Source organism: Pseudomonas sp. SLBN-26, assembly GCF_006715895.1.
GTDB classification, from domain to species: domain Bacteria; phylum Pseudomonadota; class Gammaproteobacteria; order Pseudomonadales; family Pseudomonadaceae; genus Metapseudomonas; species Metapseudomonas otitidis.
The window spans coordinates 4,223,542-4,279,006 of record NZ_VFOB01000001.1; the positions used below are offsets into that span (position 1 = coordinate 4,223,542).

A 55,465-nucleotide genomic window follows, 5' to 3' on the forward strand; every position below is an offset into this window, starting at 1 on the left:
TCGACATGGGCTCGGGCCACCTGCACCCGCTCAACCTCGCCCTGGGCGAGGCGGCGGCGGCCACCTCCCTGGGCGTGCGGATATTCGAACACTCCGCTGCCACGCGCATCGACCACGGCCCCGAGGTGACGGTGCACACCGCCAGCGGCCAGGTGAAGGCCGCCACCCTGGTGCTGGGCTGCAACGCCTACATCGACGATCTCGACCCGACACTGGGCGGCAAGGTGCTCCCGGCCGGCAGCTACATCATCGCCACCGAGCCGCTGCCCGAAGACCTGGCGCGGCAGCTGCTGCCGCAGAACATGGCGGTCTGCGACCAGCGCGTGGCCCTGGACTACTACCGCCTTTCCGCCGACCGCCGCCTGCTGTTCGGCGGCGCCTGCCACTATTCCGGGCGTGATCCGGCGGACATCGCTGCCTACATGCAGCCGAAGATGCTGGCGACCTTCCCCCAGTTGGCCGACGTACGCATCGACTACCAGTGGGGCGGCATGATCGGCATCGGTGCAAACCGCCTGCCGCAGATCGGCCGACTGCCCGAACACCCGAACGTCTACTTCGCCCAGGCCTACTCGGGCCACGGGGTGAACGCCACCCACCTGGCGGGCAAGCTGCTGGCGGAAGCCATCTGCGGCGAGCAGGGCAGCGGCTTCGAGGTGTTCGCCAAGGTGCCCCACATCACCTTCCCCGGCGGCAAACTGCTGCGCTCGCCGCTGCTGGCGCTGGGGATGCTCTGGTACCGCCTGCGCGAGACGCTAGGCAACAGCCTGGCGCGCTGACCCTCAGGCGCCCGGGGAGCCGGCCGGGGCGTCTTCGCCCATCGGCTCCCGGGTCCAGGCCAGCCAGACGAACCCCGCCGCCCCCACGGCCATCATCAGCGGCAACGCATGGCCGCTGATCCACTGGCTGGCGGCGCCGGTCACCAGCGGCCCGATCAGGCAGCCGATGCCCCAGAGCTGGGCGACATGGGCATTGGCCCGCACCAGTTCATCGTCCCGGAAACGCTCGCCGATCAGGATCAGCGCCAGGGTGAACAGCCCGCCGGCGCTGGCGCCGAACACCACCCACACCGGCCAGATCAGCACCGTGTGCAGCACCAGCGGCACGCTCAGGCTGGACAGCAGCAGGGCCAGGCCGCAGGCCCGGAACAGCGCACGCCGGGGTACTCGGTCCGCCATCCAGCCGATGGGCAATTGCAGGGCCGCATCCCCCACCACCACCACGCTGGCCATCAGCAGGGCCACCTCCTGGGTGAAGCCCTGGCGCAGGCCGTAGACCGGCAACAGGGTGAGCATCATCGCTTCGAAGGCCGCGAACAGCACCACCGCCCAGGCGATGGTCGGCATGCGCTGGCAGAAGACCCAGAGGCCACGCCCGGAGGCGCCGTGCTCGTCGACCTGGGGCGCGCCGCCCCGCCCGAGCAGGAGCAGCGAACCGCCGATCAACAGGCCGGTGCCGGTCCAGAAGCCGCGGTCCGTCTCGCTGCCCAGCAGGGTCAGCAGCAGGGGGCCGGACAGCTGGCTCAGCGCATAGCCGGTGCCGTACAGCGCCACCAGGCGGCCACGCCACTGCTCCACCGCCAGCTGGTTGATCCAGCTCTCGCCGAGGATGAACACCACGGTCAGCGCCACGCCGATGAACAACCGCAGCAGCAACCAGACCGGGTAGCTCTGCACCAGCGCCAGCAGCGCCACCGAGGCTGCCCCCAGCAACAGGCACAGCTGCATCAGCGGGACGGTGCCGAAGCGCGCCGCCAGGCGGCCGGCCAGGGAAGCGCCTAGGAGCACGCCCACCGCCGGGGTGGCGGCCATGACGCCGATGGCGAACGAGCCGTAGCGCCAGCTCTCCAGGCGCAGCGACACCAGCGGCATGGTCACGCCCAGCGCCAGGCCGATGCTGATGACGGCGCCACACACGGCGAAATAGGTGCCCCAACGCATGACGGTGTTCCTCCCGTTTACGGCTACTGGCTGGCGGAAAAGCAAAAACGGCCGGGCTCCCGAAGGGAAACCCGGCCGCAGGTGTGGCTCTCGCGGAGCCGGCCCTCCCCGAGAGGAGGGCGGACCTTGGCGCGACCGGAACCGGCCGCGCCGTGTCAGGCGGTCAGACCGCCGCTGTTCAGAGCTTGATCCAGGTGGCCTTCAGCTCGGTGTACTTGTCGAACGCGTGCAGGGACTTGTCGCGACCGTTGCCGGACTGCTTGAAGCCACCGAACGGCGCGGTCATGTCGCCGCCGTCGTACTGGTTGATCCACACGCTGCCGGCCCGCAGGGCCTTGCCCACCAGGTGGGCGCGGGACAGGTTGCTGGTCCACACCGCAGCCGCCAGGCCGTAGATGGTGTCGTTGGCGATGGCGACGGCCTCGGCCTCGTTGTCGAAACCGATCACCGACAGCACCGGCCCGAAGATCTCTTCCTTGGCGATGCGCATGGCGTTGGTCACGCCGTCGAAGATGGTCGGCTCGACGTAGGTGCCGCCGGTCTCTTCCATCACGCGCTTGCCGCCGGCCACCAGCTTGGCGCCGTCGTCATGGCCAGCCTGGATGTAGGACAGCACGTTGTTCATCTGGGTGGTGTCCACCAGTGCGCCGACGTTGGTGGCCGGGTCCAGCGGGTTGCCCGGTTTCCAGCCCTTGATGGCCTCGACCACCATGGGCACGAATTTCTCCTTGATGGAGTTCTCCACCAGCAGGCGCGAGCCGGCGGTGCAGACCTCGCCCTGGTTGAAGGCGATGGCGGCGGCGGCGGACTCGGCGGCAGCCTTGAGGTCCGGGGCGTCGGCGAAGACGATGTTCGGGCTCTTGCCGCCGGCTTCCAGCCAGACGCGCTTCATGTTGGATTCGCCGGCGTAGATCATCAGTTGCTTGGCGATCTTGGTGGAGCCGGTGAACACCAGGGTGTCGACGTCCATGTGCAGGGCCAGGGCCTTGCCGACGGTGTGGCCGAAGCCCGGCAGCACGTTGAACACGCCCGCGGGGATGCCGGCCTCGATGGCCAGCTGGGCGATGCGGATGCCGGTCAGCGGCGACTTCTCGGACGGCTTGAGGATGATGGAGTTGCCGGTGGCCAGTGCCGGGCCGAGCTTCCAGCAGGTCATCAGCAGGGGGAAGTTCCACGGCACGATGGCGGCGACCACGCCCACCGGCTCGCGGGTCACCAGGCCCAGCTCGTTGTGCGGGGTGGCGGCGACTTCGTCGTAGATCTTGTCGATGGCCTCGCCGCTCCAGCGGATGGCGCGGGACGCTGACGGCACGTCGATGTTCAGCGAGTCACCGATCGGCTTGCCCATGTCCAGGGTTTCCAGCAGGGCCAGCTCTTCGGCATGGGCGTCCAGCAGGTCGGCGAAGCGGATCATCACTTCCTTGCGCTTCACCGGGGCGAGGCGCGACCAGACACCGGATTCGAAAGTGGCGCGGGCATCCTTGACCGCCACTTCGGCGTCGGCCAGGTCACAGCTGGCGACCAGGCCCAGCACACGACCATCCACAGGGCTGATGCACTCGAAGGTGGCACCGGATGCAGCCGGGGTGTATTCGCCATGGACGAAGGCGCGGGTCTCGATCTGCAGGGACTTGGCGCGCTGTTCCCAGTCGGCACGAGTGAGGGTGGTCATGGGGCGTTCCTCTTACTTTTATTAGTGGAAGTGCCGGCAGGGGAGGGACCGACACTGTCAAGAATTCTGCAAGGCCTACACGCGGCCAAAGCTGTGCGACACCCTAAACCAGAGGCCCCTGGATTTTCAATATTTTTGACACTGCCGGGAACAGGGGCCTTGTAATGTTCATTTTATTAAACATAGACTCAGGACCGGTACGCCCGCGCTCCGCATTTCCCGCCACCGTGCATGGCGGGATTCCGAACACCTGCCGGGCAGAATAAGAAACAGGCCGCCCCGCGCGACCTCCACAACGCCGCTACGGAATCGCCATGAACATCGAATCCATCGTCGACTTCGCCACCAGCCCCGCCACCGCCGAGCACTACCGCCCCGCGCCCGAGAAGGTCCTCAAGGGCGACCCCGAACAGAGTGTGCGCAACCACTACGGCAGCCCCTGCGGGCAGTTCAACGTCGGCATCTGGGAGGGCGCGGTCGGCCAGTGGACGGTGAACTACACCGAGCATGAATACTGCGAGATCCTCCAGGGCGTCTCCGTCATCCGCGACGCCGCCGGCAACGCCAAGACCGTGCGCGCGGGCGACCGCTTCGTGATCCCGGCCGGCTTCTCCGGCACCTGGGAAGTGCTGGAAGCCTGCCGCAAGGTCTACGTCATCTTCGAGCAGACCAAATAAGCCTGCCGACACCCGATGCTTGTCACCCCTGGCCCGCGAAAGCGGGCTTTTTTATGTCCTGCGCCTGGCACGCCAAATCGCAGGCATGAAAAAGCCCGCCATGAGGCGGGCTTTTCGCAAGGGCCGGATCAATTACTTGATCTTGGCTTCCTTGTAGATAACGTGCTTACGCACGACAGGATCGTACTTCTTGATCTCGATCTTGTCGGGAGTGGTGCGCTTGTTCTTGTCGGTGGTGTAGAAGTGGCCGGTACCGGCGCTGGACACCAAACGGATCAGTTCACGCATGATTTGCTCCTTAAACCTTTTCGCCGCGAGCGCGCAGCTCGGACAGAACGACGTCAATGCCACGCTTGTCGATGATGCGCATGCCCTTGGCGGAAACGCGCAGACGCACGAAGCGCTTCTCGGACTCGACCCAGAAGCGATGGTGCTGCAGGTTCGGCAGGAAACGACGACGGGTTTTGTTGTTTGCGTGGGAAATGTTGTTCCCGGTAGCCGGACCCTTACCGGTTACTTGACAGACTCTAGACATGCCTCAGCCCTCTAAACCTCATGCCCAACCCGGCATGGGTTGGCCGCTTGAACTCTCAATTGTGGGCGTGTTTAGCGCCCGTCTCGTCAGGGTCTTACCGGCCGCACAGTGATTGCGAAAGACCGGGCCCCAGAAAAGAGCGCTGCTTTATACCAGAACACCCCTAGTGCAGCAAGGGCTCCACCAACTTACCCACACCCTGCCGCCCGGCCACGGCGTGCGTTCCGCCGCGAGGCGGGGCGCCTCGCCCTGGCGACCATTCGTCGGCAACTGCGATTGCCCCACCGCGCTGGCTGGGCTAGCGTTCGCCTCCTGGCCAACGCATCCCGAGGAATCCGCCATGCGCCTTGCCCTGCTCCCCCTGCTGTTCGCCCCGCTGCTGGCACAGGCTGCCAACCTGAGCGTGTGCACCGAAGCCAGCCCGGACGGGTTCGACGTGGTGCAGTACAACGCCCTGACCACCACCAACGCCTCGGCCGACGTGCTGATGAACCGCCTGGTGGAATTCGATGCCCAGGCCGCCCGCCTGGTGCCGGGCCTGGCCGAGCGCTGGGAGGTGTCCGAGGACGGCCTCAGCTACAGCTTCCATCTGCGCCCGGGGGTGCGCTTCCACCGCACCGACTACTTCGCCCCGAACCGCGAGCTGGATGCCGACGACGTGCTGTTCAGCTTCCAGCGCATGCTCGACCCGGCCAACCCCTGGCACAAGGTGGCGCAAAGCGGCTTCCCCCACGCCCAGTCCATGCAGCTGCCGGGCCTGGTGCGCTCGGTGGAGAAGGTCGACGCGCACACCGTCCGCTTCAACCTGACCCACCCCGATGCCACCTTCCTGGCGATGCTCAGCATGGGCTTCGCTTCTATCTATTCCGCCGAGTACGCCGACCAGCTGATGAAAGCCGGCACGCCGGAGAAGCTCAACGCCCAGCCCATCGGCACCGGCCCCTTCGTGTTCAAGCGTTTCCAGAAGGACGCGGCGATCCGCTACAGCGCCAACCCGGACTACTTCGCTGGCAAGCCGGCGGTGGACAACCTGGTGTTCGCCATCACCCCGGATGCCAATGTGCGCCTGCAGAAGCTGCGCCGGGGCGAATGCCAGATCGCCCTGTCGCCCAAGCCCCTGGATGTGGGGCAGGCCCGCCAGGACAGCAACCTACGGGTCGTGGAGACCCCGGCCTTCATGACCGCCTTCGTCGCGCTGAACAGCCAGCATCCGCCACTGGACCAGGCCAAGGTGCGGCAGGCGATCAACCTCGCCTTCGACAAGGCCAGCTATATAAAGGCCGTGTTCGAAGGCACCGCCACACCGGCTGACGGCCCGTTCCCACCCACCACCTGGGGCTACGCCAAGGACTTGCCCGGCTACGCCTACGACCCTGGCAAGGCCAAGACACTGCTGGCCGAAGCCGGGTTGCCGGACGGTTTCAGCACCACCCTGTGGACGCGCCCCTCCGGCAGCGTGCTCAACCCCAACCCGAACCTGGGCGCGCAGATGCTGCAGGCCGACCTGGCCAAGGTGGGCATCCGCGCCGACATCCGCGTCATCGAGTGGGGCGAACTGATCCGGCGCGCCAAGGCCGGCGAGCACGACCTGCTGTTCATGGGCTGGGCGGGCGACAACGGCGACCCGGACAACTTCCTCACGCCTCAATTCGCCTGCGCCTCGGTGCAGTCGGGCCTGAACTTCGCCCGCTACTGCAACCCGGACCTCGACCAGTTGATCAGCCAGGCCAAGGCCACGCCGGACACCACGGCGCGCAGCGATTTCTACGCCCGAGCCCAGGCGATCATCCATGAGCAGGCCCTGTGGCTGCCCCTGGCCCACCCCACGGCATTCGCACTGGTGCGTGCCAACGTGCGCGGCTATGAGGCCAACCCCTTCGGCCGGCAGGACTTCTCCAAGGTGGAGCTGGCGCCTTGAACGAGCTGGCCGAGCGCTACCTGCCGGATTTCCAGTTCGTCGAGCGTCATCACCTCGACCTGGACACCTCCGCTGCACAGGCACTGGACGCTGCCAGCCAGCTCTCCACCCACGACGATCCGCTGGTCAGGAGCCTGCTCCGCCTGCGCGAAGCCCCCGCGCGCCTGGCGAACCGACTGGGCTGGCGCAACGCACTGGAGGCCCGGCCGGCCTTCGGCCTGCATGAATTCACGCTGCTGGAACGCAACGGCGACCAGGCAATGGCCTACGGCCTGATCGGGCGCTTCTGGCGTACGGATTTCGGTCTGGAAGCGGTCCCTGACGCACAGGCCTTCATGAGGTATGAGGAACCGGGCGTCGCCAAGCTGGTGATGACCTTCCACTGCTCACCACGCCCGGCGGGTGTTCGCCTGCACACGGAGACGCGCGTCCACTGCCCGGATCGCCGCAGCCGCCTGCTGTTCACCCCCTACTGGCTGGCCATCCGCCCCGCCAGCGGGCTGATCCGGCGGCGCATGCTGGCAGCCATTCGCCGCCAGCTCGCGAGCGCGGCCTAGAGCCAGCCGTACTCGGCCAGGGACAGCGGCTCGCCATCGCCCACCACGAAGTGGTCCAGCACCCGCACATCCACCAGCGCCAGCGCATCCTTCAGGCGGTGCGTCAGGTCGCGGTCGGCCTGGCTGGGTTCGGCGATGCCGGAAGGGTGGTTGTGGGTGAGGATGAGCGCGGCGGCGTTGTGCGCCAGGGCGCGCTTGACCACCTGGCGCGGGTAGACACTGGCGCCGTCGATGGTGCCGCGGAACAGCACCTCGAAGGCCAGCACCCGGTGGCGGGTATCGAGGAACAGGCAGCCGAAAACTTCGTGGGGCTCGTGCCGCAACTGGGCCTTGAGGTAATCCCGCACCGCCCGGGGGTTCTCCAGTGCCGAATCCCGCCGCAATCCCTCGGCCAGGTGCCGACGGGCCATTTCCAGCACCGCCTGCAACTGGGCGAACTTGGCCGGCCCGAGCCCCGGCCGCTGGCAGAACGTGGCCAGGTCCGCCTCCAGCAGCGGGCGCAGCCCGCCGAACTGGACCAGGAGCTGGCGCGCGAGGTCCACGGCGCTCTGCCCCGGCAACCCGGTGCGCAGGAAAATGGCGAGGAGTTCGGCGTCGGTAAGGGCCGCCGCGCCCTGTTCGAGTAGCTTTTCCCGCGGGCGTTCCGCTGCGGGCCAATGACGGATGCTCATGACACCTCCCTGGTCGGCTGCGCCGCTGTTCCCATACGGGCGCTGTGCTATCTTAGCCAACCTTTTTTGCGCGGTGATCCGGCCCTGGGGAGGCGCCGACACCGCAGCGCACCACTCCACCTCTATTACTAAGGCAGGCCTATGCAGCGGCTCTATCGGAAACGCATCGTCCTGGGCGTGGGGGGCGGCATTGCCGCCTACAAGAGTGCGGAGCTGATCCGCCGCCTGCGCGACCAGGGCGCGGAAGTCCGGGTGGTGATGACCCAGGGCGGCCGCGAGTTCATCACACCGCTGACCCTCCAGGCCCTGTCCGGCCACCCCGTGCACCTCGACCTGCTGGACCCGGCCGCCGAAGCCGCGATGGGCCACATCGAGCTCGCCCGCTGGGCCGACCTGGTGCTGATCGCCCCGGCCACCGCCGACCTGATGGCGCGTCTGGCCCAGGGCCTGGCCAACGACCTGCTGACCACCCTGGTGCTGGCCACCGACGCCAAGGTCGCCCTGGCCCCGGCGATGAACCAGGCCATGTGGCGCGACCCGGCCACCCAGGCCAATGCCCAGTGCCTGGCCCAGCGGGGCCTGCACCTGTTCGGCCCAGCGGCCGGCAGCCAGGCCTGCGGCGATGTCGGCCCGGGCCGCATGCTGGAGGCCGACGACCTGGCCCAGCAGGCCGCCAACCTGTTCGAACACCAGGCACTGACCGGCCGCCACGTGCTGATCACGGCCGGCCCGACCCAGGAGAACATCGACCCGGTCCGCTACATCACCAACCACAGCTCCGGGAAGATGGGCTTCGCCCTGGCCGAAGCGGCGGTGGAGGCGGGCGCCAAGGTCACCCTGATCACCGGCCCCGTCCACCTGCCGACCCCCGACCGGGTCAACCGGGTCGACGTGGTCAGCGCCCGCGACATGCTCGCGGCCTGCGAAGCGGCCATGCCCTGCGACCTGCTGATCGCTGCGGCAGCCGTGGCGGACTACCGCCCCGAAGTGGTCGCACCGCACAAAATGAAAAAGGACCCCACCAGCGGCGAAGGCCTGCTGCTGCAGCTGGTGCGCAACCCCGATATCCTCGCGACCCTGGCCGGCCGGGCCGATCGCCCCTTCAGCGTCGGCTTCGCCGCCGAGACCGAGAACCTGCTGGAGTACGCCTCGCGCAAGCTGCGCGACAAGAACCTCGACCTGATCGTTGCCAATGACGTGGCCAACCCCAGCATCGGCTTCAACAGCGAGGAGAACGCGATCACCATCATCGATCGCGGGCTGCACCAGACCAGCTTCTCCCAGACCAGCAAGGGCAAGATCGCCCGCCAGCTGGTTGCCTTCATCGCCGACCGCCTCAACCAGGCCTGAGACTCCATGCACGCACTGCAAGCCAAGATCCTCGACCCCCGCCTCGGCAGCGAGTTCCCGCTGCCCCAGTACGCCACCCCCGGTTCCGCCGGCCTCGACCTGCGCGCCATGCTCAAGGAAGACCTGACGCTGGAGCCCGGCCAGACCGTGCTGATTCCCACCGGCCTCTCGATCCACATCGCCGACCCGGGCCTGGCCGCGTTGATCCTGCCGCGCTCCGGGCTTGGCCATAAGCACGGCATCGTGCTCGGCAACCTGGTGGGTCTGATCGACTCCGACTACCAGGGCGAGCTGATGGTGTCCTGCTGGAACCGTGGCCAGAGCGCCTTCACCCTGGCCGTCGGCGAACGCCTGGCCCAGCTAGTCTTGGTGCCTGTCGTGCAAGCGCATTTCGAACTCGTCGACGAGTTCGGCCAGAGCGAGCGCGGCGCCGGCGGCTTCGGCCATTCGGGCAGCCACTGATTCCGCATTGACCTCAGGATGAATCGCGGGGGAGACCTTCAGTGAAACTCTTCAAGCGCAATGCCAAGGACACCGACACCGGCATGCTGGCCAGCCCCACCGAAGCCAGGGAGCCCGCCAAGGGCGCCAAGGCCGGCAGCGGCCTGCTCACCGACCTGATGCCCGGACTGATCGCCTCCGCCGTCGGCGTGGCCGCGGGCAGTGCGCTGCTCTGGCTCACTCTGGTGGACAGCGGCGAAAAAGCCCAGCGCGCCCAACTGGCGCAGGCCTGGGCGGACAGCCAGGGCGCCTCGTTGCGCCAGGCCCTCGGCCAGCTGGTTGCCGACACCACCGCCGCCGCCCGCAATCCGGCGCTGGCGGACGCCCTCAACAGCGGCGACCCGTCCCGCGTGCAGGTCGCCGAGCGCGGCCTGGGCTACTGGAATGCCGTGGTGGATGCCCACCTCAACCTGCCCGGTCAGGCCCAGCAGAACAGCCAGCGCGCAGCGCCGATGAACTTCGCCGCCCTGGACATGCTGCGCCGCGCCGAAAGCGGGCAGAAGCCCGCACCCGAGGCCTACAAGGTCGGCCAGCGCTGGCTGGTCTACAGTGCCGCGCCGATCCGCCTGGCCGACAACGCCCCGATCCAGGGCACGCTGTTGCTGGTGGTGGACCTGGAGCGCCTGCTGAGCGCCCTGGCCCCGCTGCCGGATGGCACCGGCCAGCTGCAGTTCACCCAGCAGTTCGGCAACGCCCCCGCCCAGACCCTGGCCCAGCGCGGCAGTGCCGCCGACGGCACGCCCATCGCCGTGGCCAGTGGCAACCCCAACTGGAAACTGACCTTCACGCCCAGCAGCCAGCTGGGCAGTTCGGGCATGCCGGTGCCGCTGCTCGGACTCGCCGCCCTGCTGTCCCTGGTGGGCGCCCTGGCCGGCCTGTACCTGGTGCATGGCGGCCTGCAACGCAAGCTGAGGGAAGACGTCACCCAGCTCAGCCAACTGGTGCAAGAACTCTCCAGCGGCAAAAGCGTCAAACCCAACAGCCTGCGGCTGCCGGCGCTGGATGCGCTGGCCCAGTCACTGGCCCGGCAGTTGCGGCGCAAACCGGAACCGGTGGCGCCCAGCGTCGGCGACGAGCGCAAGGCCAGCCCTGCAGCAGCCCCGGCTGCCGCACCGGCCAAGGTGATCGAACCCCTGGAGCTGGCCAACCCGCTTTTCCAAGATACCGACATCCTCGATATCGACATTCTCGACGAAGACCAGGACCTCCTGGGATTGGAGCAAACCCCTGCCATGAGCACCCCGCAAGCCGCCCCCAACCTGCCCGCCAGCATTTTCCGCGCCTACGACATCCGTGGCGTGGTCGGCGATACCCTGACCGCCGAAACCGCCTACTGGGTAGGCCGTGCCATCGGCTCCGAAAGCCTCGCCCGTGGTGAGCCGAAAGTCTCGGTCGGCCGCGACGGCCGCCTTTCCGGCCCCGAGCTGGTGCAGGCGCTGATCCAGGGCCTGATGGACTGCGGCTGCCATGTCACCGACATCGGCATGGTGCCGACCCCGGTGCTGTACTTCGCCGCCAACGTGCTGGACGGCAAGTCCGGCGTGATGCTCACCGGCAGCCACAACCCACCGGACTACAACGGCTTCAAGATCGTCGTCGCCGGCGAGACCCTGGCCAACGAGCAGATCACCGCCCTGCACACCCGCATCAAGAACAACGACCTGGCCACTGGCGTGGGCAGCGTCCAGCAGGTCGAGATCCTCGACCGCTACTTCCAGCAGATCCGCGACGACATCGCCATGGCCAAGCCCATGCGCGTGGTGGTGGACTGCGGCAACGGCGTGGCCGGCGTCATCGCACCCAAGCTGATCGAGGCCCTGGGCTGCAGCGTGATCCCGCTGTACTGCGACGTTGACGGCACCTTCCCGAACCACCACCCGGACCCGGGCAAGCCGGAGAACCTGGAAGACCTGATCGCCAAGGTGAAGGAAGAGAACGCCGACCTGGGCCTGGCCTTCGACGGCGACGGCGACCGGGTGGGCGTGGTGACCAACGAAGGCACCATCATCTACCCCGACCGCCTGCTGATGCTGTTCGCCAAGGACGTGGTGTCCCGCAACCCGGGCGCCGACATCATCTTCGACGTCAAGTGCACCCGCCGCCTGACCTCCCTCATCAGCGGCTACGGCGGCCGGCCGGTGATGTGGAAGACCGGCCACTCGCTGATCAAGAAGAAGATGAAGGAGACCGGCGCGCTGCTGGCCGGTGAGATGAGCGGCCACATCTTCTTCAAGGAGCGCTGGTACGGCTTCGACGACGGCATCTACAGCGCCGCCCGCCTGCTGGAGATCCTCAGCCAGGACAAGCGCGACGCCGAACACGTGTTCACCGCCTTCCCGAAGGACATCTCTACCCCGGAGATCAACATCACCGTCACCGACGAGAGCAAGTTCCGCCTGATCGAGCGTCTGCAGCGCGAGGGCACCTGGGGCGATGCCAACCTCACCACCCTGGACGGCGTGCGCGTCGACTATCCCAAGGGCTGGGGCCTGGTGCGCGCCTCCAACACCACGCCGGTGCTGGTGCTGCGTTTCGAGGCCGACTCCGAGGCGGAACTGGAGCGCATCAAGGAAGTGTTCCGCGCCCAGCTCTACGCCGTCGCCCCCGATATCAACCTGCCGTTCTGATCCACGGAGCCCCGCATGACCCTCAGCCGTGACGCCGCATCCCAAGTCGCCCAGGTCCTGTCCGAAGCACTGCCCTACATCCGCCGCTTCGTCGGCAAGACTCTGGTCGTGAAATACGGCGGCAACGCCATGGAAAGCGACGAGCTGAAAGCCGGGTTCGCCCGCGACATGGTCCTGATGAAGGCCGTGGGCATCAACCCGGTGGTCGTGCATGGCGGCGGCCCGCAGATCGGCGACCTGCTCAAGCGCCTGTCCATCGAGAGCCACTTCATCGACGGCATGCGCGTCACCGACGCGCAGACCATGGACGTGGTGGAGATGGTGCTCGGCGGCCAGGTGAACAAGGACATCGTCAACCTGATCAACCGCCACGGCGGCAGCGCCATCGGCCTGACCGGCAAGGACGCGGAGCTGATCCGTGCGAAGAAGCTCACCGTCTCCCGCAAGACCCCGGAGATGACCCAGCCGGAAATCATCGACATCGGCCATGTGGGCGAAGTGACCAGCGTGAACACCGAGCTGCTGAACATGCTGGTGAAGGGCAACTTCATCCCGGTCATCGCCCCCATCGGCGTCGGCCAGGACGGCGAGTCCTACAACATCAACGCCGACCTGGTGGCGGGCAAGGTGGCCGAGGCCCTCAAGGCCGAGAAGCTGATGCTGCTGACCAACATCGCCGGCCTGATGGACAAGGAAGGCAAGGTGCTCACCGGCCTGACCACCGAGCAGGTCAACGAGCTGATCGCCGACGGCACCATCTACGGCGGCATGCTGCCGAAGATCCGCTGCGCCCTCGATGCGGTGCAGGGTGGCGTCACCAGCGCGCACATCATCGACGGGCGTGTGCCCAACGCCGTGCTGCTGGAGATCTTCACCGACAGTGGCGTCGGCACCCTGATCAGCAACCGCCGCCGCGCCTGAGCCCCACCCGAATAAGCCGGAGCGATCCGGCTTATTCATTTCCCCGATCCGGCTTGCATCCCTCCACCCCGACGTGAATGCTCGGCACATCCTCATCAGGAGCCGTGCCATGCCCGCACCACCCGACCGGAACGCCTTCACCTTCCTCCACCCGCTGCGCGTACGTTGGGCCGAGGTCGATCCCCAGGGGATCGTCTTCAACGGCCACTACCTGACCTACGCCGATGTCGCCATCACCGAGTACTTCCGCGCGCTGGGTGTGCGTTATCCACAGGACCTGATCGCCGACGGCGGGGACTTCTTCGCCGTGCGCACCCTGCTGGAGTACCTGTCGCCAGCCCGCTTCGACGACACGCTCACCCTGGGCATCCGGACACGCCGGTTGGGCGGCTCGAGCCTGACGTTTGCGCTGGGCATCTGGCGGGGCGAGGAGGCGTTGACCAGTGGGGAGATCGTCTACGTGCACGCAGACGCAAGGACGCGGACGAGCCGGCCCTTGCCAGCCTGGCTGAGGGAAAAGGTGAGAGGCTTCGAGCGCTGCGCCGCCGAGGAGTGACTCAGCGGTTCAACAGCTCGGCGAGGCGGGCGCGGTCGGCGGCGAAGGTCGCCTGGGCCTTCTTGCGCTCGTCTTGGTAGCGGGCGATGTCGTCGTCAAGGCGCTTGTACTCGCTGCGCACGTTGTCGATCTGGGCTACCAGCGCCTCGGGCACCTGGCGTCCGGCACGCTCGTTGTCAGCGGCCTGGGCCTGCAGGTTGGCCTGCTGGGTACGCAGGGACTGCTGGTTACCCTTGGCCACGGTGATCAACCCGTCCAGCTCGGAGAGCTTGCGCTGGAGCGCGCGGTCGACGTCCTCGACGCTGGTGTAGAGCCGCAGCAGCTGGGCATCGGAGCCAGCACGGGCCTTGTCGGCCTGCATGCGCTGGCGTTCCTCGAGGGTGGGCGCCGGCGGCACGGTCTTCACCACACGGCCCTGGTCGTTGAGGACCTCGTAGCCCTTGTCGATGAACTGCGGCGGAACGCCGAGGCGGTCCAGTACGGTGACACCCTTTTCATTGGTGTAACGGTACAGCTCGGCCTGGGCGGCCAGCGGTGCCATCGCACCCAGAATCAAGGCAAGTCGGATCGCACCCGGCTTCAGCATCGGCACACCCTGTGGTCGCTGGAGAGTCAGATTCCGTAGTCTGCGCGGTAACGCTCCACCGCAGGCAGGTACGACTTCAGTTCAGCATCCCCGGCCAGATATTCCAGCACCTGCTCCAGGGACACGATGCTCACCACCGGCATGCCGAAGTCACGCTCCACTTCCTGGATCGCCGACAGCTCGCCCTTGCCACGCTCCTGGCGGTTGAGGGCGATCAGCACGCCCGCCGCCTGGGCCTGCTGGCCCTGGATGATCTGCATCACCTCGCGGATCGCGGTACCGGCGGTGATCACGTCGTCGATGATCAGCACACGCCCGGCCAGCGGTGCGCCCACCAGGGTGCCGCCCTCGCCGTGGTCCTTGGCTTCCTTGCGGTTGAAGCACCAGGGCAGGTCGCGGTCATGGTGCTCGGCCAGCGCCACGGCGGTGGAAGCCGCCAGCGGGATGCCCTTGTAGGCAGGGCCGAACAGGACGTCGAAGGAGAGCCCGCTGTCGACGATCGCCGACGCGTAGTAGCGCCCCAGGCGAGCCAGCGCGAGGCCGCTGTTGAACAGGCCGGCGTTGAAGAAATAGGGGCTGGTGCGCCCGGACTTGAGGGTGAATTCGCCAAAACGCAGTACACCGCGTTCGATGGCAAAGCGAATGAAGTCGCGCTGATACGCCTGCATGGTGAAAAAGCCCCGGACGGCACGGATTTAGCTAAATAGAAAGAGCTCGGGTATCATACACGCACGAGTTTTTGGGGGCCATTTATGCGGATCATCAGTGTGAACGTGAATGGTATTCATGCTGCAGCCGAGCGAGGACTCCTCAGCTGGCTGCAAGCACAGAATGCCGACGTGATCTGCCTGCAAGACACCCGTGCCTCTGCCTATGACCTGGACGACCCGGCCTTCCAACTGGATGGCTATTTCCTCTATGCCAGCGATGCTGAAGTGCCAAGCCAAGGCGGCGTGGCGCTTTATTCGCGCTTGCAACCCAAGGCAGTGATCTGGGGACTCGGTTTCGAGTCCTGTGATCGTTATGGGCGCTACCTGCAGGCGGATTTCGACAAAGTGAGCATCGCCTCCCTGCTGTTGCCTTCGGGCCAGGGTGGCGATGAGAACCTGAACCACAAGTTCAAGTTCATGGAAGATCTGGCGCACTACCTGAACAAGCAGCGCCGCAAGCGTCGCGAGTACATCTATTGCTCGTCGCTCTACCTCGCCCACCAGAAGCTGGACGTGAAGAACTGGCGCGACTGCCAGCAGCTCCCCGGCTTCCTGGCGCCCGAGCGCGCATGGATGGACGAAGTGTTCGGCAACATGGGTTATGTGGATGCCCTGCGCGAAGTCAGCCGCGAAGGCGACCAGTACAGCTGGTGGCCGGACAGCGAGCAGGCCGAGATGCTCAACCTCGGCTGGCGCTTCGACTACCACATCCTCACGCCCGGCATGCGCCGTACCGTGCGCAGTGCCCGCCTGCCTCGCCAGCCGCGCTTCTCCCAGCACGCTCCGCTGATCGTCGACTACGACTGGCTGCTGAGCATCTGAGTGCAGCGCCCATAAAAAAGCCGGCATTCGCCGGCTTTTTCGTTCGTGCATGCGCTACTTCAGTGGCCGCCAGGCGAAGGGGTAGCGATAGTCCTTGCCCTCGTTGGCCTTGATGCCACCCATGATGGTCAGCACCAGCGCGGCAATGCCCAGCAGGGGCAGCAGGAAGACGCCGATCACCACGAACATCAGCAGGATGCACAGCAGCCCCGCCAGGCTCACGGTGATCTGGAAGTTCAGCGCCTCCTTGCCCTGGGCATCGATGAAGGGGTCCACGTCCTTCTTCATCTGCCAGAGGATCAGCGGCCCCAGCAGGTTGCCGAAGGGAAAGACCGCACCGAGGAACGCAGCGAAATGGCAGAACATCGCCCACTGCCTGACGTCCTGGTTCGGTTGCTGTACGGGGGTGGGCTCATTCATGGGGTGCGTCCTCGTCGTGATGGGCCGGGTCAGTCGGCCAGAGCGGCCTTCTGGATCCGGAACAGTTCGTCCATGCCCTGGCGCGCGAGGGCCAGCATGGCATTGAGCTGCTCGGGCTGGAAGGGCTCGCCCTCGGCGGTGCCCTGGATTTCGATGAAGCCACCACCGTCGGTCATGACCACGTTAAGGTCGGTCTCGGCCGCTGAGTCCTCCAGGTAATCGAGGTCCAGCACCGGCTCACCCTGGTAAACGCCGACGGAGACGGCAGCGATCATCTGCTTGAGCGGCTCGCCCTTCAGGGCACCACGCTTCTTCAGTACCTTCAGCGCATCCACCAGGGCCACCATGGCGCCGGTGATGGAAGCCGTGCGGGTGCCGCCGTCGGCCTGGATCACGTCGCAGTCCAGGTAGATGGTGTTCTCGCCCAGCTTGCTCATGTCCAGCGCGGCACGCAGGGAGCGGCCGATCAGGCGCTGGATCTCCAGGGTGCGGCCACCCTGCTTGCCACGGCTCGCCTCGCGCTGGTTACGCTCACCGGTGGAGCGGGGCAGCATGCCGTATTCGGCAGTCAGCCAACCCTGGCCCTGGCCCTTGAGGAAGCGCGGCACGCCGGCCTCGACGCTGGCGGTGCAGATCACCTTGGTATCCCCGAATTCGACCAGCACCGAGCCTTCGGCGTGCTTGGTGTAGTTGCGGGTGATGCGGATCGAACGCAGCTGGTCAGCTGCGCGGCCACTGGGACGTTTCATCTGGGAATACCTGTCGGAGGGAAAATCCCGGCCATTATAGAGGGGCCTCTGCCCCCGGGACATCATCGCGTTGGGAGGGGCCACGGAGTCGGCTACAATCGCCGCCCTTACCCACACCGAGAGGACTCCCCATGGTGCACAGCATGACCGCCTTCGCCCGCGTCGAGCAGGCCGGCACCCACGGCACCCTGAGCTGGGAACTGCGCTCGGTCAACCACCGCTACCTCGAACCCCACCTGCGCCTGCCAGAAGCCTTCCGCGACCTGGAGGGTGCCGTGCGCGAAGCGCTGCGCCAGGGCCTGTCCCGAGGCAAGGTCGAATGCACCCTGCGCTTCGCCGAAGCCGAGGCTGGCAAGCCCCTGCAGGTCGACAGCGAGCGAGCCGCCCAGGTGGTGGCCGCCGCCGAAGCCGTGGCCGCCCTGGTCAGCCAGCCGGCGCCGCTCAACCCGCTGGAGATTCTCGCCTGGCCTGGCGTGCTGGTGGCCGACGCCGCCGACCCCCAGACCCTGAACGCCGCGGCCCTGGAGGCCTTCGGCAAGGCCCTGGAAGAACTCAAGACCGGCCGCGCCCGTGAAGGTGCCGACCTGGCCCGCCTGCTCAACGAGCGCCTCGACGCCATGCAGGAGGAAGTCGTCGCCCTGCGAGAACTGGTACCGCAGATGCTCGGCCTGCAGCGGCAGAAGATCCTCGACCGTTTCGCCGAGATGAAGGCCGAGCTCGACCCCCAGCGCCTGGAACAGGAGTTGGTGCTGCTGGCACAGAAGAGCGACGTGGCCGAGGAGCTGGACCGCCTCGGCACCCACATCACCGAAGTGCGCCGCGTGCTCAAGGCCGGTGGCGCCGCCGGCCGCCGCCTCGACTTCCTCATGCAGGAACTCAACCGCGAAGCCAATACCCTTGGCTCCAAGGCCTTCGACCCACGCTCCACCCAGGCAGCGGTCAACCTCAAGGTGTTGATCGAACAGATGCGCGAACAAGTGCAGAACATCGAGTAAGAGACCCATCCATGACCGTCACCCCCGGCACCCTGTACATCGTCTCGGCCCCCTCCGGCGCCGGCAAGACCAGCCTGGTCAAGGCCCTGGTGGACACCGACCCGCGCATTCGCGTCTCGGTCTCCCACACCACCCGCGGCATGCGCCCCGGCGAGGTCGATGGCGTGAACTACCACTTCGTCAGCCGCGAAGCCTTCGTGCACATGCTCGAGCACGGCGACTTCATCGAGCATGCCGAAGTCTTCGGCAACCTCTACGGCACCTCCCAGCGCTGGCTGCTGCAGGCACTCGCCGAAGGCCACGACCTGATCCTCGAGATCGACTGGCAGGGTGCCCAGCAGGTTCGCCACCTGATGCCCCAGGCCAAGTCCATCTTCATCCTGCCGCCGAGCCAGGAGGCCCTGCGCCAGCGCCTGGACAACCGCGGCCAGGACAGCGCCGAGATCATCGAGCGCCGCATGCGCGAAGCCGTCAGCGAGATGAGCCACTACGTCGAATACGACTACCTGGTGATCAACGACGACTTCGCCGTCGCCCTGGAAGACCTGCGCGCGATCTTCCGCAGCCAGCGCCTCGCCCAGGCCAGCCAGCAGATCACCCACGGCGCGCTTCTCGCCCGCCTGCTGGCCTGATCAGCATGACCACCGGGAAGCGCTGAGCATTCAGCGCTTCCCTTAATGCTGGTGATTTTTTAGACTATCCAGTCCGCTCCGCCCGTTCCGGGCAAAGCCATCGCCATCCCACTCTGTGCTACGAGGAACACCATGGCCCGCGTTACCGTTGAAGACTGCCTGGAAAACGTCGATAACCGCTTCGAGCTGGTCATGCTCGCGACCAAGCGTTCCCGTCAGCTGGCCACCGGCGGCAAGGAGCCGAAGGTAGCCTGGGAAAACGACAAGCCCACCGTCGTCGCCCTGCGTGAGATCGCCGCCGGCCTGGTTGATTACGAAGTCATCGCCCAGGAAGACATCGTGGAAGAAGAGCCGCTGTTCGCTGCCTTCGAGGACGAGTCCAACGAGGCGCTCTGATTCCCATGCCCGGTCGACGTCGCACGGCGCAGGGAGGCCATAGCCGGAAAGGAGAACTGCCTTGCCTGGCATAGAAACCTTCGCCGAACGGCTCTCGACCTATCTCGGCCCGGACCAGGTCAACCTGGTCCGCCGGGCGTACTACTACGCCGAACAGGCCCATGACGGGCAGCGTCGCCGCAGCGGCGAGGCCTACGTCACCCACCCCCTGGCCGTCGCCAACATCCTCGCCGACATGCACATGGACCATCAGAGCCTGATGGCCGCCATGCTGCACGACGTGATCGAGGACACCGGCATCGCCAAGGAGGCGCTCACCGCCCAGTTCGGCGACACTGTGGCCGAGCTGGTGGACGGGGTCAGCAAGCTGACCCAGATGAACTTCGAGTCCAAGGCCGAGGCCCAGGCCGAGAACTTCCAGAAGATGGCCATGGCCATGGCCCGCGACATCCGCGTGATCCTGGTCAAGCTGGCCGACCGCCTGCACAACATGCGCACCCTGGAAGTGCTCTCCGGCGAAAAGCGCCGCCGCATCGCCAAGGAAACCCTGGAAATCTACGCCCCCATCGCCAACCGGCTGGGCATGCACAGCATGCGCGTGGAATTCGAGGACCTCGGCTTCAAGGCCATGCACCCCATGCGCTCCGAGCGCATCCGCGCCGCCGTCCGCCGGGCCCGGGGCAACCGCAAGGAAATCGTCGCCAAGATCGAGGAATCCCTCACCCATTGCCTCGCCCGCGAAGGCATGGAAGGCGAGGTGATCGGCCGCGAGAAGCACCTCTACAGCATCTACAAGAAGATGCGCGGCAAGCGCCGGGCGTTCAACGAGATCATGGACGTCTACGCCTTCCGCATCATCGTCGACAAGGTGGACACCTGCTACCGCGTGCTCGGCGCCGTGCACAACCTGTACAAACCGCTGCCCGGTCGCTTCAAGGACTACATCGCCATTCCCAAGGCCAATGGCTACCAGTCCCTTCACACCACCCTGTTCGGCATGCACGGCGTGCCCATCGAGATCCAGATCCGCACCCGCGAAATGGAAGAGATGGCCAACAACGGCATCGCCGCCCACTGGCTGTACAAGTCCGCCGAGGACGACCAGCCCAAGGGCACCCACGCCCGCGCGCGCCAATGGGTCAAGGGCGTGCTGGAACTGCAGCAACGTGCCGGCAACTCCCTCGAATTCATCGAGAGCGTGAAGATCGACCTGTTCCCCGACGAGGTCTACGTCTTCACGCCCAAGGGCCGCATCATGGAGCTGCCCAAGGGCTCCACCGCGGTCGACTTCGCCTACGCGGTCCACACCGACGTCGGCAACACCTGCATCGCCTGCCGCATCAACCGCCGCCTGGCGCCCCTGTCCGAGCCGCTGCAGAGCGGCGAGACGGTGGAGATCGTCACCGCCCCCGGCGCACGGCCCAACCCGGCCTGGCTCAACTTCGTGGTCACCGGCAAGGCCCGCACCCACATCCGCCACGCCCTCAAGCTGCAGCGCCGCTCCGAGTCCATCAACCTCGGCGAACGCCTGCTGAACAAGGTGCTGGCCGGCTTCGAAAGCAGCCTCGACAAGATCACCCCCGAGCGCATCCAGGCCGTCCTCGGCGAATACCGCCTGGAAGTGCTGGAAGACCTGCTGGAAGACATCGGCCTCGGCAACCGCATGGCCTACGTCGTGGCCCGCCGCCTGCTGGCCAGCGATGGCGAACAGCTGCCCAGCCCCGAGGGCCCGCTGGCGATCCGTGGCACCGAAGGCCTGGTGCTCAGCTACGCCAAGTGCTGCACGCCGATCCCCGGCGACCCCATCGTCGGCCACCTCTCCGCCGGCCGCGGCATGGTGGTGCACCTGGAAAGCTGCAAGAACATCGGCGACATCCGCCACAACCCGGAGAAGTGCGTGCAACTCTCCTGGGCCAAGGACGTCACCGGCGAATTCAACGTCGAGCTGCGCGTCGAGCTGGAACACCAGCGCGGCCTGATCGCCCTGCTGGCCAGCAGCGTCAACGCCGCCGACGGCAACATCGAGAAGATCGGCATGGACGAGCGCGATGGCCGCATCAGCGTCGTCCAGCTGGTGATCAGCGTGCACGACCGCGTGCACCTGGCCCGGGTCATCAAGAAACTGCGCGCCCTCAAGGGGGTGATCCGCATCACCCGGGTGCGCGCCTGACGGCCCGCTGAACCCACGGAGGCGAGGCCGCCCGGGCACACCCGCCCATGGCCAGGCCCGTCTCCAACCGCGCCCATCCGGGCACAGCCCGGGGTGCTTTCACCTGTACAAGGAGTTTCCATGAGCAAGACCGTGATCAACAGCGACAAGGCTCCCGCCGCCATCGGCACCTACTCCCAGGCGATCAAGGCCGGCAACACCGTCTACATGTCCGGGCAGATCCCCCTCGATCCCAAGACCATGGAACTGGTGGAAGGCTTCGAAGCCCAGACCGTCCAGGTGTTCGAGAACCTGAAGGCCGTCGCCGAAGCCGCCGGTGGCTCCTTCAAGGACATCGTCAAACTCAACATCTTCCTCACCGACCTGTCCCACTTCGCCAAGGTCAATGAAGTGATGGGCCGCTACTTCGAGCAGCCCTATCCGGCCCGCGCCGCCATCGGCGTGGCCGCGCTGCCCCGTGGCTCTCAGGTCGAGATGGACGCCATCCTGGTCCTCGAGTAAACCCGATGGCCGCAGCGGGCTGCCTTGCCCGCTGCACCCGGCCAAAGGAAGGAACCCCGCCATGCGCCAAGCCCTCATCCTCCTCATCTGCGCCGCCCTGCTGGCCGGTTGTGCCGGCACGCCCAGCGACCCCAGCGGCGTCTGGATCAACCAGACCGCCATCGACGAAGCCGCCCGTGAAGGCAAGTTGCGCGAGGCCCTGCTCGCCTACGGCCCCAACCTGGAGTGGAGCCTCGACACCCACGCCGGGACCGCCAACTACAGCAACGGCTTCGAACTGGGCGAGGGCCGCCTGGTCCCCCAGGGCAAGGGCCGCTGGCAGGTGGACTTCTACGGCGACGACTACCACGAGCACCTGAACCTCAAGGGGCGCCAGCTGATCCAGGAAGCCAGCGAGAACTTCCCCGAACAGCACTTCGTACGCCCGGCCGAACCCGCCGCCGACGGCGCACCGGAAGGCAGCAGCTTCGAGTACGCCCTCTACAAGACCTACCTCGGCGGCACCTGGAAGATCCTCGAAGGCACGGGGCAGGGCGGCCTGGTACTGTTCCACCCCGACGGTCGCCTGGAAGGGCTACCCGGCGCCGACCGCTTCGCCCTCTGCCTGGCTGGCGACTGCGCCGCCATGAGCGGCGAGAACGACAGCATGTGGCTGCAACTCGGTGACCAGGGCGCACCCTGGATCTTCGTCCACGACGGCAACCGCCTGGAGATCCTAGAGACCGGCAACCGCGCCCAGATCGACGAGATGCCCGAGTACTACCCCGGCAAGCGCGCCTGGGTGCTGGAGCGCCAGTAAAGCCCGGCAGCGGCTAGAAAGCCCCGACCACCAGCCAGCCCCCCAGCAACGCCAGCAGCCCGCCACACAGCCGATCCAGCGCCACCACCCGCCGTTGCAGCCAGGCCTGCCAGCGGCGGTGTGACACCAGGCGCACCAGCCCCAGGTCCCAGCCCAGCACCACCAGGGTCATCCAGGCCATGCACAGGGCCAGGCCCCAGTCGGGCATCTGCGCCGAGCGCAGCACCCCGAACAGCCCGGCATAGAAGATCGGCAACTTCGGATTGACGCTGCTGGCCAGCAACCCTTCCAGCACGCCCCTTCGCCAGGAGCCAAGACCCGCTTCCGCGCTGGCTTCGGGCAGGTCGAGCCGGCGCCGCGCCATCAAGGCCTGAGCGCCCAGCCACAGGAAGTAGCCCCCACCCAGCAGCTGCAGGGCGCGCCACACCCAGCAGCCCTCCGCAGGCAGCAGGCTCAGCGCCAGCAATACCAGCAGCATGCTCGCCAGGTTCGCCAACGCGATGCCCCAGGCACAGCCGGCGGCGTGCAGGCGCCCACGGGTGAGCCCCGCGCGAAGCAAGAGGAAGAAATCCGGACCGGGCGACAGCAGGGCAGCGAAGTGGGTGCTGGCGACCAGCAGGAACAGAGCGAGCATATGACCTCCACGGCAAGGCGGTGGAGTCTCGCCAGGGCCCGGTGCTCGCGTATTGGAAGAAAGTCGGGTCGGGCAGGGCGCCCGTCAGCGCAGCGCCTCGCGGCGGAAACGGCCAGGCGTCACCCCGGTGAAACGGCGGAAGGTGCTGGAGAAGTGCGCCTGGTCGTAGAACCCCAGCTCCAGCGCCAGACTCGCCAAGGGTTCGCCTGCCAGCAGCCGCTGCTTCGCCTCGCGCACCCGGCGCTGCAGCTGGTAGGTGTGGGGCGGCACTCCGTAGGCACGGCGGAACGCCTCGATCAGGTGGCGTGGATGGCGCTGCAGCAGGCTGGCCAGGTGCTCCAGGCTCACTGCCTCGCGGTAGTGCGACTCCAGGTAATCGCGCAACTGGGCGGTCACCCCGCCGTCGCGCGCACCGATGCCCGTGGGGCGCAGCCCCCCATGACGCACGAACACCAGCTCCAGCAGCTCCAGCAGCTCGCTTTCCAGCGCCAGTGCGTCGCCTCGCTCGAACTCCCCGGCCAGGCGTGCCAAGGCCTGGGCCACGGCACCGTCATCGCCCGGGTTGAGCGCGCCAAACCCCCGTGGCAGGGCCTTGCGCCCGAGCAGGGCCGGCAGGCGGGCTTCTTCCACGTAGAGCATCCGGTACACCAGCCGAGGCGACTCGGCGTGTCCCGTGTGAGGCTCCTCCGGGTTCATCAGCGACAGGGTGCCGGCGGGCAGGGCATGCCGCGCACCCCGGCACTGGTAGCCGCCTACGCCATGCAGGATGGCACCGATGGCGAAGGCATCGTGGCTGTGACGACCAAAGGGCTGGCCGGAGAAGTCGGCATGGAACAGCTCGACCCCAGGCAGCCAGGCCTTGGCCAGCAGCCGGTTGGCATCCACCTCAGGCGTCCTTGAGGATCGCCGCGTAGCCCTCGCGGAAGCTGGGGTACTGCGGCTCCCAACCCAACGCCCGGGCCCGGGCATTGCTGCAGCGCTTGCTGCCGGCCCGACGCACGGTGGAGGACTCCGACCAGTGCGTCACCCCCAGGCGCTCGCGCAGCCAGGCCACCACCTCATCAAGCGGTGCCGGCGCATCGTCCACGCCCAGGTAGCAGGACGCCAGCGGCGTCCCGGCCTGTTCAACACGCAGCAGGTGGGCCAGCAGGCCAGCGGCATCGTCCACGTGAATGCGGTTGCCGTAGAGCGGCGGCTCGCTCGCCACCCGGTAACCCATGCGCACCTGGTTCAGCAGCCACTCGCGGCCCGGCCCGTAGAGCCCGGTCAGGCGCACCAGGGTGGCCGGCAGGCCGCTGTCCAGCGCCAGCTGCTCGGCCTCGCGCATGACGCGACCCGAATAGCCATCCGCCTCGGCGGGGGCGTCTTCGTCGATCCACTCGCCATCGCGCTGCCCGTAGACGCCGCTGCTGGAGACGAACAGCAGGCGCCGGGGCTGCTGCCCGCTCTCGCGCAACCAGGCCAGCACGTGGCGCAGGCCCTCGACGTAGGCCGCGCGATAGCCTTCCTCGTCATGGCGGCTCGCCGCCACGCAGAACACCACCGCATCGAGCGCGTCCGTCGGCCAGTCGACCGGCCGCTCGGCGCGCTCCAGGTCACCCGCGATGGGCAGCACGCCCGCCGGCAGCGCCGAGACATTTCGCCGCAGGCCGTGGACCCGCCAGCCTTCAGCCAACATCCTCAGGGCCAGTCGGCTGCCTACATCGCCACAGCCGGCAATGAGCAAACGCGGGGATTCGGACATGGGAGCGTCTCCGTAAAAGTGCTGAGAACAAGGACTGGGGCGGGGTGATGCGAAATCGCGCGCGTCCGTCCGGATCGCGGCAGAGGGGTTACATTATCACTTTTACAAACAAGAATTACTTGCAATAATGCTCCACCTTTGTCCGCGACGGCTCCTCAACGGCGGGCGAAACCGCAATTAACCTTCAGGTCCGGCCATGAAACCTATTGCACCCAACGCCCAGCCCGCTTCGTTCTCCCGTCGCGCCCGCCCCCTGGCGGCGCTCCTGTTCGGCCTGGCCCTGCTGCCCGCCGGCGCAGCCTTCGCCGAAGAGCCCACTGCACCAGCTGCCGCTACGGCCAGCGCCCAGCCAGCCGCAACGCCGAGCGCTACCGCGCCGACCGAAGGTGCACAGCCGATCGCCAGCGCGCCCGCCGCACCGGCCAACGCCGAACTGCTGAGCACGCTCCAGGCCCTCGGCCCCCAGGCCACCCCGGAGCAGATCCGCGACACCGCCCGCCAGACGCTGCAGGCACAGGGCGTTGCCCCGGAAGAGATCGACAAGACCCTCGCCGCCATCGACCAGGGCCTGAACCTGGGCAACGACCTCGCCGCCGCCCTGGCCGGTACCGCGCCCGAAGCCGTCGAAGAAGGCCTGCCGGCCCACGACCTGTCGCCCTGGGGCATGTACCAGAACGCCGACATCGTGGTGAAAGGCGTGATGATCGGCCTGGTGCTCGCCTCGATCCTCACCTGGACCATCTGGCTGGCCAAGAGCATCGAGCTGCTCGGTGCCAAGCGCCGCCTGCGCCGCGAGCTGGTGGCCCTGAAGGCCGCGCGCAACCTGCCGGAAGCCGCCGACAAGACCGCCGCCCCGAACAACCTGTCCCAGGTGCTGGTGCAGGACGCCCTCGACGAGCTGAAGCTCTCGACCAACACCCGCGAGAAGGACGGCATCAAGGAACGCGTCAGCTTCCGCCTGGAGCGCCTCGTCGCCGCCAGCGGCCGCAAGATGAGCATGGGCACCGGCGTGCTCGCCACCATCGGCTCCACCGCGCCCTTCGTCGGCCTGTTCGGCACCGTGTGGGGCATCATGAACAGCTTCATCGGCATCGCCAAATCCCAGACCACCAACCTCGCCGTGGTCGCCCCCGGCATCGCCGAAGCCCTGCTGGCTACCGCCATGGGCCTGGTCGCGGCCATCCCCGCCGTGGTCATCTACAACGTCTTCGCCCGTTCCATCACCGGCTACAAGGCCCAGGTCGCGGACGCCTCCGCCCAGGTCCTGCTGCTGGTCAGCCGTGACCTGGACCACCCGCCGGCCGACCGCGCGCCGGCCCCGCACATGGTCAAAGTGGGCTGATCCATGGGACTGCATCTGAACGAAGGCGGTGACGATCTCCAGGAAAGCCACGAGATCAACGTCACCCCATTCATCGACGTCATGCTGGTGCTGCTGATCATCTTCATGGTCGCGGCGCCCCTGGCCACGGTGGACATCAAGGTCGACCTGCCAGCCTCCACCGCCAAGCCCGCGCCACGCCCGGACAAGCCCATCTACCTGAGCATCAAGGAAGACAAGAGCCTGTTCCTGGACAACGACCCGGTGAACCAGGCGCAACTGGCTGCCGTGCTCGACCAGCGCACCGGCGGCGACAAGGAAAAGACCATCTTCGTCCGTGGCGACAAGGCGGTGGACTATGGCCGGCTGATGGAAGTGATGGACGCCCTGCGCGGCGCCGGCTACCTGAAGATCGGCCTGGTGGGACTCGAGACGGTCGGGAACTAGATGAGCCAGGCAAAGCGAAACCTGTCCTGGGCCATCAGCCTGCTGGTGGTGCTCGGCCTGCACGTCGCCCTGTTCTGCTGGGCCCTGTTCTGGAAGGTCAGCGCCGAGCCCATCGAGCTGCCGCCGCCGGCCATGATGGTGCAGCTCGAACCGCTGCCGGCCCCCACGCCGCCACCCGCCCCGCCGCCACCGCCCCAGGTGGAGCCGGAGCCCGAGCCGTTGCCGAAGCTGGCCGAAGCGCCCAAGCCGACCATCGCCATCGCGCCGAAGCCCAAACCCAAGCCGAAACCGCCGAAGCCCAAGCCCCCGGAGCCCAAGCCCGAGCAGAAGCCCCAGGAGCAGGAGTCGCCCAAGGAGCAGGTGGCCGCACCCACGCCGCCGGCACCGCCCAGCGACGCCAAGCCCGCCGCCCAGCAGGAGAGCATGGCCAGCGCCATGACCCAGGCCCGCGAAACCTGGCAGAGCAAGCTGCTGGCGCACCTGGCCAAGTACAAGCGCTACCCGGAGGACGCCCGCCGTCGCAACATCGAAGGCGTCAACCGCCTGAGCTTCACGGTGGACGCCGAAGGCAAGGTCCTGGCCTACACCCTCACCGGCAAGTCCGGCAGCGCCTCGCTGGACCGCGCCACACTGGAAATGATCCGCCGCGCCCAGCCGCTGCCCCCGCCGCCGCCGGAGATCCTGGTCAACGGCGCACGGGAAGTGACGGCCCCCTTCGTCTACTCCCTGCGCAAGGATCGCCGCTGAGCGACCGCCGCCCCGCCCGGGGCGGCACAGCGGTTGGTTCCATTGACTGCAGCCGCTATGCTTGCGCCTCTTCAATGGAAAATCGCTATGACCCTCACCGAACTGCGCTACATCGTCACCCTCGCCCAGGAACAGCATTTTGGGCGTGCCGCCGAACGTTGCCACGTGAGCCAGCCGACCCTCTCCGTCGGGGTGAAGAAGCTCGAGGACGAACTGGGCGTACTGATCTTCGAGCGCAGCAAGAGCGCCGTGCGCCTGACGCCGGTCGGTGAGGGCATCGTCACCCAGGCCCAGAAGGTCCTCGAACAGGCCCAGGGCATCCGCGAGCTGGCCCAGGCCGGCAAGAACCAGCTGGCCGCCCCGCTCAAGCTCGGCGCCATCTACACCGTCGGCCCCTACCTGTTCCCGCACCTGATTCCCCAGCTGCACCGGGTCGCCCCGCAGATGCCGCTGTACATCGAAGAGAACTTTACCCACGTCCTGCGCGACAAGCTGCGCACCGGCGAGCTGGACGCGATCATCATCGCCCTGCCGTTCGCCGAAGCCGACGTGCTGACCAAGCCGCTCTACGACGAGCCCTTCTACGTGCTGCTGCCCGCCGACCACCCCTGGACGGCGAAGAAGACCATCGACAGCGAGCTGCTCAACGACAAGAGCCTGCTGCTGCTCGGCGAGGGCCACTGCTTCCGCGACCAGGTGCTGGAAGCCTGCCCGACCCTGCGCAAGGGCAGCGAGGAAACCGCCCGCCACACCACCGTGGAATCCAGCTCCCTGGAGACCATCCGCCACATGGTCGCCTCCGGCCTGGGCGTCTCGATCCTGCCGTTCTCCGCCGTCGACAGCCACCACTACGCCCCCGGCGTCATCGAGGTCCGCCCGCTGACCCCGCCGGTGCCGTTCCGCACCGTGGCCATCGCCTGGCGCGCCAGCTTCCCGCGCCCCCGCGCCATCGAAGTGCTGGCCGACTCCATCCGCCTCTGCTCGGTCGCCCGCCCCCAGGCTGAAGGCGAACCCAGCGCCACATGACCGAACTGGCACAGGTCCCGGTCACCGCGCTCAAGGGGGTGGGCGAGGCGCTGGCCGAAAAGCTCGCCCGGGTCGGCCTGGAGAACCTCCAGGACATCCTCTTCCACCTGCCGCTGCGCTACCAGGACCGCACCCGCGTGGTGCCCATCGGCGCCCTGCGCCCCGGCCAGGATGCCGTGATCGAAGGCCAGGTGACCGGCGCCGATGTGGTCATGGGCAAGCGCCGCAGCCTGCTGGTGCGCCTGCATGACGGCAGCGGCTCGCTGAGCCTGCGCTTCTACCACTTCAGCAACGCCCAGCGGGACGGCCTCAAGCGTGGCACCCAGCTGCGCTGCTACGGCGAGGTCCGCCCCGGTGCCTCCGGCCTGGAGATCTACCACCCCGAGTACCGCGCCCTGAACGGCGACGAGCCGCCGCCGGTGGAACAGACCCTCACACCCATCTACCCGACCACCGAAGGGCTGACCCAGCAACGCCTGCGCAACCTCAGCCAGCTCGCCCTGGCACGCCTCGGCCCCCACAGCCTGCCCGACTGGCTGCCGGACGAACTGGCGCGCGACTACCGCCTCGGCCCGCTGGACGAAGCCATCCGCTACCTGCACCGGCCGCCGCCGGATGCCGACCTCGAAGAGCTCGCCGAAGGCCGCCACTGGGCCCAGCACCGCCTCGCCTTCGAGGAACTGCTCACCCACCAGCTTTCCCTGCAACGCCTGCGCGAACAGCAACGGGCCCAGGCCGCACCGCAGTTACCCCCGGCCAAGGACCTGCCCCGTCGCTACCTGGCCAACCTGGGCTTCCAGCCCACCGGCGCCCAGCAGCGCGTCGCCGCCGAGATCGCCTACGACCTCGCCCAGCCCGAGCCCATGCTGCGCCTGGTGCAGGGCGACGTCGGCGCCGGCAAGACCGTGGTCGCCGCCCTGGCCGCCCTGCAGGCCCTGGAGGCCGGCTACCAGGTGGCGCTGATGGCCCCCACCGAGATCCTCGCCGAGCAGCACTACCTCAACTTCAGCAAATGGCTGGAGCCGCTGGGCATCGAAGTCGCCTGGCTCGCCGGCAAGCTCAAGGGCAAGGCCCGTGCCGCCGCCCTCGAACGCATCGCTGCCGGCGCCCCGATGGTGGTCGGCACCCACGCGCTGTTCCAGGACGAAGTGACCTACCGCCGCCTGGCCCTGGTGATCATCGACGAACAGCACCGCTTCGGCGTGCAGCAACGCCTGGCCCTGCGCCGCAAGGGCATCGACGGCCGCCTCAGCCCGCACCAGCTGATCATGACCGCCACCCCCATCCCGCGGACCCTGGCCATGAGCGCCTACGCCGACCTGGACACCTCCATCCTCGACGAGCTGCCCCCCGGACGGACGCCGGTGAACACCGTGCTGGTGGCCGACAACCGCCGCGAGGAAGTCATCGAACGCGTACGCGCCGCCTGCCATGAAGGGCGCCAGGCCTACTGGGTCTGCACCCTGATCGAGGAGTCCGAGGAGCTGACCTGCCAGGCCGCCGAGACCACCTACGAGGAACTCTCCCTGGCCCTCGGCGACCTGCGCGTCGGCCTGATCCACGGGCGCATGAAGGCCCCCGAGAAGGCCGCCGTGATGGACGCCTTCAAGCGCGGCGAACTGCAGCTGCTGGTGGCCACCACCGTGATCGAGGTGGGCGTTGACGTCCCCAACGCCAGCCTGATGATCATCGAGAACCCCGAGCGCCTCGGCCTGGCTCAGTTGCACCAGCTGCGCGGGCGCGTCGGCCGGGGCAGCGCCGCCAGCCACTGCGTGCTGCTCTACCACCCGCCGCTGTCGCAGCTGGGCCGCGAGCGCCTGGGCATCATGCGCGAGACCTGCGACGGCTTCGTCATCGCCGAGAAGGACCTGGAACTGCGCGGCCCCGGCGAGATGCTCGGCACCCGCCAGACCGGCCTGCTGCAGTTCAAGGTGGCCGACCTGATGCGCGATGCCGACCTGCTGCCGGCCGTGCGCGACGCCGCCCTGGCCCTGATGGAACGTTGGCCGCAGCATGTGAGTCCGTTGTTGGAGCGCTGGCTGAGACACGGCCAGCAATACGGGCAAGTGTGATCCAGCGCACAGTGCGCCGGTCGCCTGACCCATCAGTCCTGATGGCTGCTCGTTATACTCCGGGCAGTCGCTTTGAAGCCGGATAACGCCATGACCGAAGTCGCATTCGCCCCGGACCAGGAACCCCACGCACCCGACGTGATCCTGCAACTGCTGGACAAGCTGGGCATCGCCAGCCAGGTCCGCGCCGACACGCCCGACCTGCCGGCCGAGCGCCGGGTCCAGGCGGTGCTTCTGGAGGATGCCGTCGGCGCCCTGCTGGTGCTCTACCCGCGCAGCCAGCTGCTGGACCTGAACCGCCTCGCCGAGCTCACCGGCCGCAAGCTGGTCACCATCAAGCCCGAGCGCTTCGAGCGCATGCTCGGCAAGCACGACCTGAACACCCTGCCGGCCCTGCCGCCGCTGACCAGCTCGCCGTGCCTGTACGACGAGCGCCTGCTGCAGGAACCCTCGCTGCTGATCGACTCCGGGCACACCGGCCTGGTGCTGGAGATCCCCACCGAGCAGTACCGCCAGTTGCTCAGCAAGGCCAGCGCCGCCCGCTTCGGCGAGCCGCTGGAGGGCATCCGCCTGAACCTCGACCGCCCGGACGACGACCGCGCCGAGATCAGCCAGGCCGTCCAGGCCTTCACCGCCCGACGCATCCAGCAGCGCCTCGAGGAAACCATCGAGATCCCGCCGCTGCCGGAAACCGCGCAGAAGATCATCAAGCTGCGGGTCGACCCCAATGCCACCGTCGACGACATCACCGGCGTGGTGGAGACCGACCCGGCCCTGGCCGCCCAGGTGGTGAGCTGGGCCGCCTCGCCGTACTACGCCGCGCCGGGCAAGATCCGCTCGGTGGAGGACGCCATCGTCCGCGTGCTGGGCTTCGACCTGGTGATCAACCTGGCCCTCGGCCTGGCTCTGGGCAAGACCCTGAGCCTGCCCAAGGACCAGCCCCAGCAGGCCACGCCCTACTGGCAGCAGGCGGTCTACACCGCCGCCGTGATCGAAGGCCTGACCCGCGCCATCCCCCGTGCCCAGCGCCCGGAGGCCGGCCTCACCTACCTCGGCGGCCTGCTGCACAACTTCGGCTACCTGGTCCTGGCCCACGTCTTCCCGCCGCACTTCTCGCTGATCTGCCGGCACCTGGAAGTGAACCCGCACCTGCCCCACAGCTACATCGAGCAGCATCTGCTGGGCATCACCCGCGAGCAGATCGGCAGCTGGCTGATGCGCTTCTGGGACATGCCCGAGGAGCTCTCCGCCGCCCTGCGCTTCCAGCATGACCCGAACTACGACGGCGCCAACCACGCCTACCCCAACCTGGTCACCCTGGCCGTCGGCCTGCTGCGCCAGCGGGGCATCGGCATGGGCCCGCAGATCGCCCTGCCGGACGAGCTGTTCGAGCGCCTGGGCCTGTCCCGGGAGAAGGCCGACGACGCCGTGAACAAGGTGCTCGAAGCCGAAGCCGCGCTGCGCGAGCTCGCCTCCCAGTTCAACCACTGAGCCATCTGCATCACGAAAAAGGGCCCCTCGGGGCCCTTTTTGTTGCGCGCGGAACCGCCGGCTACTTGAGCAACGCCCGGCGCTTGGCGAAGACCCCGGGCAGGGCCTCCAGGCTCGCATCCAGCAGGCGCTTCACGGCCGGCCGCTCGTAGAGTTCGGCATAGGCCTGGACCTGCTCGCTGGGCATCTGCCGGTAGGCATAGAGCATGAAGGACTCCACCGCCTGGACGCTGCTGGCGTGGATGCCCTCGGCCTGCTGGGCGGTCTGCTGGGCCAGGGCCGGCTCGCTGATGCGCTCGCCTCGCTGGCGCAGGCTGAGCAGCGCCAGGGTCTTGCCCACCTCGTAGCGCAGCAGGGCCGCCAGGTCGGTGGTGCGGGCCGCGCGGTCCAGGCGGTGCACCAGCTCCACGCGGTCGGCCCGGGGCGGCTTGTCGGCCAGTTGCTTGCGGTAATCCACCAGCCCGTCGTCCACCTCGCGCTCGGCGGCGGTGAAGCGCCGGGCCAGCTCGCTGTCCAGCGCCTGCTCGACCTCGGCCAGCTGCGCCGCCTCCAGCCGAGGGGCCACGGCCGCCGCCAGGTCGGCGCACACCGCCTCGGCGGCAAAGGCGCTGGCCAGCTGCTTCTGATAAGACTCGGGGGCGCCCCGCTGCAACAGCGTGCCGCTCTGCTCGCAGAGCAGGCGCACGCCGGCCAGTTCGAAGGCACGGTCCAGCTGGGCGGGGGCAGGGGGTGTGGGGGCTGCGAAGGCAGCGGCGCTGGCGAGCAGCAGGGGCAGGGCGATCAGGACTCGCATGGGCAGGCTTCCATCAGGACGACGCGGGCGCGCGCCTCGCGGAACGCGCCTGTTCAGCCTAGCGAAACGCCTGGAGGCTCACCAGCGGAGGGGCTCAGGCCGCCTGCTTGTCGGCGGGCTTCTTCTTCGGCACCAGATGCTTGGTCAGGCCCTGGAACCACAGCACCAGCGCCGGGTTGCCCTGGATCTGGATGTCCTTGTTCTGGATGCCCTGCATGAAGGCCAGCTGCTTGTTCTTGGCGTTCATGGTGGCGAACCCGTAGGCGCCATCCTTGAAGCCGATGGCGAAGGCCGGCGAAGCCGCCACGCCGCGCTTGCTGGTGACGCGCTGGTCCTTGACCACGAAGTGACGGGCCACCTTGCCATCGAGGGTATGCAGCTGGAACACCAGGTCCTTGCCGGCCAGTTGCTCGCGGAAGGCGGCATTGTCACGGCTGGCCTTGGCCATCATGCGGCCCAGGACCCAGAGCAGGAGTCGGAATTTCATCGGCGAGCGCCTCGGTCGGAAGGGGAACGGGCGCGCATTGTAGCGGTTTGCGAGCGGGACTACAGCCCAGCCTGGAGATGGGTTGAAACGCTCCCGGGGCCGGCTGGGGGCCCCGGGAACACTGTCCTTAGTTGATCGAGTCCCTGAGGGATTTGCCCGGCTTGAAGGCCACGGTGTTGCTGGCCTTGATCTTGACCGGTTGGCCGGTCTGCGGGTTCTTGCCGGTGCGAGCACCACGGTGGCGCTGCACGAAGGTGCCGAAACCGACCAGGGTCACGCTGTCCTTGCGGTGCAGCGCGTTGGTGATTTCTTCGAGAACGGCGTTGAGAACACGATTGGCCTGATCCTTGGTGAGATCGGCCTTCTCGGCGATGGCGGCGGCGAGTTCCGGTTTACGCATAGATGCCTCTGTGACGGTTTGTTGTTTTTGTGTCCGTGCTGTTCATCCAGAACAGCGCCCAAGGCGCCGCAACAGCTCTGCGCTGCGGCAGACCTCGGGGAGGATGGCATGCCACAAAGGCCCGCGCCAGTGTTGTCCGACAGTTTTGACCTACAAGCCGAGGGCGGATCCGACAGAAGGCCGGCCGTTCATGCCAAGACCGGCGGCAGTTCACGGTTCAGCGCGAGCTTCTCCTGCACCGCCGCGCCGGTGAGCGCATAGCCCAGCAGGCGCCCGGAGGCATCGCGGCAGAGCGCCTTGATGTCCGCGCCGGCCCCTTCCACCGTCCATTCGCCGTCCAGGCCACGGGGCGGCGGCGAGACCACCAGCGGGCAGGCCGGGGTCTTCACCGTCACCGGCATCGGCCCGTAGCTGACCGCCGTCGGCGTGCCGGCCAGGGTCTGCGCCAGGGCCCGGGCGCTGGCCATCAGCGGCATCACGTAGAGCAGGTTGATGCCGTCCACTTCCGCGCAATCCCCCAGCGCGTAGATGTTCGAGTGGGAGGTGCGCAGCTCGCGATCCACCACCACGCCGCGGTTCACGTCCAGGCCCGCAGCCGCTGCCAGGGCGGTGCGCGGACGCAGGCCCACGGCGGAGACCACCAGGTCGCAGCTGAGGTGGGTGCCGTCGGAGAGGTGCGCCTCCAGCGCCTCGCCAGCGTGGTTCAGGCTGGCGAGCACCGGCCCCAGGTGGAAGCGCGCGCCGATGGCCTCCAGCCCCGCCTGCACGGCACCGGCCGCCGCCGGGTGGAGCAGGCCGGGCATGACCTGCTCGCAGGGGGCGACGACCTCCACCTCGTAGCCGCCCAGGGTCAGGTCGTTGGCGAACTCGCAGCCGATCAGCCCGGCGCCGAGGATCAGCACCCGGCGCTTGCCGGCGGCCGCTGCGCGGAAGCGCGCATAGTCTTCCAGGTCATTGATGGGGAACACCGCGTCCCCCGCATCGCCCTCCACCGGTACACGGATCACCTCGGCGCCCCAGGCCAGCACCAGGTCGCGGTAGGCCACGGCCTCCTCGCCGATCCAGATCTGCCGGTGCCCCGGGTCGATGCCGGTGATGCGGGTGTGGGTGCGGATCTCCGCCTTCAGCTGCTCGGCCATGGCGCCGGCCTCGGCCATCGCCAGGCCGTCGGCGTCCTTGTTCTTGCCAAAGCCGGTGGACAGCATCGGCTTGGAATAGGAGCGGCCGTCGTCGGCACTGATCAGCAACAGCGGCGTCTCGCCGTCCAGCTTGCGAAACTCCTTGGCCAGGTTGTAGCCGGCCAGGCCGGTCCCGACGATCACCACAGGTGCACTCATCACTCACTCCTAGGACGAAAAACGACGCGACGGCCCGCAGGCCGTCGCTCAGAAAACCACCAGGACTCAGCGGATCTCGATCATCTCGAAGTCCACCTTGCCCACCCCGCAATCAGGGCAGACCCAATCCGCCGGGACATCCTCCCAGCGCGTACCGGGGGCGATGCCCTCCTCGGGCAGCCCCAGGGCCTCGTCATAAATGAAGCCGCACACCACGCATTGCCACTTGCGCACACGCACCTCCACCCCAGCGGGAACGATCGGCCGAACCTACTCCAAACCGCCCGCGCTCGCCAAGCAGGCAGCCGCGCGCCCCGACGGAGGTTGGGGCGTGACCAGGGGTATCAGGAACGGGGAGGGAGAGAAACAGGGCCCCACGCAGAACGCGGGGGCCCGGGAGGATCAGCCGATCTCGATCATCTCGAAGTCCAGCTTGCCCACGCCGCAATCCGGGCACAGCCAGTCGGCCGGCACGTCTTCCCAGCGGGTACCGGGGGCGATGCCGTCGTCCGGCCAGCCCTGGGCTTCGTCATAGATCAGTCCGCAGACCACGCATTGCCATTTCTTCATATCTGCCTCGGGAAACTCACGGTTGCGCGCGCAACCTAACCCAATCGCCGGGCAGCGCCAAGACGCCCGCCGACCACCGCCCTGTGACAACCGGGCCCGTCCGGAGCGCGCCGGGCTGCGTGCTACACTCCCGCGCCGCCCAAGCCCCCCCGCAGGTCCATCGTGTCGAACGCCGTCCTCGTCCACCCGCCCCGCTGGCTCAGCGCCCAGCAGCTGCACCCCGCGCCCGCTGCCGAGGTGCGCGACTGGCTGTTCGACCAGGGGTCGCTGACCCGCCGCCTCACCGCACAGGCCCAGGGCGCCTTCAGCGTCACCCCGCTCCACGAAGCCTGGCAGGTGCTGCGCAGCGACGAATGCCAGGCCCTCGGCGTGCCCGACGGCAGCCAGGGCTGGGTGCGCGAGGTGTACCTGCGCGGCCATGGCGAACCCTGGGTCTTCGCCCGCAGCGTCGCCGCCCGCAAGGCCCTGGAAGGCTCCGGCCTGGCCCTGGCCGACCTCGGCGGCCGCTCCCTCGGCGAGCTGCTGTTCAGCGACCGCGCCTTCGCCCGCGGCGCCATCGAAGTCACCCGCTACCCGGCGTCGCTGCTGCCGGCCGACGTGCGCGAGGAACGCCTCTGGGGCCGCCGCTCCTGCTTCCGCCGCGACGGGCTGGGCGTGCTGGTGGCCGAGATATTCCTCCCCACGCTGTGGCGGCAGGCCGGAATCGAGGCCGTATAATCCGCCGCACGTCCAGCGGAGGCCCCCGATGTACATCCAGTTCCTGCGATCGCTCAACCGCCTGCACCCGCGTGCCTGGGACTTCGTCCAGCTCGCCCGGCTCGACCGTCCCATCGGCGTCTACCTGCTGCTCTGGCCCACCCTCTGGGCCGTGTGGATCGCCGCCGACGGCCACCCCAGCCTGAAGAACGTGCTGGTCTTCGTCCTCGGCGTCGCCGTCATGCGCGCCGCCGGCTGCGCCATCAACGACTACGCCGACCGCAACTTCGACGGCCACGTCGCCCGCACCCACGCCCGCCCCCTGGCCACCGGCGCCATCCGCCCGAAGGAAGCCCTGGTGTTCTTCGCCGTGCTGCTGGCCATCGCCTTCGGCCTGGTGCTGCTGACCAACGCCACCACCGTCTGGCTGTCCTTCGGCGCCGTGGCCCTGGCCGCCTGCTACCCCTTCATGAAGCGCTACACCTTCTACCCCCAGGTGGTGCTGGGCGCCGCCTACTCCTGGGGCATCCCCATGGCCTTCACCGCCGCCACCGGCGAACTGCCGGCCACCGCCTGGCTGATCTACATCGCCAATCTGCTGTGGACCGTGGCCTACGACACCTACTACGCCATGACCGACCGCGAGGACGACCTGAAGATCGGCATCAAGTCCACCGCCATCCTCTTCGGCGACGCCGACCGGGCGATCATCGCCACCCTCCAGGGCCTCGCCCTGCTGTGTCTGCTGCTGGCCGGCAGCCGCTTCGAACTGGGCCTGTACTTCCACCTCGGCCTGCTCGGTGCCCTGGCCTGCTTCGCCTGGGAATTCCACAGCACCCGCGACCGCGACCCGCAGGCCTGCTTCAAGGCCTTCCTGCACAACCACTGGGCGGGCCTGGCGATCTTCATCGGCGTGGTGGCCGACTACGCCCTGCGCTGAGCACGCGCCCGGCACGGCCGTCGTCTCCGCCACGGCCGTGTCATATCACTGCAATAATTCCGTTATCTAATGCGCGCAAACCCTCAGAACCAGCGACCCGAGGCGGATACATGGTTGGCAAGAACATCCTGATCGTCGACGACGAAGCACCGATCCGCGAAATGATCGCGGTGGCCCTGGAAATGGCCGGCTACGAGTGCCTGGAGGCGGAGAACACCCAGCAGGCCCACGCCAGCATCATCGACCGCAAGCCCGACCTGATCCTGCTGGACTGGATGCTCCCCGGCACCTCCGGCATCGAACTGGCCCGGCGCCTGAAGCGCGACGACCTGACCAGCGACATCCCGATCATCATGCTCACCGCCAAGGGTGAGGAGGACAACAAGATCCAGGGCCTGGAAGTCGGCGCCGACGACTACATCACCAAGCCCTTCTCGCCCCGCGAACTGGTGGCCCGCCTCAAGGCCGTGCTGCGCCGTGCCGGCCCCACCGACAGCGAAGCCCCCATCGAGATCGGCGGCCTGCTGCTGGACCCCATCAGCCACCGCGTCACCATCGACGGCAAGCCGGCCGAGATGGGCCCCACCGAATACCGCCTGCTGCAGTTCTTCATGACCCACCAGGAGCGCGCCTACACCCGCGGCCAGCTGCTGGACCAGGTCTGGGGCGGCAACGTCTACGTCGAGGAACGCACCGTGGACGTGCACATCCGCCGCCTGCGCAAGGCCCTGGGCGACGCCTACGAGAACCTGGTGCAGACGGTGCGCGGCACCGGCTATCGTTTCTCCACCAAGGGCTAGAGCCCTCGCCGTACAAGGACGCGACCGTTGAACCAGGACTGGCGCCGTGCCGTAATCCGCCGTTTGATCCTCCTGCTCGGTGCCTGCCTCCTCGCCGGCTTCATCTCCGGTGAATACGGCTGGGCCTTGGCGATCGGCCTGGGCGCCTACCTCGGCTGGACCCTCAGCCAGCTGCTGCGCCTGCACAAATGGCTCAAGGAGCACAAACCCGACGAGCCACCGCCGGACGGCTACGGCCTGTGGGGCGAAGTGTTCGACAGCATCTACCACCTGCAACGCCGCGACCAGCGCGTGCGCGGGCGCCTGCAGGCGGTGATCGACCGCGTGCAGGAGTCCACCGCCGCCCTCAAGGACGCCGTGGTGATGCTCGACAGCGAAGGCAACCTCGACTGGTGGAACCGCGCCGCCGAAAACCTGCTGGGCCTCAAGACCCCCCAGGACAGCGGCCAGCCGGTCACCAACCTGGTGCGCCACCCGCGCTTCAAGGAGTACTTCGAGCAGGAGAACTACCGCGAGGCCCTCGAACTGCCCTCACCGGTCAACGACCGCCTGCGCCTGCAGTTCCACATCACCCAGTACGGCAACCGCGAGCACCTGATGCTGGTGCGCGACATCACCCGGCTCCACCAGCTGGAGCAGATGCGCAAGGACTTCGTCGCCAACGTCTCCCACGAGCTGCGCACCCCGCTGACGGTGATCGCCGGCTACCTGGAGACCCTGCTGGACAACGTCGACGACGTGAACCCGCGCTGGGGCCGCGCCCTGCAACAGATGCACCAGCAGGCCGGGCGCATGCAGAACCTGCTCAACGACCTGCTGCTGCTGGCCAAGCTGGAAGCCACCGACTACCCCTCCGACAACCAGCCGGTGGAGGTCGAGGCCCTGCTGCAGAGCATCCGCCACGACGCCCTCGCCCTGTCCGGCAGCCGCCAGCACCGCATCGAACTGGAGGCCGACGCCGGCGTGCGCCTGCGCGGCAGCGAGGCCGAACTGCGCAGCGCCTTCTCCAACCTGGTGTTCAACGCCGTGAAGTACACCCCCGACGGCGGCGACATCCGCATCCGCTGGTGGGGCGACGAACTGGGCGCGCACCTGGCCGTGCAGGACTCCGGCATCGGCATCGAAGCCAAGCACCTGCCGCGCCTGACCGAGCGCTTCTACCGGGTCGACTCCAGCCGCGCCAGCAACACCGGCGGCACCGGCCTGGGCCTGGCCATCGTCAAGCACGTGCTGATCCGCCACCGCGCCCGCCTGGACATCAGCTCCGTGCTCAACCACGGCAGCACCTTCACCTGCCATTTCCCCCCCGCACAGGTGGCCGGCGAGCGCTGAGACAGGCATCACGGCGCCCCCGGGGCCCCATGCTCCCGGGGCCTTCCGCCCGCTTGCAAACTCAAGGCCCAGCCTTCACCCTTAGCCGATCATTCGCCAGCCCTGACCCCTAATGGACCCTTCCACAAGCTCCACCTTCTCCAGCTATTTCGCCGATTTCGGCCTCGTCCTGTTCGCCCTCTTCCTCGTGCTGCTCAACGGCTTTTTCGTTGCCGCCGAGTTCGCCATGGTCAAGCTGCGCGCCACCCGCGTGGAATCCATCGCCGACCAGCACGGCTGGCGCGGCGGCATCCTGCGCACCGTGCACAACCAGCTGGACGCCTACCTCTCCGCCTGCCAGCTGGGCATCACCCTGGCCTCCCTCGGCCTCGGCTGGGTCGGCGAGCCGGCCTTCGCCCACCTGCTCGGCCCGCTGCTCAGCGCCGTCGGCGTGGAGTCGGAGAAACTGCTCCACGGCATCTCCTTCTTCGCCGCCTTCTTCGTCATTTCCTACCTGCACATCGTGGTCGGCGAGCTGGCGCCCAAGTCCTGGGCCATCCGCAAGCCCGAGCTGCTGTCGCTGTGGACCGCGGTGCCGCTGTACCTCTTCTACTGGCTCATGTACCCGGCCATCTGGCTGCTCAACGCCAGCGCCAACACCATCCTGCGCATCGCCGGCCAGGGCGAGCCCGGCCCGCACCACGAGCACCACTACAGCCGTGACGAGCTCAAGCTGATCCTCCACTCCAGCCGCGCCCGCGACCCCAGCGACCAGGACATGCGCGTGCTCGCCTCCGCCGTCGAGATGGGCGAGCTGGAAGTGGTGGACTGGGCCAACTCCCGGGAAGACCTGATCTACCTGGAGCACGATGCCCCGCTGTCCGACATCCTCGGCGTCATCCGCCGCCACAAGTACAGCCGCTACCCGGTCTACGACGACCGCAAGGGCGAGTTCATCGGCGTCCTGCACATCAAGGATCTGCTCCTGGCCCTGTCCGCTCTGGACAGCCTGCCCGAGTCCTTCGACCTCGCCGAACTCACCCGCCCGGTGGAACGCGTCAGCAAGCACATGCCGCTGCCGCGCCTGCTGGAGCAGTTCCGCCAGGGCGGCGCGCACTTCGCCCTGGTCGAAGAGGCCGACGGCAAGGTGGTCGGCTTCCTGACCATGGAAGACGTGCTCGAAGTGCTGGTCGGCGACATCCAGGACGAACACCGCAAGACCGAGCGCGGCGTGCTCGCCTACCAGCCCGGCAAGCTGCTGGTGCGCGGCGACACCCCGCTGTTCAAGGTCGAGCGCCTGCTCGGCATCGACCTCGACCATGTCGAAGCCGACACCCTCGCCGGGCTGATCTACGACAGCCTCAACCGGGTTCCCGAAGAGGAAGAAGTGCTGGAGACCGAAGGCCTGCGCATCATCGTCAAGAAGATGAAGGGCCCGAAGATCGTCCTCGCCAAGGTCCTGCGGATCGACTGATCCACCGCGTCATGACAACGGGGCCCACGGGCCCCGTTCTCGTTCCCGCCCAGGCTGTGACTCGGCCAGGCGCAGAGCGAGGGTGGGGTGGGCGTAGGGTGGGCTTCAGCCCACCGCTCAAACGCTCCAGCACCCTAGAACAGATCCAACTGTTCCCCAGCCGGCAGCACCGATACCGCCGGAGCCGCAGAAACGGCCACCGATGCCGGAGGCGCCGCCGGCTGCGGCTCACGGGCCAGGCGCTCGGCCAGCCCCGCCGCCCGCTCGGCGCGGGTGCTCACCGCCTCAGCCAGGCGCTGGGGCAGGCCCCAGATCTCCACCCGCTGCCGGGCGCGGGTGATGCCGGTGTAGAACAGCGAGCGGCTGAGCAGCGGGCTCGGCTGCTCCGGCAGCACCAGCAGCACCTCGCGGAACTCCGAACCCTGGCTCTTGTGCACCGTCATGGCGAAGGCGCTGTCGTGGCTGGGCAGGCGGGCCGGGGAGAAGGGCCGGTGGCCGTCCTCGCCCTCGAAGAACACCCGCAGCCCATTGGGGGTCGGCAGGCAGATGCCGACGTCGCCGTTGAACAGCCCCAGGGCGTAGTCGTTCTGCCGCACCATCACCGCCCGTCCCGGGTACCAGCGCTCGCGGCTGGCGATGCCCAGACGGCGCTTGATGCGCGCCTCCAGCGCCTCGTTGATCCCGGCCACGCCCCAGGGCCCCTCGCGCTGGGCGGTGAGGGCGCGGAATTCGGCGAAGGCCGCGAAGGCGGCCGTCGGGTCGCCCCGGCGCGCCGCACTGATGAAGGGGGCGTAGCCCACATCCAGGCGCTCCAGCAGCGCGGCCTGCAGCGGCCCGGCGTTCCAGGCCAGGTCGGCGCGGCCCTCGCGCAGCAGCGCCAGGGTACCGCGGGCGTCGCCGGCGTTGATCCGCCGCGCCAGCTCGCCGATGCCGCTGTCCCCGGCGAAGCGGTGGCTGTGGGTCAGCAGCACCACCGAATCCCCCAGGCGCGAGGTGGGCGTCTCCGCCGGCACCGGCTGGCCGGTGATGCGCTCCAGCTCGGCCGCCGCCGTGGTGTCCAGGCCGCGGCCCTCGCAGAGTTCGGCGAACACCGCGCCGGCCTCCACCGCCGCCAGCTGGTCCTTGTCCCCCAGCAGGATCAGCCGCGCCCCCGGGGGCAGCGCGTCCACCAGCTTGGCCATCAGCGCCAGGTCCACCATCGAGGCCTCGTCCACCACCAGCACGTCCAGCGGCAACGGGTTCTCGGCGTGGTGGCGCACCCGGGGGCTGTCGCCGTGGCTGCCGAGCAGGCGGTGCAGAGTGCGCGCCTCCTCCGGCAGCAGGGCCTTCACCGCGTCGCTCACCGGCAGGTCGGCCTTGGCGTTGCGGATCGCCTCCGCCATGCGTGCCGCCGCCTTGCCGGTGGGGGCCGCCAGGCCGATGGCCAGGCGCTCGCCGCCGGGCTGCTCCAGCAGGGACGCCAGCAGGCGCACCACGGTGGTGGTCTTGCCGGTGCCGGGGCCGCCGGAGATCACCGCCAGGTTGCGCCGCACCGCCTGGGCGGCGGCCAGCCGCTGCCAGTCCGGCGACTGGGTGTTGCGGGCGAACAACCGCGCCAGGGACTCGCCCAGCTGCGCCTCGTCCACCGGCGGGCGGGCGGTGGCCAGCCCCAGCAGGGCCTCGGCCAGGCGCGCCTCGTAGGCGTGGTAGCGGCTGAGGTAGAGACGGTCGCCGTCCAGGGTCAGCGGCGCGTAACCGCCGGCCGTGGCCACCAGCGGCGAGGCCGCCAGCTGTGCCCGCCAGGTGTCCAGGGGCGGCAGGTCGAAACCCTCGATGCCCTCGTCGAACACCCGCTGGCCGGCCAGGCGGGCCAGGGGCAGGCACACGTCGCCCGCCGCCAGGGCCTGGCAGCAGAGCACCCCGGCCACCAGCACCGGCAACGGCGCGTCGGGCTCCAGGTGCAGCAGGCTGTCGGCGAAGAAGCGCTCCAGCGGCCCCAGGGGCAGGTCGGCAGGCGTCACGGGTGGCCCTCCTCGAACAGCCGGTCCAGCGCGTCCAGCAGCGCGTCGTCCGGGCGGTGGAAGTACACCCCGGCGTCGGGCATGCCGCGCAGGAACAGGTAGTAGGCGCCGCCCAGCCCGTCCGGGCCGAAGCCGTCCAGGCGCTGGCGCAGGAAGCGCCGCAGCGCCACCAGGTAGATCAGGTACTGCAGGTGGTAGTGCTCGGCGGCGATGGCCTGCTCCAGGCGTTCGCCGCCGTAGTAGCTGGCGTCGGGACCCAGCCAGTTGGACTTGTAGTCGGCGATGTACCAGCGCCCCTGGTGCTCGAAGGTGAGGTCGATGAAGCCCTTCATGAAGCCGTTGAGGGTGTCGAACTCCAGGCGCTCGGCCGCCGCGCGCATGGGCGCCGGCAGGCCGTGGGCCGGGTCCGCCAGCACCGCGCGCAGGCCGTGCAGGTCGAGCTGGCGCACCGGGAAGGTGAAGCCCAGTTCCGGCAGGCGCCGCGCCGGGTCGAGCCCGGCCAGGGTCAGGCCGGCGCCGTCGAGGTCGGTGTCCAGCACCTGGCGCAGGTGCAGGGTCGCGGTCTCGGCCCATTCCAGCGGCAGGCCGTGGCCCTTGAGGTGGGTGTCCACCAGCGTGGCCAGCTCGCCCTCGCCGCGCACCCAGTCCTCGAGGATGGCGTGCAGGCAGGTGCCCGCCCGGGCGCCGCGCGGGAAGGCGTGGAAGCCGCTGCCCGGGTCGGTGGCCGGCGGCACGAAGAAGGCGTCGCGGTCTGGCGCCTCCATGTGCATGCCGGCCGCCAGGCCGGAGAAGCTGCCGACCCGCCAGGCGCTGTGCAGGGTGCGCTGCAGCTGCGCCAGGGCCGTCGGCGGCGGGGCGCGGTGCTCGCCCTGGGCGCTGGCCTCGGCCTCGCGCAGGGGCACCACGGCGATGTCGCCCGCGCTGTCGGCGGCCAGGGCCTCCAGCTCCTTGCGCAGGCCGGGGCCTTCCAGGGCCGCCAGGTGGCCGGCCAGTTCGTCCAGGGGCGCGTCGCCGGGCAGGGTGCGGCCGTGCAGCAGCCAGGCCAGGGCGCTGGTGTGCAGCCCGTCATCGGGCAGGCCGCCGTCCTTCTTCGGCTTGGGCACCGCCACCGGGCCCCAGTGCAGCCAGAGGCGGTCGCGGGGGCGGGTGAGGGCCACGTAGGCCAGGCGCAGGCGTTCGGCGAAGCGCTCGCGGCGGGCGCGCTCGCGGTGGGCCTCCAGCTCGGGGCCGCCCAGGTCCAGCAGCGGGGTGCCGTCCTCGGCGTGGCAGGTGATGTCTTCGTCCCGGCGCAGCAGCGCGCCGTCCCACAGGTAGGGGCAGAACACCAGCGGGTATTCCAGGCCCTTGGAGGTGTGCACGGTGACGATCTGCACCCGCTCGGCATCGCTTTCCAGGCGCAGCAGGGCGTCGTCGCCGTGGCTCTCGGCCTGGCACTGGGCGATGAACCAGGCCAGTAGCGGCTCCAGGCCGGGGCGCAACAGGCTCTCGGCCTGCAGCAGTTCGGCCAGGTGCAGCAGGTTGGTCAGGCGCCGCTCGCCGTCGGGCAGGGCGATCAGCCGCTCGGCCACCGCCTGCTCGTCGAGCCAGGCGCGGAAGGCCCGCATGAAGCCGTGCTGCTGCCACAACTGGTGGTAGCGCTCGGCGCGTTCGCGCTCCTCGTCCCAGGCGTGCTCGTCGTCCTGGCAGCGGGCCAGGGCCTGGGCGTCGCGGCCCAGCAGGCGGGTGGAGAGGGCATAGCGCAGCACGCCCTCGCGCCCCGGCTCGGCGTAGGCGGCGAGCACGGCGGCCAGCTCGGCGGCCTCTTCGCTGTGCCAGACGCTGTCGCGGCCACGGCGCACGCTGGGCACGCCACGGGTGGCCAGCTCGGCGGCCACGTCGCCGGCCTGGCGGTGGCTGGCCACCAGCACGGCGAAGTCGCCGCCGCGTAGCGGGGTGCGCACGCCGTCGGCCTCGAAGTAGGCCTGGCCGGCGGCGCTGGCGGCCAGCAGGGCGGCGATGCGGCGGGCGGTGTCGATGGCCACCGCGCGGCCGGCCTCGCCCTTGCCGAGGGGCTCGTCCCCCAGCCACACCAGCTCCAGCGGGGCGCCGCCCTCGGGCAGCACCAGCTGCGGGCGCGGCTTGTCGCTGGCGCCCACCGGCGGGTAGTCCAGCCCCGGCTCGGCGAACGGGCGGGGGCGGTCGAAGACCCGGTTCAGCGCGGCGATCAGGCGTGGCACGGAGCGGTGGTTGGTGGCCAGGCTGTACTGCCGGGCGGCCTCGTCGCGGGCCTTGAGGTAGGTGGCCAGGTCCGCGCCACGGAAGGCGTAGATGGCCTGCTTGGGGTCACCGACGAAGCACAGGTCGCCCCCGGCTTCGCCGCCCGGGTAGACGCGGCGGAAGATGGCGTACTGCACCGGGTCGGTGTCCTGGAATTCGTCGATCAGCGCCACCGGGTAGCGCTCGCGCAGGGCGGCGGCCAGGGCGTCGCCGGCCTCGCCCTGCAGCGCCTCGTCGAGGCGGTTGAGCAGGTCGTCGAAGGCCAGCAGGCGCTGAGCCGCCTTGCGCTGGGGCAGCTCGCGGTTGAGGGTGTCGAGCAGGCGCACCTGCAGGGCGATCAGCCGTGCCTCGCCGGCCGGTTTGGCCGCCTCCAGCGCGTCCACCAGGCCTTGCAGGGCCGAGCAGAGCGGGTAATCCGGCAGGTCGAAGCCCTTCTTGCAGCCCTTGGCCAGCGCCTCGCGGGCGAGCTTCTCCAGCCCCGCCGGCGGGGCGAAGAGCGCCGCCGGGTCGGCGAAGTAGGCGTCCAGCTCGCTGTGCCAGAGGGCGAACTTGGCCGCGTCGTAGCTGCGCTTGTTGAGCCCGTCGAAGGCTGCCAGCTCGGCCAGGCAGCTGGCCGCGTGGCGCAGCCACAGGCTGCGGGCGTGTTCCCAGGCGTCGCAGGCCGGGGCCAGGTCGCCCGGGGCGTCGTCGCGGGGCTCGATGCGCAGGTAGGGCTTGCCCAGGTGCCCGCGCAGGCGCTGGCGCAGGCTGGCCGGGGTCAGCCGCTTCTGCGCCAGGAAGCGCGCCCAGGCCGGCTCGGCGGCGGCCAGTTCGGCGCGCCAGAGGTCGGCGAGCAGGGCGTCCAGCACGTCGCGGTCGTCGGCCGCCAGTTCGCTGTCGAAATCCCCGCCGGCCTCGAAGGCCGCGTCCTGCAGGGCGCGCTGGCAGAAGCCGTGGATGGTGAAGATGGCCGCCTCGTCGAAACCGTGCACCGCCAGCAGCAGGCGGCGGTGGGCGTCCTCGCCCGGGTAGCGGGCATGCAGCCCGGCCAGCACCGGGTCCGGCGCCGGGGCGCCCTCGTACATGGCCAGCAGCGCCGCCAGGCGCGCGCGGATGCGCTCGCGCAGCTCGGCGGTGGCGGCGGTGGTGTAGGTGACCACCAGGATCTGCCCGACGCCGAGCTGGCGCTCCAGCAGCAGGCGGGCGTAGAGCGCGGTCAGGGTCCAGGTCTTGCCGGTGCCGGCGCTGGCCTCGATCAGGCTGCGGCCGTCGAAGGGGGAGTCGAGCAGGTCGAGGCTCATGCGTCCTCCTCGCCGTCATCGGCCAGGGCATCCAGGGCCGGGCCGAGCAGGGCCTCGGCAAGGGTTTCGAAGCGTGCGTCCAGGGGGTCGCGGTCGCGGAAGGCGAGGGCGTACCAGGGGTCCTGGGATTCGCCACGGGGGCCGAAGTCGAGGCCTTCCCAGGCCAGCCGGGCCTTGCTGCGCGCCGCTTCCAGGGGTTCCTTGCGGCCGGGCTTGCGCCAGCCGGAGGCGAAGCCGTGGCTGGCCTTGGTGATCAGCGGCAGCGGGGTGCAGAGGGCCTCGCGGTAGGCCACCAGCCAGGGCTCCAGCAATTGCCGGGCGTTGGCCAGGGGGCCGGCCTGCCAGTCCCCGGCCGGTGACAGCAGGCGGCTCTCCCGGGCGATGCCGGGGGGCGCGGCGATGTTCAGCAGCAGGTGGCGCAGCCAGAAGGGCGCCAGCTCCCATTCGCCGAGGCGGTTCAGGCGCCAGCCGAACAGGCCATCTTCGGTCACCCCGTCGAGCCAGCCGTGGATGCGCACGCCGGCCAGTTCCAGGTCCACCAGCAGTGGTTGCGGCGCGCTCTCCGGGCGGGCGTCGAACAGCCGGGGGGCGAAGGCACGCACCGGGCCGCGCAGCTGGCCCCACAGGGCGTGGCCGAGTTCGCCGCTGGGCAGCCAGCCGGCGGCGCGGGCGATGCGGCGCTCGTCGGCCTCGGACCAGCCGCGCTCGACGGCGTCCAGGGCGAGCTGGCGCAGGCCGCGCCAGGCGGGGCCTTCGAGGGCGAAGGGCTCGTCGCTGGCGAGGGCTTCCTCGGGCTCGGCCAGGTGCAGGCCGAGGCGCTGCTCCAGCAGGAAACGCGCCGGGTGGCGGAAGCACTGCACCAGCATCGAGGGTTCCAGGGTCAGCCAGTCGGCGTCGGGCGCCGGCAGCGGCTCGGCGAAGGGCGCGGTGGCCGGCTGCGGTTCGCCGGCCAGGCGCTGGGCGGCGCGGAACCAGGGGGCGGCATAGCCACGGTGGACGCCGCCGGCGAAGTTGCCGGGGGCGAAGGGCTGCAGCGGGTGGTTGACCAGCACCCGCTGGCTTGCGGGGGCGCCGTCGGCGTGGGCGGTGAGGTCGACGGTTTCCAGCAGTTCGCTGACCAGCACCGAGGGCGGCAGCGCGGCGTTGTCCCGGGGGTCGCGGCCGACGTAGCTGATGTACAGGCCGTCGCGGGCCGACTGCAGGGTTTCCAGCAGCAGGTAGCGGTCGTCCAGGCGCCGGGCGCGGTCGCCCCGGCGCGGCCGGCGGGTGATCAGGTCGAAGCCGGCAGCGGGAGTGCGCCGGGGGAAGGCGCCGTCGTCCAGGCCGAGCAGGCACACCAGGCGGAACGGCAGGCTGCGCATGGGCACCATGGTGCAGAAGGTCACGGCGCCGGTGAGGAAGCCCGAGGCGCCGCCGCCGGCATCCAGCGCGGCCACCAGTTGCTGGCGCACCAGGGCCAGCTCCACCGGGCGGGTGATCAGCGCGGCCTCGCCCTGCTTGCGCAGCTCGCCGCAGGCCTGGGACAGCAGCAGCAGGGTCTCGCCGGCCTCGCGTTCGTCGAACAGCTGGTCGATCAGCCCCTGCAGGGTCTCGGCCCAGTCCGCCAGCGGGCGCGGCCGGGCCAGGTCGTCGGCGAGCACGCCAAGGCGCTGGATGAAGCCGGCCAGGCGGCCGAGCAGTTGCGCGCGGGCGCCTTCGAGGGCATCCAGCGGCCAGCTGTCCCCCAGCAGCGGCGGGGCCTCGCCGGCCAGCCGGGGCGGCGCGGCGAAGCCCAGCACCAGGCGCTCCAGGCCCTGGCGCCAGCTGAAGGCGTCGTCCTCGGGCAGGCCCAGACGCACCCGGTGGCGGGCATCACGGCCCCAGCGCACGCCGGCTTCGCGCAGCCAGTCGCGGATCAGCGGCAGGTCATCGGCGTCGATACCGGCGCGGGCCGCCAGGGCCGGCAGTTCCAGCCAGGCCAAGAGTTCCTCGGCGGCGAAGCGGCTCTGGGGCAGTTCCAGCAGGGCGAGGAAGGCCTCCACCAGCGGCAGCTCGGCGCGCAGGCTGCGGTCGGCCAGGCTGTAGGGGATGCGCGGCACGCCCTCGCGGGGGGCGAACACCGCTTCGATGTAGGGGGCGTAGCGCTCGATGTCGGGGGTCAGCACCACCACTTGGTCGGGGGTCAGCCCGGGGTCGGCGGCGAAGCGGGCCAGCAGCTGGTCGTGCAGCACCTCCACTTCCCGCAGCGGCGAGTGGCAGACGTGCACCTCCAGCGAGCGGTCGTCCGGGCGCAGCGCCAGGCGCTCGTCGGCGTGGCGGGTGCGCAGCCGCAGGATGTCGTTCTGGATGGCGCGCAGCAGGCTGTCGTCGTCCAGGCCGTCGTCCTCGGCGTAGATGCCGAAGTCCTGCCCGCCAAGGGTGAACAGGGCGTCGAAGAAGTCGCGCCCCTGCTTGCCGAGGCTGGCCAGCAGCGGGTGGCCGACGTCCAGGTACCAGTCGTCGATGCCCGGCTCCGGCAGGGCGGCCAGCTCACGGATGTCGCGGATGTCGCCCCAGGCTTCGCGGCAGGGGTTGAGGGCGAAGAGGATGACCTCGCAGTGCCGCGCCAGCCCTTCCAGCACGCGCATGTGGTGCGGCGGCAGGCTGCTGATGCCGAACACCACCAGGCGCTCGGGCAGCCCGGCCAGGGGCGCCGGGTCGTGCAGCCGCGCCAGCAGGTCGCCCAGCAGGCGCGCGCGGTGGGGGTGGCCGTCGACGGTGAGGGCCTGCCAGAGCAGCGCCTGCCAGGCTTCGTCGGGGCCCAGCCCGAGCAGCTCGCCGCGCTCCCAGGCGGCCAGCCAGTCGTCGCGGTAGAGCAGGTACTGGTCGAAGACGTCGGCGATGCGTGCGGCCAGGGTCAGGCGACGGCGCTCGTCCCCGCCCTCCAGGTACTGCGCCAGGCGCGGCGCCTGCTCCAGGTGCGCGGGCTCGCAGAGCCAGTCGTAGAGGCGCCAGGTCAGGGTGGTGGGGTTGAAGGCCGACTGCGGCGGCAGTTCGCCCAGCACCTGGCGGGTGAGGTCCCAGACGAAGCGCGCCGGCAGCTGCACGTCGAGCTGCATGGCGATGCCCTGGGCGCGGGCCAGTTGCAGGGTCAGCCAGCGGCCCATGCCCTGGCTCGGCACCACCACCTTGGCCGGGGCCAGCGGGTCCGCCAGCGGCTGGGCGAGCAGGGCGCAGGCCAGCTCGCCGAGGCTTTCCAGGTCGTTGGCGTGGTAGAGGTTGAGCATGGGCGGGCCGCGTCGATCGGGAGCGCACAGGGTATCAGTTGACCCGATTGGGGGCGACGCCGCGCGCGGACAGGAATTGCCGACTTAACTGGCTTACAGGGAGGTGGATGCGCGCAGCGCGGGGCTGGCCCGATGCGCCTCGGAACATGACAATCGCGTGACAGTCTGATGTCACGGCGCCGCCACGCGGCGCCCTCGTCTGTGGGGCCTGGTCCTGCCAGGGAATGGCGGCAGCCAGGGCCCCGGGAACGTGTCGCGATCTCCGCCCGGCAATTGGGGCGGCGCGCGACCGGCTTCTTGAAGGAGGGGTCCGATGCTCACCTTGCTCAACCTGCTTTCCGCCGTGGCCCTGCTGGTCTGGGGGACCCACATCGTGCGGACCGGCATCCTCCGGGTCTACGGCAGCGACCTGCGGCGCCTGCTCGGCCACGCCATGCGCCGCACCCCGCTGGCCTTTGCCGCCGGCATCGGCGTCACCGCGCTGGTGCAGAGCAGCAACGCCACGGCGCTGCTGGTCACGTCCTTCGTCGCCCAGGGGCTGATGGGGCTGTCCTCGGGGCTGGCGATCATGCTCGGCGCCGACGTCGGCACGGCGCTGATGGCGCGGGTGCTGACCTTCGACCTGTCGTGGCTGTCGCCGCTGCTGATCTTCTTCGGGGTGATCCTGTTCCTCTCGCGCAAGCAGACCCGCCTCGGCCAGATGGGCCGGGTGGCCATCGGCCTGGGGCTGATCATCCTCGCGCTGCAGCTGATCGTCGCCGCTGCCGAGCCCATCACCACCGCCAAGGGGGTGAAGGTGCTGTTCTCCTCGCTGACCGGCGACGTGATGCTCGACGCCCTCACCGGCGCGCTGTTCGCCATGATCACCTACTCCAGCCTGGCGGCGGTGCTGCTCAGCGCCACCCTGGCGGCGGCCAAGGTGATCCCGCTCAAGGTGGCGCTGTGCCTGGTGATCGGCGCCAACGTCGGCAGCGGCATCCTGGCGATGATCAGCGCCACCTCGCAGAACGCCGCCGGCCGCCGGGTGGCCCTGGGCAGCCTGCTGTTCAAGCTCGCCGGCACCCTGCTGGTGCTGCCGCTGGTGGGCCCGCTGGCCAATTGGCTGGACACCTGGCCGTTCTCCACCGCCGAGCTGGTGATCGCCTTCCACGTGCTCTACAACAGCGTGCGCTGCCTGCTGTTCCTGCCGCTGACGCCCTACATGGCGCGCTTCTGCGACTGGCTGCTGCCTGACCGCGAGCAGCCCACCGACGTCGCGAGACCGCGCCACCTGGACCCCACCGCCCTGGACACGCCGAGCCTGGCCCTGGCCAACGCCGTGCGCGAGACCCTGCGCCTGGGGGACATCGTCGAGCAGATGCTCAACCACCTGCTGGCGCTGATGCGCGGCGCCGACCCCAGCCTGGGCCGCGAGATCCACCGGCTGGACGACGACATCGACGCCCTCTACACCGCCATCAAGCTCTACCTGGCGCGCATGCCCCGCGAGGACCTCAGCGAGCGCGACAGCCGGCGCTGGGCCGAGATCATCGAGCTGACCATCAACCTGGAGCAGGCCGGCGACCTGATCGAGCGCATGCTCGGCGACGTGCAGCACAAGAAGACCGCCCAGCAGCGCTCCTTCTCCGACGCCGGCCTGGCCGACATCGGCGACCTGCACCAGCAACTGGTGGACAACCTGCGCCTGAGCCTCTCGGTGTTCCTCAACGGCGACCAGGAGAACGCCAAGCGCCTGCGCCGCGCCAAGCAGCGCTTCCGCGTGCTGGTGCGGCGGCTGTCCCATGCGCACCTGGAGCGGCTGCACCAGCAGGTGGTGGAAAGCATGGAGACCAGCGCCCTGCACCTGGGCCTGATCAGCGACATGAAGCGCCTCAACTCGCTGTTCTGCGCCATCTCCTACGCCGTGCTGGACAACCCCGAGGCCCCGCTCAGCGCCCGGGACGAAGACGACATCGACCCGCAGCGCGACGTCGAAGTGGCCTACCCGCCGGAGATCACCTCGCACCGCTGACAGCGCTTTCCGACAGACGCGGCCTTGGGCAGAATCCTGCCCATGAGCCCGCCTGCCACCCCCTCCGGACACGCCTCGGTCAGCGCCAGCCTGACCCAGGCCGTGCTGCACGCCGCCGTGGCCCTGGGCCTGCCCAGGGCCGCGCTATTGCAGGACAGCGGCCTGGCCGAAGCCGACCTCAACGACCCCGACGCGCGCATCCCCTTCACCCGGCAGGAAGCCCTCTGGCACAGCATCGCCCGTCACCTCGACACCCCCGAACCCGGCCTGGCCCTGGGCAGCGCCCTGGCCCCCGGGCAGTTCAGCGTGCTCGGCTACCTGCTGCAAAGCAGCCCGACCCTGGGCGAGGCCCTGGAAGCGGAACTGCGCTACCAGCGCCTGGTGGGCGAGGGCGGCACCCTGGTGGTGGACGCCCGGGGCGACGAGCTCTGGACCCTCTACCGCCCCCTCGACCCCCGTGCGCCCGCCACCCGCCCACGGGTGCTGGCGCTGATGGCCTTCTGGGTGGGGCTGATGCGCCCGCTGCTGGACGACCTGCGCCTGCTGCGCGCCACCTTCCAGCACCCGGCCCCGGCCGACCTGGCGCCCTACCAGGCCTGCTTCGGCTGCCCCCTGATCTTCGACGCCGCCGACTACGCCCTGGTGCTGCCCTTGAGCCTGCGCCAGACCCCGCTCAAGCAGGCCAACCCGCCCTTGCAGGCGGTGCTGCGCCAGCACGCCGAAGCCCTGCTGGCGCGCCTGCCCAGCGAAGGCCTGCGGGCGCGGGTGGTGGCCCTGCTGGGCGCCCAGCTGGCCCATGGCGAACCCGACCGCGCAGCCCTGGCCAGCGCCCTCGGCCTCAGCGAACGCACCCTGCAGCGCCGCCTCGCTGAAGAAGGCAGCAGCTACCAGCACCTGCTGATCGACACCCGCCGGCAACTGGCCGAGCGGCACCTGCAGGACGCCGACCTGCCCATCGCCGAAATCGCCCTGCTGCTCGGCTACTCCGAACCCAGCGTGTTCTTCCGCGCCTTCCGCCAGTGGACCGGAATGACCCCCGGCGAATACCGCCAGGCCCGGCGCCAGGCGGCACAGGCGTAGCCGAGGCGGCGCTAGCGGCGCCCGTCCCGGGCAGCGAGAAAGGCCAGGAACGCCTCGCGGCTGCTGTACCTCGGCACATAGCCGAACACCGCCTTCAGCCGCCGGTTGTCCAGCACCGGCCGATAGCGCAGGAAGTCCAGCTGCTCCGGCCCGTAGCGGGTCAGCCGCAGCGGCCGCAGCAGCCCCAGCACCAGGCGGATCAGCCCCGCCGGCAGCGGCCGGTAGGGCTTGCCCAGCAGCCCGGCGATCTCCGCCAGGGACAGCGCGCCATCCCCGGCGAGGTTGTAGAGCCCGGTGCTGCCGCGCTCCAGGCCCTGGACGAGGATGTCCACCACGTCCTCGTCCCAGATGAACACGAAGCGGCTGTCGTGCCCGCGCACGCCAAGCACGCTGGGCTTCTCGAACAGCGCGGTGATCTGGTTGTCCACCTGCCGGCCGAGGATGGTGCCGGGGCGCAGCACCAGCTGGCGCAGCTGCGGATGCGCCCGGCGCGCCTCGGCCAGCAGCCGCTCCACCTCGCGCTTGTGGCGGGCATAGGCGAAAGCGTCGTGACCGCGCAGGGGCTGGTCCTCGTCGATCCACTCGGCGTTGTCGGGGTGGTAGCCGTAGGCGGCGCCGGAGCTGGTCACCACCAGTTGCCCGACGCCTGCCGCGATGGCGGCGTCCAGCACCGCGCGGGTGCCGCCCACGTCGATGGCGTGCAGGGTGGCCTCGTCCATGCCCGGCGGCGGCGTCACCACCGAGGCCAGGTGGACGATGGCGTCCGGGCGCCAGGCGCGGATGCAGTCATGCACCGCCCGGGCCTGGCTGACGTCGAGCCAGGCCCGCGCCACGCCCTCGGGTGCCGGCCACTCGCGCACGTCGGTGGCCAGCAGCGGCCAGTCCGGGTGGCGCGCGGCCAGGGCCTCCACCAGTTGCCGGCCGATGAAGCCGCCGCCGCCGGTGATCAGGACGCGCATGCCGGCACCTCCTCGGGCAACGGGCGGTTGCGCCAGTACGCCACCAGCAGCAGGCCGCTGACCAGGTGCCAGGTGCCCCAGAAGGCCGCCACCAGGGCCATGTTCGGCTCACCGCCGAACTGGGCGAAGATCAGCCCCAGCGCCAGCCCGGAGTTGTGCATGCTGATCTCGATCACCATGGCCCGGCGGTTGGCGCCGTGCTGCCGGGCCAGCACCGCCATCAGCCAGCCGAGCACGATGGCGCTGGCGTTGTGCAGCACCACGATGAAGAACACCAGCCCGAGGTTGTCGACGAACAGCCGCCAGTTGCCGGCCACCGCGCCGGCCACGAAGACCACGAAGGCCAGCAGCGCGAAGCGCTTGAACCAGGGCATCGCCCGGGTCGCCCAGCGCGGCCACAGGTTGCCCACCAGCATGCCCAGCGCCAGGGGCAGGCCGAGCAGCAGCAACACGCTCACCAGCAGGCCGCCGCGGTCCATCGCCAGGGCATCCAGGCGCCCGGCCAGGTAGGCCGCGCCCTCGGGGTTGAGGCTGCTGGTGAGGGCGAAGTTGAACGGCAGCAGCACCAGCGCCAGCAGGCTGGACAGCGCGGTCATGCTCATCGACAGCGCGGTGTTGCCCCGCGCCAGGTGGGTCATCACGTTGGACAGGTTGCCGCCGGGGCAGCAGGCCACCAGCAGCAGGCCCAGCTCCAGGCCCGGGTGCAGGTCCACCAGCAGCGTCACCCCGAGGGTCGCCCAGGGCAGGATCAGGCACTGCCCGAGCATGCCTGCCAGCACCGGCTGCGGCTGCCGGAGCACGGCGAGGAACTGCGCGGTGCGCAGCTCCAGGGACACGCCGAAGATCATCACCGCCAGCACCAGGCCGAGCACCAGTTGCTGGTTCGCGTCGTAGTTCATGCAGGGCGCCTGTCATTGTCGTTGTGTCGGGCACTCTACCTGCCCCCCGTGGCCGCCGGCAGTGACCGGTCCGGCCAGCGGTCATGGCGAATCGCGACAGACTGACGCGGGTCAATATTCGACCAGGGACCGCTGCCTAGAGTGCGTAGCCTTTTGCCATCAGCCTGAAGCCCCTGCCCATGGATCGCTCCGAACCACCGCTCGTCGCCATCAACGACCCCGCGCTGGCCTGCCTGCTGCGCGACATGCTGCCGGCCATGGGCATCGTCTGCGAGGTCGTCGAGGACGCTGCCGACTGCTCCCGCGCACCACTTTGCCGCTGGCTCAATGACCCGTCCTTGAGCGACGCGATCCGTTTGCGCCTGTTGCTGGACGAGGCCATCGCGGTGCTCGAACGCACCCGCCATGCCTTCAAATCCCGTGAACTCGGGCACTTGCGCCGGCGCCTGGAAGAGGCGCGGGAAGAGTTGTCGCACCCCGCCCCGCTGGTGTAAAACCCAGCGCTGCGAAGGCCCCGCAGGCAGCGGGGGCCGGCTTTGCCGGGCAGGACGAAGGGCCTGCAAGACAAGGCGCCACGGGAGGCCGTTCCAATTGGAACGGCCTCCCGTGGCGCCTTTTTTATTGCCCGTGATCCATGGGAGACGCTATGGAGCTGAAAGGACAACTGGAAGGCCTGCGCGCACGCATCGGCCTGAGCAACCGCGAGATCGACCAGCGCTGCCGCTACCTGGACTGGCAGG

General features: G+C 69.2%; 54 protein-coding genes (2 of these 54 running past the window's edge). 31 read left to right on the top strand and 23 right to left on the bottom strand.

What is annotated here, in order from left to right; genetic code table 11:
- A protein-coding gene (locus FBY21_RS19535) for an NAD(P)/FAD-dependent oxidoreductase (protein ID WP_142013053.1) crosses the window boundary here: on the top strand, positions 1–779 show its 3' portion. It extends 553 nt beyond the left edge of the window; the window shows 779 of its 1,332 coding nt (coding positions 554–1,332); the start codon falls outside the window, past its left edge; its stop codon occupies positions 777–779.
- Positions 780–782: 3 nt separating this feature from the next.
- Here the strand turns inward: FBY21_RS19535 and FBY21_RS19540 are convergent, their stop codons facing one another.
- Positions 783–1,940: an MFS transporter gene (locus tag FBY21_RS19540; RefSeq protein WP_142013055.1), complete on the bottom strand. Its 1,158-nt coding sequence runs from the start codon at positions 1,938–1,940 to the stop codon at positions 783–785.
- A 178-nt stretch (positions 1,941–2,118) separates the two neighbouring features.
- Complete coding sequence (locus tag FBY21_RS19545) at positions 2,119–3,612, bottom strand: aldehyde dehydrogenase (protein WP_044400721.1); 1,494 nt, start codon at positions 3,610–3,612, stop codon at positions 2,119–2,121.
- 314 nt (positions 3,613–3,926) lie between these two features.
- On the opposite strand from FBY21_RS19545, the gene FBY21_RS19550 reads away from it, so the two are divergent.
- Complete coding sequence (locus tag FBY21_RS19550; protein WP_142013058.1) at positions 3,927–4,289, top strand: cupin domain-containing protein; 363 nt, start codon at positions 3,927–3,929, stop codon at positions 4,287–4,289.
- Between the two features lie 132 nt (positions 4,290–4,421).
- Here FBY21_RS19550 and rpmG read toward each other — a convergent pair whose 3' ends face one another.
- Positions 4,422–4,577, bottom strand: a complete 156-nt coding sequence (gene rpmG / locus FBY21_RS19555; protein WP_012703270.1) for a 50S ribosomal protein L33 — start codon at positions 4,575–4,577, stop codon at positions 4,422–4,424.
- Positions 4,578–4,587: 10 nt separating this feature from the next.
- Positions 4,588–4,824 (bottom strand): 50S ribosomal protein L28, encoded by a 237-nt coding sequence (gene rpmB, locus FBY21_RS19560; RefSeq protein WP_044400708.1) that lies wholly within the window; start codon positions 4,822–4,824, stop codon positions 4,588–4,590.
- Positions 4,825–5,164: 340 nt separating this feature from the next.
- On the opposite strand from rpmB, the gene FBY21_RS19565 reads away from it, so the two are divergent.
- Together FBY21_RS19565 and FBY21_RS19570 are read left to right on the top strand one after the other, a co-directional pair.
- Positions 5,165–6,742: an ABC transporter substrate-binding protein gene (locus FBY21_RS19565; RefSeq protein ID WP_142013060.1), complete on the top strand. Its 1,578-nt coding sequence runs from the start codon at positions 5,165–5,167 to the stop codon at positions 6,740–6,742.
- Entirely contained in the window at positions 6,739–7,299 is a 561-nt protein-coding gene (locus FBY21_RS19570) for a DUF2867 domain-containing protein (RefSeq protein ID WP_174244736.1), read from the top strand. The genes FBY21_RS19565 and FBY21_RS19570 overlap by 4 nt, the downstream gene beginning before the upstream one ends.
- On the opposite strand, the gene radC is transcribed toward FBY21_RS19570, so the two are convergent.
- Complete coding sequence (gene radC / locus FBY21_RS19575) at positions 7,296–7,970, bottom strand: RadC family protein (protein WP_069559568.1); 675 nt, start codon at positions 7,968–7,970, stop codon at positions 7,296–7,298. The two genes, FBY21_RS19570 and radC, sit on opposite strands and share 4 nt — an antisense overlap.
- Before the next feature lie 141 nt (positions 7,971–8,111).
- On the opposite strand from radC, the gene coaBC reads away from it, so the two are divergent.
- From coaBC to FBY21_RS19600, 5 genes are all read left to right on the top strand, one after another.
- Positions 8,112–9,320, top strand: coding sequence for a bifunctional phosphopantothenoylcysteine decarboxylase/phosphopantothenate--cysteine ligase CoaBC (coaBC, locus tag FBY21_RS19580; protein ID WP_142013063.1), 1,209 nt, complete (start codon positions 8,112–8,114; stop codon positions 9,318–9,320).
- A gap of 6 nt (positions 9,321–9,326) precedes the next feature.
- Entirely contained in the window at positions 9,327–9,782 is a 456-nt protein-coding gene (gene dut / locus FBY21_RS19585) for a dUTP diphosphatase (RefSeq protein ID WP_044400693.1), read from the top strand.
- Positions 9,783–11,053: 1,271 nt separating this feature from the next.
- Positions 11,054–12,448 (top strand): phosphomannomutase/phosphoglucomutase, encoded by a 1,395-nt coding sequence (algC, locus tag FBY21_RS29765; RefSeq protein ID WP_222119544.1) that lies wholly within the window; start codon positions 11,054–11,056, stop codon positions 12,446–12,448.
- A 15-nt stretch (positions 12,449–12,463) separates the two neighbouring features.
- Positions 12,464–13,369 (top strand): acetylglutamate kinase, encoded by a 906-nt coding sequence (gene argB, locus FBY21_RS19595; RefSeq protein ID WP_044400686.1) that lies wholly within the window; start codon positions 12,464–12,466, stop codon positions 13,367–13,369.
- Between the two features lie 109 nt (positions 13,370–13,478).
- Positions 13,479–13,925: an acyl-CoA thioesterase gene (locus tag FBY21_RS19600; RefSeq protein WP_142013065.1), complete on the top strand. Its 447-nt coding sequence runs from the start codon at positions 13,479–13,481 to the stop codon at positions 13,923–13,925.
- 1 nt (position 13,926) lies between these two features.
- Here FBY21_RS19600 and FBY21_RS19605 read toward each other — a convergent pair whose 3' ends face one another.
- Positions 13,927–14,511: a DUF4124 domain-containing protein gene (locus FBY21_RS19605; RefSeq protein WP_044400682.1), complete on the bottom strand. Its 585-nt coding sequence runs from the start codon at positions 14,509–14,511 to the stop codon at positions 13,927–13,929.
- Between the two features lie 26 nt (positions 14,512–14,537).
- Positions 14,538–15,179 carry an orotate phosphoribosyltransferase gene (gene pyrE, locus FBY21_RS19610; protein ID WP_044400679.1) on the bottom strand — a complete coding sequence of 214 codons (642 nt, stop codon included), beginning with the start codon at positions 15,177–15,179 and terminating at the stop codon, positions 14,538–14,540.
- A gap of 84 nt (positions 15,180–15,263) precedes the next feature.
- Between pyrE and FBY21_RS19615 the strand changes: the two genes are divergently transcribed.
- Positions 15,264–16,043: an exodeoxyribonuclease III gene (locus FBY21_RS19615; RefSeq protein WP_044400676.1), complete on the top strand. Its 780-nt coding sequence runs from the start codon at positions 15,264–15,266 to the stop codon at positions 16,041–16,043.
- 54 nt (positions 16,044–16,097) lie between these two features.
- Here FBY21_RS19615 and FBY21_RS19620 read toward each other — a convergent pair whose 3' ends face one another.
- Both FBY21_RS19620 and rph read right to left on the bottom strand, forming a co-directional pair.
- Positions 16,098–16,463: a DUF4870 domain-containing protein gene (locus tag FBY21_RS19620; RefSeq protein ID WP_142013067.1), complete on the bottom strand. Its 366-nt coding sequence runs from the start codon at positions 16,461–16,463 to the stop codon at positions 16,098–16,100.
- A 29-nt stretch (positions 16,464–16,492) separates the two neighbouring features.
- Entirely contained in the window at positions 16,493–17,212 is a 720-nt protein-coding gene (gene rph / locus FBY21_RS19625; RefSeq protein ID WP_044400672.1) for a ribonuclease PH, read from the bottom strand.
- A 131-nt stretch (positions 17,213–17,343) separates the two neighbouring features.
- Between rph and FBY21_RS19630 the strand changes: the two genes are divergently transcribed.
- The 6 genes from FBY21_RS19630 to FBY21_RS19655 all read left to right on the top strand — a co-directional run bounded on the left by FBY21_RS19630 (position 17,344) and on the right by FBY21_RS19655 (position 22,705).
- Positions 17,344–18,207, top strand: coding sequence for a YicC/YloC family endoribonuclease (locus tag FBY21_RS19630; RefSeq protein WP_142013070.1), 864 nt, complete (start codon positions 17,344–17,346; stop codon positions 18,205–18,207).
- Positions 18,208–18,218: 11 nt separating this feature from the next.
- Positions 18,219–18,839 (top strand): guanylate kinase, encoded by a 621-nt coding sequence (gmk, locus tag FBY21_RS19635; protein WP_044400666.1) that lies wholly within the window; start codon positions 18,219–18,221, stop codon positions 18,837–18,839.
- A gap of 132 nt (positions 18,840–18,971) precedes the next feature.
- A complete protein-coding gene (gene rpoZ, locus FBY21_RS19640) occupies positions 18,972–19,235 on the top strand; it encodes a DNA-directed RNA polymerase subunit omega (RefSeq protein WP_044400664.1) in 264 nt (87 codons plus the stop codon).
- Positions 19,236–19,296: 61 nt separating this feature from the next.
- Complete coding sequence (gene spoT, locus FBY21_RS19645; protein WP_044400662.1) at positions 19,297–21,405, top strand: bifunctional GTP diphosphokinase/guanosine-3',5'-bis pyrophosphate 3'-pyrophosphohydrolase; 2,109 nt, start codon at positions 19,297–19,299, stop codon at positions 21,403–21,405.
- A 120-nt stretch (positions 21,406–21,525) separates the two neighbouring features.
- Entirely contained in the window at positions 21,526–21,906 is a 381-nt protein-coding gene (locus tag FBY21_RS19650; RefSeq protein WP_044400660.1) for a RidA family protein, read from the top strand.
- A 61-nt stretch (positions 21,907–21,967) separates the two neighbouring features.
- On the top strand, positions 21,968–22,705 hold the full coding sequence (locus tag FBY21_RS19655; RefSeq protein WP_142013073.1) for a hypothetical protein: 738 nt from the start codon (positions 21,968–21,970) through the stop codon (positions 22,703–22,705).
- Positions 22,706–22,718: 13 nt separating this feature from the next.
- Here the strand turns inward: FBY21_RS19655 and FBY21_RS19660 are convergent, their stop codons facing one another.
- From FBY21_RS19660 to FBY21_RS19670, 3 genes are all read right to left on the bottom strand, one after another.
- Positions 22,719–23,339, bottom strand: a complete 621-nt coding sequence (locus FBY21_RS19660) for a LysE family translocator (RefSeq protein ID WP_142013076.1) — start codon at positions 23,337–23,339, stop codon at positions 22,719–22,721.
- 84 nt (positions 23,340–23,423) lie between these two features.
- Entirely contained in the window at positions 23,424–24,224 is an 801-nt protein-coding gene (locus FBY21_RS19665; protein WP_142013078.1) for an AraC family transcriptional regulator, read from the bottom strand.
- A 1-nt stretch (position 24,225) separates the two neighbouring features.
- Positions 24,226–25,083: an NAD-dependent epimerase/dehydratase family protein gene (locus FBY21_RS19670; protein WP_142013081.1), complete on the bottom strand. Its 858-nt coding sequence runs from the start codon at positions 25,081–25,083 to the stop codon at positions 24,226–24,228.
- A gap of 196 nt (positions 25,084–25,279) precedes the next feature.
- Here FBY21_RS19670 and exbB point away from each other — a divergent pair, with 196 nt between their 5' ends.
- From exbB to FBY21_RS19700, 6 genes are all read left to right on the top strand, one after another.
- A complete protein-coding gene (exbB, locus tag FBY21_RS19675) occupies positions 25,280–26,425 on the top strand; it encodes a tonB-system energizer ExbB (protein ID WP_142013084.1) in 1,146 nt (381 codons plus the stop codon).
- Positions 26,426–26,428: 3 nt separating this feature from the next.
- A complete protein-coding gene (gene exbD / locus FBY21_RS19680; protein WP_044400642.1) occupies positions 26,429–26,851 on the top strand; it encodes a TonB system transport protein ExbD in 423 nt (140 codons plus the stop codon).
- Positions 26,852–27,598: an energy transducer TonB gene (locus FBY21_RS19685; RefSeq protein WP_142013086.1), complete on the top strand. Its 747-nt coding sequence runs from the start codon at positions 26,852–26,854 to the stop codon at positions 27,596–27,598.
- Positions 27,599–27,685: 87 nt separating this feature from the next.
- Positions 27,686–28,624, top strand: a complete 939-nt coding sequence (locus tag FBY21_RS19690; protein WP_044401492.1) for a hydrogen peroxide-inducible genes activator — start codon at positions 27,686–27,688, stop codon at positions 28,622–28,624.
- The gene (gene recG / locus FBY21_RS19695) at positions 28,621–30,696 is read left to right on the top strand and encodes an ATP-dependent DNA helicase RecG (RefSeq protein ID WP_142013088.1); all 2,076 of its coding nucleotides are present in this window, start codon (positions 28,621–28,623) and stop codon (positions 30,694–30,696) included. Before FBY21_RS19690 ends, recG begins: the two co-directional genes overlap by 4 nt.
- Positions 30,697–30,786: 90 nt before the next feature.
- Positions 30,787–32,187 (top strand): aminoacyl-tRNA deacylase and HDOD domain-containing protein, encoded by a 1,401-nt coding sequence (locus FBY21_RS19700; protein WP_044401486.1) that lies wholly within the window; start codon positions 30,787–30,789, stop codon positions 32,185–32,187.
- 61 nt (positions 32,188–32,248) lie between these two features.
- Here the strand turns inward: FBY21_RS19700 and FBY21_RS19705 are convergent, their stop codons facing one another.
- The 6 genes from FBY21_RS19705 to FBY21_RS19730 all read right to left on the bottom strand — a co-directional run bounded on the left by FBY21_RS19705 (position 32,249) and on the right by FBY21_RS19730 (position 35,774).
- Positions 32,249–32,980, bottom strand: a complete 732-nt coding sequence (locus tag FBY21_RS19705; protein ID WP_142013091.1) for a hypothetical protein — start codon at positions 32,978–32,980, stop codon at positions 32,249–32,251.
- 94 nt (positions 32,981–33,074) lie between these two features.
- Positions 33,075–33,467, bottom strand: a complete 393-nt coding sequence (locus FBY21_RS19710; protein ID WP_142013093.1) for a helicase — start codon at positions 33,465–33,467, stop codon at positions 33,075–33,077.
- Between the two features lie 127 nt (positions 33,468–33,594).
- Complete coding sequence (locus FBY21_RS19715; RefSeq protein ID WP_044401477.1) at positions 33,595–33,867, bottom strand: HU family DNA-binding protein; 273 nt, start codon at positions 33,865–33,867, stop codon at positions 33,595–33,597.
- Between the two features lie 188 nt (positions 33,868–34,055).
- The gene (locus tag FBY21_RS19720; protein ID WP_142013095.1) at positions 34,056–35,204 is read right to left on the bottom strand and encodes an NAD(P)/FAD-dependent oxidoreductase; all 1,149 of its coding nucleotides are present in this window, start codon (positions 35,202–35,204) and stop codon (positions 34,056–34,058) included.
- Positions 35,205–35,270: 66 nt separating this feature from the next.
- Positions 35,271–35,438, bottom strand: coding sequence for a rubredoxin (locus tag FBY21_RS19725; RefSeq protein ID WP_044401471.1), 168 nt, complete (start codon positions 35,436–35,438; stop codon positions 35,271–35,273).
- Positions 35,439–35,606: 168 nt separating this feature from the next.
- A complete protein-coding gene (locus tag FBY21_RS19730) occupies positions 35,607–35,774 on the bottom strand; it encodes a rubredoxin (RefSeq protein ID WP_044401468.1) in 168 nt (55 codons plus the stop codon).
- A gap of 162 nt (positions 35,775–35,936) precedes the next feature.
- On the opposite strand from FBY21_RS19730, the gene FBY21_RS19735 reads away from it, so the two are divergent.
- The 5 genes from FBY21_RS19735 to FBY21_RS19755 all read left to right on the top strand — a co-directional run bounded on the left by FBY21_RS19735 (position 35,937) and on the right by FBY21_RS19755 (position 40,995).
- On the top strand, positions 35,937–36,491 hold the full coding sequence (locus FBY21_RS19735) for a chorismate--pyruvate lyase family protein (RefSeq protein ID WP_142013098.1): 555 nt from the start codon (positions 35,937–35,939) through the stop codon (positions 36,489–36,491).
- A 28-nt stretch (positions 36,492–36,519) separates the two neighbouring features.
- Positions 36,520–37,410, top strand: coding sequence for a 4-hydroxybenzoate octaprenyltransferase (gene ubiA / locus FBY21_RS19740; protein ID WP_142013101.1), 891 nt, complete (start codon positions 36,520–36,522; stop codon positions 37,408–37,410).
- A 110-nt stretch (positions 37,411–37,520) separates the two neighbouring features.
- Entirely contained in the window at positions 37,521–38,210 is a 690-nt protein-coding gene (gene phoB, locus FBY21_RS19745) for a phosphate regulon transcriptional regulator PhoB (protein WP_044401460.1), read from the top strand.
- A 27-nt stretch (positions 38,211–38,237) separates the two neighbouring features.
- Positions 38,238–39,542 (top strand): phosphate regulon sensor histidine kinase PhoR, encoded by a 1,305-nt coding sequence (gene phoR / locus FBY21_RS19750; protein ID WP_044401457.1) that lies wholly within the window; start codon positions 38,238–38,240, stop codon positions 39,540–39,542.
- Positions 39,543–39,654: 112 nt separating this feature from the next.
- Positions 39,655–40,995: a hemolysin family protein gene (locus tag FBY21_RS19755; protein ID WP_074966925.1), complete on the top strand. Its 1,341-nt coding sequence runs from the start codon at positions 39,655–39,657 to the stop codon at positions 40,993–40,995.
- 134 nt (positions 40,996–41,129) lie between these two features.
- Here the strand turns inward: FBY21_RS19755 and recD are convergent, their stop codons facing one another.
- Genes recD through recC form a run of 3 tightly spaced genes read right to left on the bottom strand, consistent with a single transcriptional unit; the run spans position 41,130 to position 49,776 of the window.
- Complete coding sequence (gene recD / locus FBY21_RS19760) at positions 41,130–42,995, bottom strand: exodeoxyribonuclease V subunit alpha (RefSeq protein WP_142013104.1); 1,866 nt, start codon at positions 42,993–42,995, stop codon at positions 41,130–41,132.
- Positions 42,992–46,531: an exodeoxyribonuclease V subunit beta gene (gene recB, locus FBY21_RS19765; RefSeq protein WP_142013107.1), complete on the bottom strand. Its 3,540-nt coding sequence runs from the start codon at positions 46,529–46,531 to the stop codon at positions 42,992–42,994. The genes recD and recB overlap by 4 nt, the downstream gene beginning before the upstream one ends.
- Positions 46,528–49,776 carry an exodeoxyribonuclease V subunit gamma gene (gene recC, locus FBY21_RS19770; protein WP_142013111.1) on the bottom strand — a complete coding sequence of 1,083 codons (3,249 nt, stop codon included), beginning with the start codon at positions 49,774–49,776 and terminating at the stop codon, positions 46,528–46,530. Before recC ends, recB begins: the two co-directional genes overlap by 4 nt.
- A gap of 313 nt (positions 49,777–50,089) precedes the next feature.
- Here recC and FBY21_RS19775 point away from each other — a divergent pair, with 313 nt between their 5' ends.
- A complete protein-coding gene (locus FBY21_RS19775) occupies positions 50,090–51,787 on the top strand; it encodes a Na/Pi cotransporter family protein (RefSeq protein WP_044401442.1) in 1,698 nt (565 codons plus the stop codon).
- Positions 51,788–51,829: 42 nt separating this feature from the next.
- Positions 51,830–52,867, top strand: coding sequence for an AraC family transcriptional regulator (locus FBY21_RS19780; protein WP_142013113.1), 1,038 nt, complete (start codon positions 51,830–51,832; stop codon positions 52,865–52,867).
- 11 nt (positions 52,868–52,878) lie between these two features.
- Here the strand turns inward: FBY21_RS19780 and FBY21_RS19785 are convergent, their stop codons facing one another.
- Both FBY21_RS19785 and FBY21_RS19790 read right to left on the bottom strand, forming a co-directional pair.
- The gene (locus FBY21_RS19785; protein WP_142013117.1) at positions 52,879–53,826 is read right to left on the bottom strand and encodes an SDR family oxidoreductase; all 948 of its coding nucleotides are present in this window, start codon (positions 53,824–53,826) and stop codon (positions 52,879–52,881) included.
- Entirely contained in the window at positions 53,814–54,725 is a 912-nt protein-coding gene (locus tag FBY21_RS19790; protein WP_044401433.1) for a bile acid:sodium symporter family protein, read from the bottom strand. The genes FBY21_RS19785 and FBY21_RS19790 overlap by 13 nt, the downstream gene beginning before the upstream one ends.
- A 179-nt stretch (positions 54,726–54,904) precedes the next feature.
- On the opposite strand from FBY21_RS19790, the gene FBY21_RS19795 reads away from it, so the two are divergent.
- Positions 54,905–55,219 (top strand): hypothetical protein, encoded by a 315-nt coding sequence (locus FBY21_RS19795; protein WP_142013119.1) that lies wholly within the window; start codon positions 54,905–54,907, stop codon positions 55,217–55,219.
- Between the two features lie 152 nt (positions 55,220–55,371).
- Positions 55,372–55,465 carry the start of a putative bifunctional diguanylate cyclase/phosphodiesterase gene (locus tag FBY21_RS19800; protein WP_142013121.1) on the top strand. 2,138 nt of this gene lie beyond the right edge of the window, so only the first 94 of its 2,232 coding nucleotides appear in the window; the start codon lies at positions 55,372–55,374; the stop codon falls past the right edge of the window.

What these genes read in the sequence shown, in the direction of transcription:
- FBY21_RS19540 (WP_142013055.1), bottom strand. Translation starts at nt 1,940, where the DNA reads ATGCGTTGGGGCACCTATTTCGCCGTGTGTGGCGCCGTCATCAGCATC.
- FBY21_RS19545 (WP_044400721.1), bottom strand. Translation starts at nt 3,612, where the DNA reads ATGACCACCCTCACTCGTGCCGACTGGGAACAGCGCGCCAAGTCCCTG.
- FBY21_RS19550 (WP_142013058.1), top strand. Translation starts at nt 3,927, where the DNA reads ATGAACATCGAATCCATCGTCGACTTCGCCACCAGCCCCGCCACCGCC.
- rpmG (WP_012703270.1), bottom strand. Translation starts at nt 4,577, where the DNA reads ATGCGTGAACTGATCCGTTTGGTGTCCAGCGCCGGTACCGGCCACTTC.
- rpmB (WP_044400708.1), bottom strand. Translation starts at nt 4,824, where the DNA reads ATGTCTAGAGTCTGTCAAGTAACCGGTAAGGGTCCGGCTACCGGGAAC.
- FBY21_RS19565 (WP_142013060.1), top strand. Translation starts at nt 5,165, where the DNA reads ATGCGCCTTGCCCTGCTCCCCCTGCTGTTCGCCCCGCTGCTGGCACAG.
- radC (WP_069559568.1), bottom strand. Translation starts at nt 7,970, where the DNA reads ATGAGCATCCGTCATTGGCCCGCAGCGGAACGCCCGCGGGAAAAGCTA.
- coaBC (WP_142013063.1), top strand. Translation starts at nt 8,112, where the DNA reads ATGCAGCGGCTCTATCGGAAACGCATCGTCCTGGGCGTGGGGGGCGGC.
- dut (WP_044400693.1), top strand. Translation starts at nt 9,327, where the DNA reads ATGCACGCACTGCAAGCCAAGATCCTCGACCCCCGCCTCGGCAGCGAG.
- algC (WP_222119544.1), top strand. Translation starts at nt 11,054, where the DNA reads ATGAGCACCCCGCAAGCCGCCCCCAACCTGCCCGCCAGCATTTTCCGC.
- argB (WP_044400686.1), top strand. Translation starts at nt 12,464, where the DNA reads ATGACCCTCAGCCGTGACGCCGCATCCCAAGTCGCCCAGGTCCTGTCC.
- FBY21_RS19600 (WP_142013065.1), top strand. Translation starts at nt 13,479, where the DNA reads ATGCCCGCACCACCCGACCGGAACGCCTTCACCTTCCTCCACCCGCTG.
- FBY21_RS19605 (WP_044400682.1), bottom strand. Translation starts at nt 14,511, where the DNA reads ATGCTGAAGCCGGGTGCGATCCGACTTGCCTTGATTCTGGGTGCGATG.
- pyrE (WP_044400679.1), bottom strand. Translation starts at nt 15,179, where the DNA reads ATGCAGGCGTATCAGCGCGACTTCATTCGCTTTGCCATCGAACGCGGT.
- FBY21_RS19615 (WP_044400676.1), top strand. Translation starts at nt 15,264, where the DNA reads ATGCGGATCATCAGTGTGAACGTGAATGGTATTCATGCTGCAGCCGAG.
- FBY21_RS19620 (WP_142013067.1), bottom strand. Translation starts at nt 16,463, where the DNA reads ATGAATGAGCCCACCCCCGTACAGCAACCGAACCAGGACGTCAGGCAG.
- rph (WP_044400672.1), bottom strand. Translation starts at nt 17,212, where the DNA reads ATGAAACGTCCCAGTGGCCGCGCAGCTGACCAGCTGCGTTCGATCCGC.
- FBY21_RS19630 (WP_142013070.1), top strand. Translation starts at nt 17,344, where the DNA reads ATGGTGCACAGCATGACCGCCTTCGCCCGCGTCGAGCAGGCCGGCACC.
- gmk (WP_044400666.1), top strand. Translation starts at nt 18,219, where the DNA reads ATGACCGTCACCCCCGGCACCCTGTACATCGTCTCGGCCCCCTCCGGC.
- rpoZ (WP_044400664.1), top strand. Translation starts at nt 18,972, where the DNA reads ATGGCCCGCGTTACCGTTGAAGACTGCCTGGAAAACGTCGATAACCGC.
- FBY21_RS19650 (WP_044400660.1), top strand. Translation starts at nt 21,526, where the DNA reads ATGAGCAAGACCGTGATCAACAGCGACAAGGCTCCCGCCGCCATCGGC.
- FBY21_RS19655 (WP_142013073.1), top strand. Translation starts at nt 21,968, where the DNA reads ATGCGCCAAGCCCTCATCCTCCTCATCTGCGCCGCCCTGCTGGCCGGT.
- FBY21_RS19660 (WP_142013076.1), bottom strand. Translation starts at nt 23,339, where the DNA reads ATGCTCGCTCTGTTCCTGCTGGTCGCCAGCACCCACTTCGCTGCCCTG.
- FBY21_RS19670 (WP_142013081.1), bottom strand. Translation starts at nt 25,083, where the DNA reads ATGTCCGAATCCCCGCGTTTGCTCATTGCCGGCTGTGGCGATGTAGGC.
- exbB (WP_142013084.1), top strand. Translation starts at nt 25,280, where the DNA reads ATGAAACCTATTGCACCCAACGCCCAGCCCGCTTCGTTCTCCCGTCGC.
- exbD (WP_044400642.1), top strand. Translation starts at nt 26,429, where the DNA reads ATGGGACTGCATCTGAACGAAGGCGGTGACGATCTCCAGGAAAGCCAC.
- FBY21_RS19685 (WP_142013086.1), top strand. Translation starts at nt 26,852, where the DNA reads ATGAGCCAGGCAAAGCGAAACCTGTCCTGGGCCATCAGCCTGCTGGTG.
- FBY21_RS19690 (WP_044401492.1), top strand. Translation starts at nt 27,686, where the DNA reads ATGACCCTCACCGAACTGCGCTACATCGTCACCCTCGCCCAGGAACAG.
- recG (WP_142013088.1), top strand. Translation starts at nt 28,621, where the DNA reads ATGACCGAACTGGCACAGGTCCCGGTCACCGCGCTCAAGGGGGTGGGC.
- FBY21_RS19700 (WP_044401486.1), top strand. Translation starts at nt 30,787, where the DNA reads ATGACCGAAGTCGCATTCGCCCCGGACCAGGAACCCCACGCACCCGAC.
- FBY21_RS19705 (WP_142013091.1), bottom strand. Translation starts at nt 32,980, where the DNA reads ATGCGAGTCCTGATCGCCCTGCCCCTGCTGCTCGCCAGCGCCGCTGCC.
- FBY21_RS19710 (WP_142013093.1), bottom strand. Translation starts at nt 33,467, where the DNA reads ATGAAATTCCGACTCCTGCTCTGGGTCCTGGGCCGCATGATGGCCAAG.
- FBY21_RS19715 (WP_044401477.1), bottom strand. Translation starts at nt 33,867, where the DNA reads ATGCGTAAACCGGAACTCGCCGCCGCCATCGCCGAGAAGGCCGATCTC.
- FBY21_RS19720 (WP_142013095.1), bottom strand. Translation starts at nt 35,204, where the DNA reads ATGAGTGCACCTGTGGTGATCGTCGGGACCGGCCTGGCCGGCTACAAC.
- FBY21_RS19730 (WP_044401468.1), bottom strand. Translation starts at nt 35,774, where the DNA reads ATGAAGAAATGGCAATGCGTGGTCTGCGGACTGATCTATGACGAAGCC.
- ubiA (WP_142013101.1), top strand. Translation starts at nt 36,520, where the DNA reads ATGTACATCCAGTTCCTGCGATCGCTCAACCGCCTGCACCCGCGTGCC.
- phoB (WP_044401460.1), top strand. Translation starts at nt 37,521, where the DNA reads ATGGTTGGCAAGAACATCCTGATCGTCGACGACGAAGCACCGATCCGC.
- FBY21_RS19755 (WP_074966925.1), top strand. Translation starts at nt 39,655, where the DNA reads ATGGACCCTTCCACAAGCTCCACCTTCTCCAGCTATTTCGCCGATTTC.
- recB (WP_142013107.1), bottom strand. Translation starts at nt 46,531, where the DNA reads ATGAGCCTCGACCTGCTCGACTCCCCCTTCGACGGCCGCAGCCTGATC.
- recC (WP_142013111.1), bottom strand. Translation starts at nt 49,776, where the DNA reads ATGCTCAACCTCTACCACGCCAACGACCTGGAAAGCCTCGGCGAGCTG.
- FBY21_RS19775 (WP_044401442.1), top strand. Translation starts at nt 50,090, where the DNA reads ATGCTCACCTTGCTCAACCTGCTTTCCGCCGTGGCCCTGCTGGTCTGG.
- FBY21_RS19780 (WP_142013113.1), top strand. Translation starts at nt 51,830, where the DNA reads ATGAGCCCGCCTGCCACCCCCTCCGGACACGCCTCGGTCAGCGCCAGC.
- FBY21_RS19785 (WP_142013117.1), bottom strand. Translation starts at nt 53,826, where the DNA reads ATGCGCGTCCTGATCACCGGCGGCGGCGGCTTCATCGGCCGGCAACTG.
- FBY21_RS19790 (WP_044401433.1), bottom strand. Translation starts at nt 54,725, where the DNA reads ATGAACTACGACGCGAACCAGCAACTGGTGCTCGGCCTGGTGCTGGCG.
- FBY21_RS19795 (WP_142013119.1), top strand. Translation starts at nt 54,905, where the DNA reads ATGGATCGCTCCGAACCACCGCTCGTCGCCATCAACGACCCCGCGCTG.